The 56,944-nt window shown below is 74.7% G+C and carries 48 protein-coding genes (1 of these 48 only partly in view); 24 read left to right on the forward strand and 24 right to left on the reverse strand.

The genetic code is table 11. From position 1 onward, the window contains the following. From ACWCYY_RS04180 to ACWCYY_RS04190, 3 genes are all read right to left on the reverse strand, one after another. Positions 1-236 carry the start of a glycoside hydrolase family 9 protein gene (locus tag ACWCYY_RS04180; RefSeq protein WP_449795030.1) on the reverse strand. 2,209 nt of this gene lie to the left of the window's left edge, so the window shows 236 of its 2,445 coding nt (coding positions 1-236); its start codon is at positions 234-236; its stop codon lies beyond the left edge, outside the window. A 238-nt stretch (positions 237-474) separates the two neighbouring features. After that, complete coding sequence (locus ACWCYY_RS04185; protein WP_345281840.1) at positions 475-927, reverse strand: nucleotide triphosphate diphosphatase NUDT15; 453 nt, start codon at positions 925-927, stop codon at positions 475-477. Positions 928-954: 27 nt separating this feature from the next. After that, entirely contained in the window at positions 955-2,415 is a 1,461-nt protein-coding gene (locus ACWCYY_RS04190; protein WP_449795120.1) for an SDR family NAD(P)-dependent oxidoreductase, read from the reverse strand. Positions 2,416-2,619: 204 nt separating this feature from the next. Between ACWCYY_RS04190 and ACWCYY_RS04195 the strand changes: the two genes are divergently transcribed. Together ACWCYY_RS04195 and ACWCYY_RS04200 are read left to right on the forward strand one after the other, a co-directional pair. Further along, positions 2,620-3,381, forward strand: coding sequence for a class I SAM-dependent methyltransferase (locus ACWCYY_RS04195; protein WP_380150383.1), 762 nt, complete (start codon positions 2,620-2,622; stop codon positions 3,379-3,381). Between the two features lie 136 nt (positions 3,382-3,517). Further along, positions 3,518-4,738, forward strand: a complete 1,221-nt coding sequence (locus ACWCYY_RS04200) for a barstar family protein (RefSeq protein WP_449795031.1) — start codon at positions 3,518-3,520, stop codon at positions 4,736-4,738. A gap of 77 nt (positions 4,739-4,815) precedes the next feature. Here ACWCYY_RS04200 and lepB read toward each other — a convergent pair whose 3' ends face one another. Next, entirely contained in the window at positions 4,816-5,502 is a 687-nt protein-coding gene (gene lepB, locus ACWCYY_RS04205; RefSeq protein WP_449795032.1) for a signal peptidase I, read from the reverse strand. 85 nt (positions 5,503-5,587) lie between these two features. After that, positions 5,588-6,586 (reverse strand): ArsR/SmtB family transcription factor, encoded by a 999-nt coding sequence (locus ACWCYY_RS04210; protein ID WP_345281849.1) that lies wholly within the window; start codon positions 6,584-6,586, stop codon positions 5,588-5,590. A gap of 387 nt (positions 6,587-6,973) precedes the next feature. Between ACWCYY_RS04210 and ACWCYY_RS04215 the strand changes: the two genes are divergently transcribed. Beyond that, entirely contained in the window at positions 6,974-8,401 is a 1,428-nt protein-coding gene (locus tag ACWCYY_RS04215) for an APC family permease (protein ID WP_345281851.1), read from the forward strand. A gap of 45 nt (positions 8,402-8,446) precedes the next feature. Here ACWCYY_RS04215 and ACWCYY_RS04220 read toward each other — a convergent pair whose 3' ends face one another. From ACWCYY_RS04220 to ACWCYY_RS04250, 7 genes are all read right to left on the reverse strand, one after another. Continuing rightward, entirely contained in the window at positions 8,447-9,664 is a 1,218-nt protein-coding gene (locus ACWCYY_RS04220; protein WP_449795033.1) for an ROK family protein, read from the reverse strand. 305 nt (positions 9,665-9,969) lie between these two features. Further along, entirely contained in the window at positions 9,970-10,791 is an 822-nt protein-coding gene (locus ACWCYY_RS04225; protein ID WP_449795034.1) for a DUF1295 domain-containing protein, read from the reverse strand. Further along, the gene (locus ACWCYY_RS04230) at positions 10,788-12,107 is read right to left on the reverse strand and encodes a class I SAM-dependent methyltransferase (protein WP_449795121.1); all 1,320 of its coding nucleotides are present in this window, start codon (positions 12,105-12,107) and stop codon (positions 10,788-10,790) included. Before ACWCYY_RS04230 ends, ACWCYY_RS04225 begins: the two co-directional genes overlap by 4 nt. A gap of 5 nt (positions 12,108-12,112) precedes the next feature. Next, positions 12,113-12,892 carry a DUF1365 domain-containing protein gene (locus ACWCYY_RS04235; protein ID WP_449795122.1) on the reverse strand — a complete coding sequence of 260 codons (780 nt, stop codon included), beginning with the start codon at positions 12,890-12,892 and terminating at the stop codon, positions 12,113-12,115. 53 nt (positions 12,893-12,945) lie between these two features. Then, positions 12,946-14,268: an NAD(P)/FAD-dependent oxidoreductase gene (locus ACWCYY_RS04240; protein ID WP_345281858.1), complete on the reverse strand. Its 1,323-nt coding sequence runs from the start codon at positions 14,266-14,268 to the stop codon at positions 12,946-12,948. 255 nt (positions 14,269-14,523) lie between these two features. Further along, positions 14,524-15,270 (reverse strand): anti-sigma factor, encoded by a 747-nt coding sequence (locus ACWCYY_RS04245; RefSeq protein WP_345281860.1) that lies wholly within the window; start codon positions 15,268-15,270, stop codon positions 14,524-14,526. Then, complete coding sequence (locus ACWCYY_RS04250; protein ID WP_345281862.1) at positions 15,267-15,851, reverse strand: sigma-70 family RNA polymerase sigma factor; 585 nt, start codon at positions 15,849-15,851, stop codon at positions 15,267-15,269. Before ACWCYY_RS04250 ends, ACWCYY_RS04245 begins: the two co-directional genes overlap by 4 nt. A gap of 250 nt (positions 15,852-16,101) precedes the next feature. On the opposite strand from ACWCYY_RS04250, the gene ACWCYY_RS04255 reads away from it, so the two are divergent. The 3 genes from ACWCYY_RS04255 to ACWCYY_RS04265 all read left to right on the forward strand — a co-directional run bounded on the left by ACWCYY_RS04255 (position 16,102) and on the right by ACWCYY_RS04265 (position 20,049). Continuing rightward, on the forward strand, positions 16,102-17,190 hold the full coding sequence (locus tag ACWCYY_RS04255) for a spore photoproduct lyase family protein (RefSeq protein ID WP_449795035.1): 1,089 nt from the start codon (positions 16,102-16,104) through the stop codon (positions 17,188-17,190). 205 nt (positions 17,191-17,395) lie between these two features. Beyond that, positions 17,396-19,303, forward strand: a complete 1,908-nt coding sequence (locus ACWCYY_RS04260) for a molybdopterin-dependent oxidoreductase (RefSeq protein ID WP_449795036.1) — start codon at positions 17,396-17,398, stop codon at positions 19,301-19,303. Between the two features lie 101 nt (positions 19,304-19,404). Beyond that, positions 19,405-20,049, forward strand: coding sequence for a fasciclin domain-containing protein (locus ACWCYY_RS04265; RefSeq protein ID WP_449795037.1), 645 nt, complete (start codon positions 19,405-19,407; stop codon positions 20,047-20,049). Between the two features lie 26 nt (positions 20,050-20,075). On the opposite strand, the gene ACWCYY_RS04270 is transcribed toward ACWCYY_RS04265, so the two are convergent. Then, positions 20,076-20,567, reverse strand: coding sequence for a MarR family winged helix-turn-helix transcriptional regulator (locus ACWCYY_RS04270; RefSeq protein ID WP_345281868.1), 492 nt, complete (start codon positions 20,565-20,567; stop codon positions 20,076-20,078). A gap of 83 nt (positions 20,568-20,650) precedes the next feature. Between ACWCYY_RS04270 and ACWCYY_RS04275 the strand changes: the two genes are divergently transcribed. The 3 genes from ACWCYY_RS04275 to ACWCYY_RS04285 all read left to right on the forward strand — a co-directional run bounded on the left by ACWCYY_RS04275 (position 20,651) and on the right by ACWCYY_RS04285 (position 25,290). Next, positions 20,651-22,720 carry an MMPL family transporter gene (locus tag ACWCYY_RS04275; protein WP_449795038.1) on the forward strand — a complete coding sequence of 690 codons (2,070 nt, stop codon included), beginning with the start codon at positions 20,651-20,653 and terminating at the stop codon, positions 22,718-22,720. A gap of 244 nt (positions 22,721-22,964) precedes the next feature. Then, positions 22,965-23,636, forward strand: a complete 672-nt coding sequence (locus tag ACWCYY_RS04280) for a transglycosylase SLT domain-containing protein (RefSeq protein WP_449795039.1) — start codon at positions 22,965-22,967, stop codon at positions 23,634-23,636. Between the two features lie 214 nt (positions 23,637-23,850). Beyond that, positions 23,851-25,290: a GuaB1 family IMP dehydrogenase-related protein gene (locus ACWCYY_RS04285; RefSeq protein ID WP_345281874.1), complete on the forward strand. Its 1,440-nt coding sequence runs from the start codon at positions 23,851-23,853 to the stop codon at positions 25,288-25,290. 58 nt (positions 25,291-25,348) lie between these two features. On the opposite strand, the gene ACWCYY_RS04290 is transcribed toward ACWCYY_RS04285, so the two are convergent. The 3 genes from ACWCYY_RS04290 to ACWCYY_RS04300 all read right to left on the reverse strand — a co-directional run bounded on the left by ACWCYY_RS04290 (position 25,349) and on the right by ACWCYY_RS04300 (position 28,407). Continuing rightward, positions 25,349-26,935 (reverse strand): multicopper oxidase family protein, encoded by a 1,587-nt coding sequence (locus ACWCYY_RS04290; protein WP_449795040.1) that lies wholly within the window; start codon positions 26,933-26,935, stop codon positions 25,349-25,351. A gap of 134 nt (positions 26,936-27,069) precedes the next feature. Next, positions 27,070-27,753 (reverse strand): DUF5995 family protein, encoded by a 684-nt coding sequence (locus tag ACWCYY_RS04295; protein WP_449795041.1) that lies wholly within the window; start codon positions 27,751-27,753, stop codon positions 27,070-27,072. Positions 27,754-27,849: 96 nt separating this feature from the next. Then, complete coding sequence (locus tag ACWCYY_RS04300; RefSeq protein ID WP_449795042.1) at positions 27,850-28,407, reverse strand: hypothetical protein; 558 nt, start codon at positions 28,405-28,407, stop codon at positions 27,850-27,852. A gap of 75 nt (positions 28,408-28,482) precedes the next feature. Between ACWCYY_RS04300 and ACWCYY_RS04305 the strand changes: the two genes are divergently transcribed. The 6 genes from ACWCYY_RS04305 to ACWCYY_RS04330 all read left to right on the forward strand — a co-directional run bounded on the left by ACWCYY_RS04305 (position 28,483) and on the right by ACWCYY_RS04330 (position 33,232). Then, positions 28,483-29,160: a RibD family protein gene (locus ACWCYY_RS04305; RefSeq protein ID WP_449795043.1), complete on the forward strand. Its 678-nt coding sequence runs from the start codon at positions 28,483-28,485 to the stop codon at positions 29,158-29,160. An 86-nt stretch (positions 29,161-29,246) separates the two neighbouring features. Further along, positions 29,247-30,077 carry a sulfurtransferase gene (locus tag ACWCYY_RS04310; RefSeq protein WP_449795044.1) on the forward strand — a complete coding sequence of 277 codons (831 nt, stop codon included), beginning with the start codon at positions 29,247-29,249 and terminating at the stop codon, positions 30,075-30,077. A gap of 191 nt (positions 30,078-30,268) precedes the next feature. Continuing rightward, the gene (locus ACWCYY_RS04315) at positions 30,269-31,123 is read left to right on the forward strand and encodes an SDR family NAD(P)-dependent oxidoreductase (protein WP_449795045.1); all 855 of its coding nucleotides are present in this window, start codon (positions 30,269-30,271) and stop codon (positions 31,121-31,123) included. Beyond that, a complete protein-coding gene (locus ACWCYY_RS04320) occupies positions 31,123-32,184 on the forward strand; it encodes an S-adenosylmethionine:tRNA ribosyltransferase-isomerase (RefSeq protein ID WP_449795046.1) in 1,062 nt (353 codons plus the stop codon). The genes ACWCYY_RS04315 and ACWCYY_RS04320 overlap by 1 nt, the downstream gene beginning before the upstream one ends. Before the next feature lie 175 nt (positions 32,185-32,359). Next, a complete protein-coding gene (locus ACWCYY_RS04325; protein ID WP_449795047.1) occupies positions 32,360-32,623 on the forward strand; it encodes a hypothetical protein in 264 nt (87 codons plus the stop codon). A 222-nt stretch (positions 32,624-32,845) separates the two neighbouring features. Then, the gene (locus ACWCYY_RS04330) at positions 32,846-33,232 is read left to right on the forward strand and encodes a VOC family protein (RefSeq protein WP_345281899.1); all 387 of its coding nucleotides are present in this window, start codon (positions 32,846-32,848) and stop codon (positions 33,230-33,232) included. A gap of 62 nt (positions 33,233-33,294) precedes the next feature. On the opposite strand, the gene ACWCYY_RS04335 is transcribed toward ACWCYY_RS04330, so the two are convergent. The 4 genes from ACWCYY_RS04335 to ACWCYY_RS04350 all read right to left on the reverse strand — a co-directional run bounded on the left by ACWCYY_RS04335 (position 33,295) and on the right by ACWCYY_RS04350 (position 38,863). After that, the gene (locus ACWCYY_RS04335) at positions 33,295-36,240 is read right to left on the reverse strand and encodes a polysaccharide lyase family 8 super-sandwich domain-containing protein (RefSeq protein WP_449795048.1); all 2,946 of its coding nucleotides are present in this window, start codon (positions 36,238-36,240) and stop codon (positions 33,295-33,297) included. A 174-nt stretch (positions 36,241-36,414) separates the two neighbouring features. Continuing rightward, on the reverse strand, positions 36,415-37,443 hold the full coding sequence (locus tag ACWCYY_RS04340; RefSeq protein ID WP_449795049.1) for a LacI family DNA-binding transcriptional regulator: 1,029 nt from the start codon (positions 37,441-37,443) through the stop codon (positions 36,415-36,417). A 395-nt stretch (positions 37,444-37,838) separates the two neighbouring features. Next, positions 37,839-38,159 (reverse strand): DMT family transporter, encoded by a 321-nt coding sequence (locus tag ACWCYY_RS04345; protein WP_345281907.1) that lies wholly within the window; start codon positions 38,157-38,159, stop codon positions 37,839-37,841. 2 nt (positions 38,160-38,161) lie between these two features. Continuing rightward, entirely contained in the window at positions 38,162-38,863 is a 702-nt protein-coding gene (locus ACWCYY_RS04350) for an FMN-dependent NADH-azoreductase (protein ID WP_449795050.1), read from the reverse strand. A gap of 112 nt (positions 38,864-38,975) precedes the next feature. Between ACWCYY_RS04350 and ACWCYY_RS04355 the strand changes: the two genes are divergently transcribed. From ACWCYY_RS04355 to ACWCYY_RS04365, 3 genes are all read left to right on the forward strand, one after another. Further along, the gene (locus ACWCYY_RS04355) at positions 38,976-39,602 is read left to right on the forward strand and encodes a TetR/AcrR family transcriptional regulator (RefSeq protein ID WP_449795051.1); all 627 of its coding nucleotides are present in this window, start codon (positions 38,976-38,978) and stop codon (positions 39,600-39,602) included. A gap of 288 nt (positions 39,603-39,890) precedes the next feature. Beyond that, positions 39,891-40,781: a hypothetical protein gene (locus tag ACWCYY_RS04360; RefSeq protein WP_449795052.1), complete on the forward strand. Its 891-nt coding sequence runs from the start codon at positions 39,891-39,893 to the stop codon at positions 40,779-40,781. A 35-nt stretch (positions 40,782-40,816) separates the two neighbouring features. Beyond that, positions 40,817-42,676, forward strand: coding sequence for a hypothetical protein (locus ACWCYY_RS04365; protein ID WP_449795053.1), 1,860 nt, complete (start codon positions 40,817-40,819; stop codon positions 42,674-42,676). An 83-nt stretch (positions 42,677-42,759) separates the two neighbouring features. Here ACWCYY_RS04365 and ACWCYY_RS04370 read toward each other — a convergent pair whose 3' ends face one another. Further along, positions 42,760-44,046 carry a COG1470 family protein gene (locus tag ACWCYY_RS04370; protein WP_449795054.1) on the reverse strand — a complete coding sequence of 429 codons (1,287 nt, stop codon included), beginning with the start codon at positions 44,044-44,046 and terminating at the stop codon, positions 42,760-42,762. Positions 44,047-44,227: 181 nt separating this feature from the next. On the opposite strand from ACWCYY_RS04370, the gene ACWCYY_RS04375 reads away from it, so the two are divergent. The 4 genes from ACWCYY_RS04375 to ACWCYY_RS04390 all read left to right on the forward strand — a co-directional run bounded on the left by ACWCYY_RS04375 (position 44,228) and on the right by ACWCYY_RS04390 (position 51,502). Then, positions 44,228-44,875, forward strand: coding sequence for a response regulator transcription factor (locus tag ACWCYY_RS04375; RefSeq protein ID WP_449795055.1), 648 nt, complete (start codon positions 44,228-44,230; stop codon positions 44,873-44,875). A 308-nt stretch (positions 44,876-45,183) separates the two neighbouring features. After that, on the forward strand, positions 45,184-48,639 hold the full coding sequence (locus ACWCYY_RS04380; RefSeq protein ID WP_449795056.1) for a hypothetical protein: 3,456 nt from the start codon (positions 45,184-45,186) through the stop codon (positions 48,637-48,639). Then, entirely contained in the window at positions 48,636-49,379 is a 744-nt protein-coding gene (locus ACWCYY_RS04385) for a DUF4255 domain-containing protein (protein WP_449795057.1), read from the forward strand. Before ACWCYY_RS04380 ends, ACWCYY_RS04385 begins: the two co-directional genes overlap by 4 nt. Beyond that, entirely contained in the window at positions 49,376-51,502 is a 2,127-nt protein-coding gene (locus ACWCYY_RS04390; RefSeq protein WP_449795058.1) for an ATP-binding protein, read from the forward strand. Before ACWCYY_RS04385 ends, ACWCYY_RS04390 begins: the two co-directional genes overlap by 4 nt. Positions 51,503-51,667: 165 nt before the next feature. Here the strand turns inward: ACWCYY_RS04390 and ACWCYY_RS04395 are convergent, their stop codons facing one another. Then, the gene (locus ACWCYY_RS04395; RefSeq protein ID WP_449795059.1) at positions 51,668-53,137 is read right to left on the reverse strand and encodes an MFS transporter; all 1,470 of its coding nucleotides are present in this window, start codon (positions 53,135-53,137) and stop codon (positions 51,668-51,670) included. 100 nt (positions 53,138-53,237) lie between these two features. On the opposite strand from ACWCYY_RS04395, the gene ACWCYY_RS04400 reads away from it, so the two are divergent. Then, on the forward strand, positions 53,238-53,798 hold the full coding sequence (locus tag ACWCYY_RS04400) for a helix-turn-helix domain-containing protein (RefSeq protein ID WP_449795060.1): 561 nt from the start codon (positions 53,238-53,240) through the stop codon (positions 53,796-53,798). A 123-nt stretch (positions 53,799-53,921) separates the two neighbouring features. Continuing rightward, on the forward strand, positions 53,922-54,554 hold the full coding sequence (locus ACWCYY_RS04405; RefSeq protein ID WP_449795061.1) for an eCIS core domain-containing protein: 633 nt from the start codon (positions 53,922-53,924) through the stop codon (positions 54,552-54,554). Between the two features lie 101 nt (positions 54,555-54,655). On the opposite strand, the gene ACWCYY_RS04410 is transcribed toward ACWCYY_RS04405, so the two are convergent. After that, the gene (locus ACWCYY_RS04410) at positions 54,656-55,525 is read right to left on the reverse strand and encodes a siderophore-interacting protein (RefSeq protein ID WP_449795062.1); all 870 of its coding nucleotides are present in this window, start codon (positions 55,523-55,525) and stop codon (positions 54,656-54,658) included. Positions 55,526-55,657: 132 nt separating this feature from the next. After that, positions 55,658-56,704: an ABC transporter substrate-binding protein gene (locus ACWCYY_RS04415; RefSeq protein ID WP_449795063.1), complete on the reverse strand. Its 1,047-nt coding sequence runs from the start codon at positions 56,702-56,704 to the stop codon at positions 55,658-55,660. Between the last annotated feature and the right edge of the window lie 240 nt (positions 56,705-56,944).

A 56,944-nucleotide genomic window follows, 5' to 3' on the forward strand; every position in this document is an offset into this window, starting at 1 on the left:
GCCACGGTCCGGCCGGCCGAGTCGCGCAGCTGCCAGGGCAGCGGGGCGGTGGCGGCGCTGACCACGGTGGCGCGCTTGGGGCCGTCCGGCAGGTAGCCGAGCTGGTTGACGCGGACGGAGGCGGCGGGTTCGGCGGCGTGCGCCGCGAGCATCGCGGTGCCGGGGGCGAGCAGCGCGAGGCCGGTCACCAGGGCGGCGGCAGCGCGCAGGTGGAGGCGGGACGTGACGGGCGACATGGGGGTGGGGCCCTTCTGCCTGGGTGGGGGACGGAGCGTGGGAGCGCTCCCAAGGGATATGAAGCCAGTCCTCCGCTCGCCGGTCAAGAGCCTCTCACGGATGTGGTCGGATTCCCGCCCCCGCCGTCAAGTCGCCCTGCCTGGCGTCAAGTCGCGCGGATGGGGCGCGCATGGGGCGCGCGGCAACCGGGCGCCGGGTACGGCAAACCGGCATCGGACGGGGCCGTCTGACGGCAGGTCAGCCGACGGGCAGTACCGGGTAGACGAACCCGGCGTCCGGCGCCCGGTAGTCCGCCAGCCAGCGGCCGAGCACCATCGCGGAGGGCAGGAACATGGGCTCCGGCAGCTCACCGACCGGCACCCGCTCCCAGCCCGCGCAGGAGTGGGGCTCCAGCACCAGGGCGGGCGCGTCGCTCGGCGGCGCCAGGACGGCGGCGGTCAGCCGGGGGCGGCCCAGGTCGTGGTCGAGCAGCAGCGCCAGCACCCGCATCTCCTCGGCGGGCAGCACGATGCCGGTCTCCTCGGCGAGCTCCCGGGCGGCGGTCTGCTCGAAGGACTCGCCCGGGTCCACCTTGCCGCCGGGCAGGCTCCAGGTCGGCGGCTCGCCGGCGGTGGTGCGGCGGCCGATCAGGACGGTGCCGTCCGGGCCCGGCACGATCACGCCGGCACCCAGCATCGGGCGGTGACTCAAGCTGAACTCCCGGTCAGCGGAGGCGGTCTACCACGGGGACGGCTCGTAGTCCTTGAGGAAGCAGCCGTAGAGGTCCTCACCGGCCTCGCCGCGGACGATCGGGTCGTAGACCCGGGCGGCGCCGTCCACCAGGTCGAGCGGGGCGTGGAAGCCCTCCTCGGCCAGGCGCATCTTGTCCGGGTGCGGGCGCTCGTCGGTGATCCAGCCGGTGTCCACCGCGGTCATCAGGATGCCGTCGGTCTCCAGCATCTCCTTGGCGCTGGTCCGGGTGAGCATGTTGAGCGCGGCCTTGGCCATGTTGGTGTGCGGGTGGCCGGCGCCCTTGTAGCCGCGGCTGAACTGGCCCTCCATCGCGGAGACGTTGACCACGTACTTGCGCCGGGCCGTGGAGGCGGCCATCGCCGGGCGGAGCTTGCTGACCAGGATGAACGGCGCGGTGGAGTTGCAGAGTTGGACCTCCAGCAGCTCGATCGGGTCGACCTCGCTGACGGTCTGCACCCAGCTGTTGGTGTCGTGCAGGTCCGGCACCAGGCCGCCCGCGTCGATCGCGGTCCCGGCGGCGATCCGGTCCGGCGTGGCGGAGCCGGAGACCAGGGCCAGCGCGGTGACGTCCTCGGCGCTGATCAGCTCGCGGGTCTGGCCCGGCAGTGCCGGGCGGTCCACGCTGCCGCTGCCGAAGGTGCCGATCACGGTGGCGGCGGGGAGCTCGCCGGCGGGCAGCGGGGCGTTCTCCGCCAGCACCAGCTCGCGGTAGGCGGCGGGCGAGCGGCGCACGGTCTGCGCGGCGTTGTTGATCAGGATGTCCAGCGGACCCTCGGCGGCGACCTCCTCGGCCAGCGCGACGACCTGGCCGGGGTCGCGCAGGTCGATCCCGACGATCTTCAGGCGGTGGATCCACTCGTCGCTGTCCGGCATCGCCTTGAAGCGGCGGATCGCGTCGTTGGGGAAGCGGGTGGTGATGGTGGTGTGCGCGCCGTCCCGGAGCAGGCGCAGCGCGATGTACATCCCGATCTTGGCCCGGCCGCCGGTGAGCAGCGCCCGACGGCCCGTCAGGTCGGTGCGGGCGTCGCGGCGGGAGTGGCTGTCCTTGGCGCAGGACTGGCAGAGCTGGTGGTAGAACGCGTCGACCTCGACGTAGCGCTGCTTGCAGATGTAGCAGGAGCGCGGGCGCTCGAGTATCCCGGCGATCTCGGTGGTGGTGGTCGTGGTGAGGCCGAACGCCCCGGCCGTCTCGTCGTCGATCCGGGTCGGCGCGCCGGTCGCGGTGGCGGCGGTCACGGCGCGGTCGTTGGCGGTCTTGCGGGCCCGGGTCTCCTGGCGGCGGCGCTGCTTGAGCGTCCGGAAGATGCCGCCGACGGCCTGGCGGACGGTGATCGCGTCCGGGTGGTCCACGTGGATCTCGTCCAGCTCGGCCAGGATCTCGAGGCAGAGCGACAGGCGCTCGGGGTCGATGCCGGGGCCGAAGTCGGTCTCGTCCTCGTCCTGCATGGTGTCCGGGCCGATGCCCTGGGTGGTGTCGCCCGTCATTGCCCGCACTGCTTCCTTCGCTGCCCTACCTGGATACCCCGTGAACTTTACGGAGTGGCGGGCGGAGGGCCAAACCTCCGATCGGGTGTAAGTGTCTGATTGACCTTGCATCCATTACTGCTCCGCCCTAGGGTGAGATGTAACAGACAGCAGCGGGATGTAGTCATTACCGAGGGAGCGGACATGAACACCTGGAACGACTGGCAGCGCAGCTGGGACCGGCAGCAGGAGTGGTACCTCCCCGACCGCGAGGAGCGCTTCCGCGTGATGCTCGACCTCGTCGAGGCCGTGGCCGGGCCGGCTCCGCGCGTGCTCGACCTGGCCTGCGGCACCGGCAGCATCAGCGAGCGCCTGCTCGCCCGCCTCCCGCAGGCCACCTCCGTGGGCGTCGACCTCGACCCCGCCCTGCTCGCCATCGCCCGCGGCCACTTCGCCGACGAGCCCCGGCTGACCCTGGTCACCGCCGACCTGCGCGACCCCGACTGGGCCTCGCACCTGCCCGCCGGCCCGTACGACGCGGTCGTCACCGCCACCGCCCTGCACTGGCTCGCCACGGACGACCTGCTCCGGCTCTACGGGGACCTGGCGAAGGTGCTCCGCCCCGGCGGGATCTTCCTCAACGCCGACCACACCCCGGAGGAGGACATCCCGCTGCTGCGCGCGGCCGACGCCGCCTTCCAGGAGGGCCGCCAGGCCCGGGAGAAGGCGGAGGGCGTGCTCGACTGGAAGGAGTGGTGGGCCGCCGCCGGCGCCGATCCGCTGCTGGCCGAGCACGTCGTGGCCCGCTCCGAGCTCTACCGCGATCACAAGGACGGCGAGGTCCACCCGGCCGCCTGGCACACCGCGTCGCTCGTCGCCGCCGGCTTCCGCGAGGCCGGCATCCCCTGGCGCTCCGTCGACGACTCCCTGGTGGCGGCCGTCCTCTGACGGCCGGTCAACTCCCCGGTGGCCGTCCCGCTCCCCGGCCGACCCTCGGGCGGCGGAGCCGGGCCGCCCGGGTGGGAGACTCGGCGGGTGCGGGGGCCGGTCGGACCACGCCGGGGTACGACGGAACGGGGGCGCGGTGGAGGTCGTGGGCGCGGAGCACCGGCAGTGGGGCTGGGGGCGGGCGCTGCCGCTCAAGTACCTGCTGGTCAGCGAGGAGTGGGACGGCGAGCCCACCGTGTGGGCGCGCTGCGCCGAGGCCGAGGGCCTCTTCGTCGACCCCGCTCGGCGCCGGAAGCGGGTCACGGTCGTCGGCTGCGCGCCGACCGGCCGGCTGCTCAAGGCGGTCGAGCGCGCGCTCGGGCGGCCGGGCGAGGGCGTCGAGCTCGGGGCGCTCGGCGTCGTCTCGGACTTCCCGGTGCCGGGGGTCGACCCCGAGACCGATCCGTACGGGGCCCTTCAGGACGATCACTGGTACTTCGACCGCCCCGTCCTGACCGACTGCAGGCCCTCCTCCCTCGGCGGGGCGCTGTTCGACCTGGTCGTCGAGGCCGAGATCGACGGCCCCGCCTGGCGCCCCGAGCCGGTGGACATCGAGTGGGGCCTCTTCAACGGCGCCGGCGGGGGTCGCCTGGGCGAGTGCCACCGGGTGGAGGGGCTCTACGGGGATCCGGGCTCGCCGGCGTCGCCCCCGCTGGTGCTGCGCGGGTGCGAGCCTGTTGGACCGCTGCTGCGCCACCTGGTGCGGCGGCGGTCCGACGGCGACCGGGTCCGCCTGCTGGCCGTGGACCGGCGAGGCCGGGTCATGCGGGGGTTCGACCCGATGCCGTTGGGCGTGGTGGCCTCGCGCCCGTCCGCGCTCGGCGGGACGCTGGTCGACCTGTGGCTGGCCGAGGGCCCCGCCGTCCGGCCGGGGCCGGGGGCCCGGCCGGTCTGGGAGGCCTGGTTCGAGGGCCCGCCGACCGGGCTCGGCGGCTGGGCCGCGTACGGTGCGGAGGGCCGGGCCGAGTGGGCCGCGTTCGCCGCCGCCCGCTGGAACGCCGTCGACCCCCGCCCGCTCACCGACCCGGTGCGGCGGCTCGACGGCCGGCACGTCACCGACGCCCCGGGCCTGCTCTGCGCGATCGGTGAGGCGGTGGCCGGCCCCGGTGGCCACTTCCCCCAGTGCTGGCACGCGCTGCGGGGCTGCCCCTGTGGCGGGGACCGGGTGCCCGAGCCGTTCACCCTGGTCTGGCAGGACGCCGAGGTGGCCCGGAGCGCGCTCGCCGACCACACCGTCGACACGGCCGGCGAGACGCCCTACCTCGACGCGGTCCTCGACCAACTCGCCCGGGTCGGCGTCACCGTGGAACTCCGCTGACCGCTGCCGCGGTGACGGACAGCCCGTCAGTTCGGACTGCCGACCGCGAGGCGCGGTGGTGAGGCGGTGCGCCGCGTTCAGTGTGCGGGGGCCGGTTCCGGGTCGGTGGTCCGGGCGGTCAGGGCCCGGCGGCGTGCCAGCCGGGCGGCGATGCCGGAGACCGCGCTCAGCAGGAGGAGGCCGAGACCGGTGACGAGGGAGGAGCCCAGGAGGACGGCGAGCGGGTCGTCGAAGGTGAGGAGCGGGCCCTTCACCGCGGACAGGGGGATGGTGCCGCCCTCGGATTCGTCGAAGTGGTACCGGGAGTCGGCGGAGTCCTGGCGGTTGTCGCCCAGCACGAACAGGCGGCCCTCGGGCACCTTGACGCTGAAGGCGCCGCGCGACCCCGCCACCGGGTCGCCGTTCAGCACGTACGGCTCGTCCAGCGGCTTGCCGTTCAGCGTGAGCGTACGGTCCTCGGGCTTGTAGGCGATGTGGTCGCCGCCGACCGCGACCACCCGTTCCACGTGGAGGCTCGGATCGTCCCAGGCCGAGCCCTCGAAGAGCACGACCTGGCCGCGGTTCACCTCGGAGGCCAGCAGGTTGAAGGTCACCCGGCTGCCGGTCGGATGGGTCGGATCCATGTGGCCGGTCGGCATGACCTTGGTGGAGGCGAGGAGGGCCGTGCCGAGCACCCCGGCGCAGGTCAGGAGGCCGCCCGCCACCAGCAGCCCCACCGCCGCCACCGTGCGTCGGTACCCCGGTCGTTGCCGCTGCGTCTTCATGACCATGCCCTGCTCTCTCCGTGCTGATGTGCGATCAGACCCTATGGGTACGCAGGAGGAGGAGTGTTGGCGGGGGCCCGCTCGGTCAGGGCGCGGGCAGTGGTGGTGGGTTGTCGTGGAGGAGGTCGTGGCCGACGTCGGTGGGGGTGTGGCGGACTTGCTTGCCCTCGCGGCGGGTCGTGATCAGGCCGGCCGCGCGCAGGGCCGCGGCGTGGGCGGAGGCGGAGGGCGGGGTGACGCCCAGGCGTTGGGCGAGTTCGGTGGTGGAGCAGCCACCGGCGGCGATGGCGCGCAGGACGCGGGAGCGGGCGGGGCCGAGCACGGCGGCGAGTCCGTCGGTGTCGGGCGTACGGGCGGCGGGCTCCGCGGTCGGGGCGGCGATCGGGTGGAGCAGCAGGCTCTGGCGGTCGGGGCCGGGCAGCAGGCTGATGCTCTCTTCGACGAAGTAGTTGGGCCGCAGCTCCAGGCCCCGGCCGCCGAGTTCGAAGGAGCCCTCCAGCTGGCCGAGGGTGCACTCCAGGACGCCTTCGTCCCGCCAGACCGCCTTCGGGTGGAGCGAGTTGAGCATCTCGCCGATGCCGCCGCGGGCGGCGGTGCGGGCCCGGACGGCGATGTCGGCCTCCAGGGCACGGCGGATGTCGGGCCAGTCCGGGGCGAGGCAGTCCCGGAACAGGGCCCAGGCGCCGTCGCTGACCTCGCGCAGGCCCCGGCTGCCGTCCTCGCGCAACCGGGCCAGGGCGGACGGGAGTTCGGCGTCACCGCCGAACATCGCGACGCCCTCCTCGACGGCCTGCTCGGGGACGGAGAGCATCGCGTCGAGTTCGTCGGACAGCTGCCGGCGCACGGCGTCGAGGTCGGCCACCATGAAGTCGGGGACGCCGATCGGGCTCGCGTTGACCACCTGGAGGAACCGTGCGGCCCGGTGGGGCACGTGGCGGCGGACGTCGCGCCACCACCGGTCGCTGCGCGACCCGGCGTTCTGGTGGACGCCGGCCCGGGCGGCGCCGGCCAGCAGGTGGTCGAGCGGGGATATGACGAACCGGGTCCGCGCGAGGTCCGCGACCCCGAACCTCAGCTCGATCACGAAACCCTCCCCAGGCTCCCCGCAGCCCCCATGACCTGCCGCGTCGTCGACTATTAGGCCCCGAGGCTAATGCATGGCCATCCGGCCGTCCGCGTTGGCATGCTCTCTCCCGTCGGCACGGCCGGGGCCCGCTCCGACCCCCACCACGAGGGGAGTGGGGGTCGGAGCGGGCCCCGGCCGTGCGTTCGCCGTGTCGGACGGCCACTGTCGGGCCCGCCCGGACCGACGGGACGTCAACTTCCGCGGTCATGCGGCGACCCCGGTGCTTCCGGCTCCGGCCGGGGCGGCGGGAGCTGTTCCGGGCCCACGTCTTGACGCATCAAGTTAGGAAACTTAACTTATGGACCCTCTCGTGCTCCCGCTCCCTCTCACCCCCACGGAGTTCCCATGTCCGGGACGCTCAGCAGACGGATCGGCCTCTTCCAGGCCACCGCCATCAACATGAGCCAGATGTGCGGCATCGGACCGTTCGTCACCATCCCGCTGATGGTCGCGGCCTTCGGCGGCCCGCAGGCCGTGATCGGCTGGATCGCCGGCGCGGTGCTCGCCCTGGTGGACGGGCTGGTCTGGGCCGAGCTCGGGGCCTCGCTCCCCGGCTCCGGCGGTTCCTACGTCTACCTCCGCGAGGCCTTCCAGTACCGCACCGGCCGGCTGATGCCGTTCCTGTTCGTCTGGACGGCCATGCTCTTCATCCCGCTGATCATGTCCACCGGCGTGGTCGGCTTCGTCCAGTACCTCGGCTACCTCTGGCCGTCGATGGGCCAGGGCCAGGGCGACCTGGTCGGCCTCGCGGTGGTGGCCCTGGTGGTGCTGCTGCTCTGGCGCAAGGTCGAGAACATCGCCCGGCTCACCACCGTGATGTGGGGAATCATGATCGTCGCGGTCGGCGCGGTGATCGTCGCCGCCTACGCCGACTTCTCGCCCTCGATGGCCTTCACCTGGCCCGCCCACGCGATCGACCTGACCCACGGTCAGTTCTGGCTGGGCTTCGCCGCCGGCCTGACCATCGGCATCTACGACTACCTCGGCTACAACACCGCCGCCTACCTGGGCGCGGAGGTCAAGGAGCCGGGGCGGGTGTTGCCGCGGGCGATCGTCTTCTCGATCATCGGCATCATGGCGATCTACCTGCTGCTGCAGATCGGCGTGCTCGGCGTGATCGACTGGCACGAGATGCTCGACCCCGACTCGGTGGCCTCCAAGTCCGTCGCCTCCGCCGTGCTGGAGCGGGTCTGGGGCCACGCGGCCGCCGACGTGGTGACGGTGCTCATCCTGGTCACCGCCTTCGCCTCGGTGCTCGCCGGACTGCTCGGCGGCTCCCGGGTGCCCTTCGACGCCGCCCGGGACCGGGTCTTCTTCCGCTCCTTCGGCCGGCTGCACAGCCGCCACCACTTCCCGGTCCTCGGCCTGGTCGCCATGGGCGTGATGACCGCGGTCGGCTTCCTGATCGGCCGGCACACCAACCTGGCCACCCTGATCGGCCTGCTCACCACCGTCATGGTGATCGTCCAGGCCTTCGCCCAGATCCTGGCCGTCACGGTGTTGAGGCGCCGTCAGCCCGCGCTGCCGCGGCCGTACCGGATGTGGCTCTACCCCGCGCCGAGCATCCTGGCCGCCGTCGGCTGGCTGGTCATCTACGGCTACGCCGACCGCAACGCGCCGGGGCTCCACCCGATCGAGTGGTCGCTGGTGTGGGTGGTGGTGGGCGTGCTGGCCTTCCTGGTCTGGTCGAAGGCCGAGAAGGTCTGGCCGTTCGGCCCGGCCGAGGTCCGGGAGGAGTACCTGCCGGCCGCCGAGGCCCCTGCGGCCTCCTGACCGCGCCGACCCACCGTCACGGCCCCGGCCGTGACGGTGGGGTGGTCAGCCCAGGCCCGCCGTCCGGCGTTCGAAGACCTCGGGGCGGGCGGTGGCGAGGGCGGTGGAAAGGGCGCCCCGCAGGACCGCCTCCTCGCCCAGCAGGCTGGCGGCCAGCCGGGGGCGCAGCGGGGTGAGCCGGTGCATGGCGTGCTCGACCGGCCCCAGCAGCAGGTCGGCGCCCTGACCGAGGCCGCCGCCGAGCACCACCAGGTCGGGGTCGAGGACCGCCGCGACGACCGCCAGCGAGTAGGCGAGCTGCTCGGCCTCCCGGAGCACCGCGGCGGCGGCCAGCGGGTCGCCGCTCCTGGCGGCGTCGAAGACCTGTTTGGCCGTCAGGGAGCCGGTCATGCCCAGCTCCCGGGCGGTGCGCACCACCGACTCCGCCGCGGCCGCGGCCTCCAGGTTCCCGCCCCCGGGCAGCGGCAGCAGGCCGATCTCCCCGGCTGCGCCCCGGGCACCGCGCTGCAGCACGCCGTCGGCCACCACGCCCATGCCGAGCCCGGTGCCGATCAGCAGGTAGACGAAGAGGCGGCTGCCCGCTCCGGCGCCGTCCGCGTACTCCCCGAGCGCGGCGAGGTTGGCGTCGTTGTGCACGCTGATCCGCGTACCGAGCCCGGCCTCGATCCGTTCGAACAGGCCGCGCCGTCCCCAGCCGGGCAGGTTCGGGGCGTACTGGACGCGCTGCTCGGTCTCGTCCCAGACGCCCGGGCTGCCGATCACGGCGTGCACCACGTCGGTGGGCCCCAGCCCGGCCTCGGCGGTGGCGGTGCGGGCGGCGTCCACCACCGCGTCGGCGACGGCGTTGGCCGTACGGCCCCGGTTGGGCACATCCTGGCGGCTGACGATCCGTCCGCCGAGGTCGGCGAGGGCGATCCGCAGCCGGCCGCGGCCGATGTCGACGCCGAGCACGTGGCCCGCCTCCGGGTCCGGCTCGTAGAGCACCGCGGTCCGGCCGCGTTCGGGGGCCAGCAGCCCGGCCTCGCGGACCAGCCCGGCCTGCTCCAGGGTCGCCAGCGCGGCCGAGACGGTGGGCTTGGACAGCCCGGTGTCGCGGGCCAGTTGAGCCCGGGAGGACGGTCCGTCGGTGCGCAGCCGCTCCAGCAGCAGCCACTCGTTGTTGCTGCGCAGGCGCTGCCGGCTCCACGGCTGCGCACTGCCGGGCCGCGGCGCCGGGCCCGGTCCGGCCTCCGGGCCGTCGGGCGGCACGGGGCGGGAACTCATCCATTCCTCCGGGCGGTCGCGGTCGTCCTCCGCCCGCAACTCTATGCAACCCGTCCACCTGCCCACACAACCCGTCCACCCGCCGGCGCGGACCGGCACCGGCGCACCGGGGAGCCGCGAAGCATCGGACCGCGCGAGACCTGGCTCCGGTGTTCCGGCGGAGCCGGCGATCTCGACGCCGCCCCACCGACCAGCGGTCGTAGCCCGGACCGTCATCGCGGTGGTGATCGAGGAGCTCGCGGCGGCGGGTGTCCAGCGGGCGGGTCTGTGCACGGGGCTGACGCCGAAGCCGTCCTGAGTGCCGGTCAGGTCGGCGGGGGCCCGCCAGGATTCGGCCGGGGCCGGCGTGGCGGGCGTGGGATGAAGGAGCTGGTGCGGGCGGCGTAGGCGGTCCATTCGGGGCTGCGGGAGGTGGTGCCGCGTTCGGCCATCGGGCGGCCGCTGCCGAAGGCGAGGAGGTAGGTCATCAGGAGGGGGCTGAGCAGGGTGGCCCAGCCGGCCGGGTGGTCGGCGGCGAGGAGGAAGAGGCCCCACCAGACGCAGGCGTCGCCGAAGTAGTTGGGGTGGCGGGTCCAGGACCAGAGGCCGGTGGTGAGGACCCGGCCGCGGTTGGCGGGGTCGGCGCGGAATCGGGCGAGCTGGTGGTCGCCGACGGTCTCGAAGGTCAGGCCGAGGGTCCACAGGGCCAGGGCGAGGAGGGCGAGGAGACCGGGCGGGTCGGGGAGGCGTTGGGCGATCTGGACGGGGAGGGAGACGAACCAGAGGATCGCGGCCTGGAGCAGGTAGACCTTGCGCAGGGCGAGCCGGGTGCGGGCGGGGCCGGCCGGGGCGTGGGAGAGCATGGCGGCGTAGCGCGGGTCCTCGCCCTTGCCCCGGGCGTGCCACCAGATGTGGGCGGACAGGCGCAGGCCCCAGACGACGGTCAGCACGGTCGCCAACAGCCTGCGCCCGGTGTCCCCTTGACCGTCCGACAGCAGGAGGCCGGTGAGGGCGACGGCGGTGAAGCCGAGGCCCCAGGCGGCGTCGACGCCGCGGTGGCGGCCGGTCCGGACGCCGACCGCGAAGGCGGCCAGCATCACGGCCAGCGCCGCACCGAGGGTGGCGGCCAGGGAGAGGGGCAGGCTCATCGGGCGCCGTCGCGGGTCAGGACCAGGTGCCGGACGTCGAGGTAGCCGGTGCGGAACCCGGCCTCGGAGTAGGCGAGGTAGAGCTCCCACATCCGACGGAAGACGGCGTCGAAGCCGAGCTCCGCGACCTCCTCGGCCCGGGCCGTGAACCGCTCCCGCCACAGCCGCAGGGTCTCGGCGTAATGGGGGCCGAAGCCCTCGTCGGCGCCGACCCGGAGGGAGGTGTGGCGGGCGGCGGCCTCGGCGAGGCCCTCGCGGGAGGGGATCTGGCCGCCGGGGAAGACGTACTTGAGGATCCAGGTGTACGTGTCGCTGCTGGCGAGCATCCGCTGGTGCGGCATGGTGATGGCCTGGACGGCGGCGCGGCCGCCGGGGGCGAGCACCCGGTCGATGGTGGAGAAGTAGCTGGGCCAGTACCGGCGGCCCACCGCCTCGACCATCTCCACGCTGACGACGGCGTCGTAACTGCCCTGCGCGGAGCGGTAGTCGAGGAGGCGTACGGTCACCCGGTCGGCCACTCCGGCGGCGGCGATGCGGCGGCGGGCCAGGTCGAGCTGCTCGGTGGAGAGGGTGAGGGTCTCGACCCGGGCGCCCCGGACGGCGGCCCGGATGGCCAACTCTCCCCAGCCGGTGCCGATTTCGAGCACGGTGCGGCCCGGGCCGACCCCGGCCAGGTCCAACAGCCGGTCGATCTTGCGGTGTTGGGCTGCGGGGAGGGTGGGCCAGGAGGCGTCCGGGGTGCCGTTGGCGGTGGTGGGGAAGAGGGCTGAGGAGTAGCTGAGGGTCGGGTCGAGGAAGAGGGCGAAGAGCTCGTTGGAGAGGTCGTAGTGGCGCCGGATGTTCTCCCGGCTCCGCTGCTCGTCGGGGCGTTCGGCGGCGGGCGGCCGGGTGGCCCACAGCGGGCGGATCCAGGCGGTGCCGCGCGGCACCAGGGCGGCCGGATCGGTGGCGAGCGCCGTCAGCAGGGCGACCAGGTCCGGGGAGCTCCACTCGCCGGCCTGGTAGGACTCGCCGAAGCCGATCAGACCGGTGGAGCCGATCCGGCGGAGGAAGGAACCGGGCCGGTGCAGGCGCAGGACCGGTGCGCCGGGAGGTGCCGGGGCGAGGAGGCCGCCGTCCGGGAGTTCGACCCGCAGGCCGCGGAGGCGGGCCGCCCGCCGCAGCACCTGGCCCGCCACGGCGGCGCGCAGCGGTGCGCGCGGCACCCGGGCCACGTCCGGCCAGCGTCGCGGGTCCACCGCGGTGTCGCCGGCGGAGCCGGAGGTGGAGTCGCCGACGGGGCCGTCGGTGGGGTGGGAGAGGGGGAGGTCGGCCAGGGACGTCACGGTGTCGGTGCCTCTCTGCGGCGAAGACGGAAGGTGCGGCGGGTCTTGCGGGTACGGCGGTCGCCGCGGTCGCCGCGGTCACGGGGTTGGACGGGCAGGCCGCGCAGCAGCAGCCGGATGCCCTGGTAGCGGATGTGCAGGCTGACGGCGAGGGTGGCGAACGGGTGCCGGAGGGTGGCCAGCAGCAGCTCCCGGGCGCCCGCCGGGCGGCGCAGGCCGCGGACGGTGGCGGTGAACGCCCGCCCGCCGGGCCGGTCCAGGTGGATGGTCAGGTCGAGTCGCTCGCCCGGCACGGGCAGCCGCATCCGGTAGGCGCCGTCGACCGGGAAGAACGGCGAGACGTAGAACTCCTTGGGCACGGTGGCCGGGGTGGCCGGGAGGAGGTAACGGTGGTGCTGTCCATAGGTGTTGTGCACCTCGGCCACCGTGCAGACCAGCGTGCCCTCGGTGTCGTGGCACCAGTAGAGGGTGAGCGGGTTGAAGAGGTGGCCGAACGCCCGGGCCTGGGTGAGCATCAGCACCTGGCCGCCGTCGAGCAGGACGCCCTGGCCGGCCAGGTAGGCGTCCAGGTTCTGTCGCAGGGTCAGGCCCGGGACTCCGGGGTGGTCGGCGGCCCGGAAGGCGGCGAGCGGGCGCAGCGGCCTCGGGACCGGGGGCAGCCGGTCGAGGTCGACCAGCCAGAGGTGGGTCCGGTGGGCGAAGGCGTGCCGGAGCGGGGCGGTGCGGACGTGGGCGATCCGGCACTCGTAGAGCGAGGCGCCCCACGGCCCGGGCAGTTCCACGGCCCGGACCGGTGCCGGTGCCGGTGCCGCCGCCCGCGGCCGCCCGCTCACGACCGCACCCCGGCCGCGAGCAGCCGCCGGGCGGCGATCACCCCGGAGCGGCAGCCGTCCTCGTGGAAGCCCCAGCCGTGGTACGCCCCGGCGTAGGCGGTGCGGCCGCGGGTGAGGGCGGGCAGCCGGCCCTGGGCGGCGACGGTGGCGGCGGTGTAGACGGGGTGCTCGTAGACGGTGCGGGAGATCACCAGGGCCTCCGGGACGGGGCGGTGGCGGTCGTCGTTGAGGGTGACCAGGAAGTCCTCGGCGGTGTCCAGGCCGAGCAGCCGGTTGAGGTGGTAGCTGACCTGGACCTGGTCCGCGCCGTCGCGGCAGTTGGCCATCGAGTAGTTCCATGAGCCGCGGGCCCAGGTGGAGCGGGGCAGCCGGGAGACGTCGCGGTGCAGCACGGTGGGGTTGCGGGAGTAGCGGAAGGCGCCGAGCACCTCGGTCTCCTCCGGGGTCGGGTCGGCCAGCAGGCGCAGTGCCTGGTCGGCGTGGGTGGCGATCACCACCGCGTCGGCCCGGTGCTGCCGCCCGTCGCCGGTGGTCACGGTGACCCCGTCGGGGTGGCGGTGCACGGCCCGGACGGGAGCGGAGCGGTGCACGGTGGGCACGCGTTCGGCGATCTTCTCGACGTAGGTGCGGGAGCCGCCGACGACGGTCCGCCAGGTCGGCGAGCCGGTCACCGAGAGCAGGCCGTGGTTGTCGAGGAAGGTGAAGAGGTAGCGGGCGGGGTAGTCGCCCGCCAGGTCCGGAGCGCAGGACCAGACCGCGGAGACCAGCGGGGTCATGAAGTGGTGGACGAAGTAGGGCGAGAAGCCCGCCCGCTCCAGCCACCGGCGCAGCGGCGGATCGCCCGCCCGCTCGTCGGACAGCAGCCGCCGGGCCAGCCGGTGGAAGCGCGGCACCTCGGCCAGCATCCGCAGGTAGTGCCCGCGCAGGGCGAGCCCCGGGCGGGCCAGCAGCCCGGCCGGGCCGCGCGCCCCCGCGTACTCCAGGCCGCAGCCCGCGCAGCTGACGGACATGCTCATCTCGCTCTCCCGGGTGCGCACGCCGAGCTCGTCGAAGAGCCGGGTGAGCTCCGGGTAGGTGCGCCGGTTGTGCACCAGGAAGCCGGTGTCGAGCGGGATGCGGTGGCCGCCGGCGGTGGTGGCGGTCTGGGTGTGGGCGTGGCCGCCGAGCCGGGGCGCGGCCTCGAACAGCTCGACCAGGGCGCCGGCCCGGCCCAGTTCGTGCGCGGCGGTCAGCCCGGCCACCCCGGCGCCGACGACGGCCACCCGGTGGCCGGGCGGCTGTCGGCGGATGCCGTCGGAGGTGGGGAGGGTGTCGGTCACGGGTGCTCTCCGGTGGGTCCGGCCGCGCCGCCGGGGCGGCGCGGGGGCGTGCGTTCACCGGTGGTTCGGAGCCGTCCCCCGACCGGATTGCTCCGATCGGGGGACGCCGCGGACCGTTCGGGACGGGCCGGAGGGTGGCGCTGCGGACCGTTCCGGACGGGCCGGAGGGTGGCGCTGCGGACCGTCCCGAACGGGCCGGAGGGTGGCGCGGAGAGCGGCCCGGTAGAGGTCAACCGGTCACGGCCGCGCGGGACTTCAGGTGAACGCGAGCACCATCACCGGGGCGCCGCTCGGGTGCGCCGAGCCTCCGGCCGGCTCGACGGTGACGCCGACGCCGCTCGCGCCCTGGATCGCACCGCTCAGCAGCAGCGCGCCCGAGCCCGAGCCGGAGCCCGGCATCAGCCCGGCGGGCCGCATGGTGCCCGCGTCGTCGTACCAGAGCTCGTACGTCCGGTCCGGCGGCAGGGCCGGCATCCCGGAGGCGATGAACCCGGCCTGCCCCCGGCTGCGCGACCAGACCACGGTGCCGGTCGCCCCGCCGGTGGAGGAGCTGGTGACCTTGGCGTCGGGGGCGGTGAGCAGCGCGGCGAAGGAGGCCTGACGCTCCGCCAGCCGGGCGGTCTCGGTCCGGGCCCGCTCGGCCTGCTGGTGCTGCTGGACGGCCACGCCGCCGAGGAGCGCGGCCAGGGCGACGGAGGCGGCCAGCGCCAGACGGGGCAGGCGGCCCCGGCCGGCGGGGGCGCGGGTGTCGCGCTCGGTGGTCAGCGGCGGGAGCTGACGGACCGTGGGGAGCTGGGCCAGCACCCGCTCGCGCAGCTCGGGCGGCGGGGCGGCCGCCTCGGCGGCGCCCAGCCGGGCCAGGGTGGCGAGGAACTCGTCCACCTCGCGGGCGCAGGCGTGGCAGTCCGTCAGGTGGCGCTCGAAGGCGTCCCGTTCGGGCTCCTCCAGAGCGTGCGCGGCGTACGCTCCGGAGAGCGTGTGCAGCTCGGGTGCGCTGGTCATGCTCCCACCCCCAGGCAGTCGCGCAGGCGGATCAGGCCGTCCCGCATCCGGGTCTTCACGGTGCCGAGCGGCACCGCCAGCAGCTCGGCCACCTGCGGGTAGCTGTACCCGCGGTAGTAGGCCAGGGTGACCGACTCGCGCTGGAGCTCGGTGAGGCCCTGGAGGCAGCGGCGGACCTGCTCGCGCTCCAGCCGGCCCTCCACCTGCTCGGCCACCTCGTCGTAGCCGGGCACGTGGTCGCGGGCGGCGACCGCGTGCTCCCGCTCGGCCGCCGCCTGCGCGGAGCGCACCCGGTCGACGGCGCGGCGGTGCGCGATGGTCAGGACCCAGGGGAGCACCTCGCCGCGCTCCGGCTGGTACCGGGCGGCGAACCGCCACAGCTCCAGCATCACCTCCTGGGTGACCTCCTCGGACTGGGCGGGATCCCGCAGCACCCGGCGGACCAGCCCGAACACCGGTGCGGCGACGGCGTCGTAGAGCCGGCCGAAGGCGTCCTGGTCGCCGAACGCGACCTTGGCGACCAGCTCGCGCAGGTCGGGGCCGCGTCGCTGCGGACCGCTGAGGTGGACGACGGTGCTCATCCGGTCGCCTCCGGGGCGTGGTGCCTGGCGTGGCACCGGACGGGGTGGTGCATGCGGACTGACCTCCTGGGCGGCCGGCGGTTCGGGCCGCGGGCCGGACGCGGACGTGCTCGACACCCAGCCTTCGGTGCCGACGGGCGGTCGGATTGGCCCGGTGGGGGATTGGTGGGGGAAATCCGGCGGAGGAGGGAACCGGACCGTCCGCGGCTCCGAACGTGCCGTGTACGTCCCCGCCGTCCGGAGGTCACCCGTGTCAGCCGTCGTCCCGCGCCAGCCCCGGCCGTTCCAGCCGCTGGACATCCGCCGCATCCACGCCGAACCGGAGGCACTGGCCTCCGAACGCGGCCGCCAGGTGCTGGCCCGCTTCCCCGAGGCGGAGGTGATCCAGGTGCCCTCGCACTGGAACATCCCGCACCTGCACGGCAACGCCGGCAACGTCGAGCGGTGGGCCAGGGTCAAACGGGAGGACCTGGTGCTCGGGGTCCGGAAGGCGCTCTCCGCCCGCCCCAACGGCCGCTCCGCCGACTGGATCGCCCCCAGCTCCGCCAACGGCTGCGCCCTGGCCTGCGCCTACTGCTACGTGCCGCGCCGCAAGGGCTACGCCAACCCCGTGACGGTCTTCACCAACATCGACCGGATCGTCGGCTACCTCGGCCGGCACGTCGCCCGCCAGGGTTCCAAGGTCCAGCCCAACCAGTGCGATCCGGCCGCCTGGGTCTACGACATCGGCGAGAACAACGACTGCTCGGTCGACGCCCTGGTCTGCGACAACACCGCCGATCTGGTCCGGGCCTTCCGCGACTGGCCCACCGCCAAGGCGAGCTTCGCCACCAAGTGGGTCAACCGGCAGCTGTTGGAGCTCGATCCGCGCGGCCGGACCCGGATCCGGTTCTCCCTGATGCCACCGGCCGATTCGCGGCTGCTGGACATCAGCACCACCCCGGTGCCCGAACGGATCGCCGCCGCCGGGGACTTCCTGGCGGCCGGCTACGAGGTGCACTTCAACCTCTCACCGGTGGTGCTGCGCCCCGGATGGCAGGCCGACTGGGCCGAACTCCTGCACCGGATGGACGACTTGCTCCCGCTCGCGGTCAAGCGGCAGGCCGCCGCCGAGATCATCATGCTCACCCACAACGAGGCCCTGCACCGGGTCAACCTGGGCTGGCACCCGAAGGCCGAGCAACTGCTCTGGCGGCCCGGCCTCCAGGAGCCCAAGCTCTCCCAGAACGGCAGCTGGAACGTGCGCTACCGGGTGGAGACCAAGGCGATCGCGCTGGGCGAACTGCGCGGGCTGATCGAGCGTCACGCGCCCTGGCTGCGGATCCGGTACGCGTTCTGACCTGCGGTGACGCCGAGCCGTTCACCCGTGAGGGCGAAAGCCCGCAACGGTGACCCATCCGGGGCACGGGCGGCCCCGAATGCCGGATGTGAGCACAGGAGCAGCAGGACGACGACCCGGTGACCGCCGGCCCGGTGACCGCCGGCCCGGCGGTCATCCCGGGCGCCACGCCGGGCGCCGCTTCGGCCGGCCGACGGCGGGCGCGGTGCGCCGGGCCGTCCCGGCCGGGGCGGTCGGGCTCGCGTCCGCCTGCGCGGCGGTCGGCGCCGGCGAGTTGACGGCCGCGTTCACCGGACCCGCCGGAGCGCCGGTGCTCGCGGTCGGATCGGCGGCGATCGACCTGACGCCGACTCCGCTCAAGGAGTACGCCGTGCGGACCTTCGGCACCAACGACAAACCGGTGCTGATCGGCGGGATCCTGCTCACGGTGGCCGCTCTGGCGGTCCTGGCGGGCCTGCTCGCGGTGCGCCGCCCGGCGGCGGGGGCCGCGGTCTTCGCGGCCTTCGGCGCGGTCGGCGCCTGGGCGGCGCTGTCCCGTCCGGAGAGCGCCGGGGTCGACGCCCTGCCCGCGGCGGCGGCGGGCGCGGTGGGTGCTGCGGCCGTGTACTGGTTGGGCACACTGCTGCGCGCCCGCTCCGCCGTCGCTGCGGCCGGCACCCCGGCCGGAGGGCCGGGGGAGGTCCCGGGGGAGGTGCGGTCCGGGCGGCCGGCTGCGGATGCCGACGGCCCGGCCGGGGCGGACCGGGACCGGGACCGGGGCCGTGCGGCGGACGGCGGCGGTACGGGCGCCGGTCCGGCCGCCGGCCCGGGCGGGGCTCCGGCAGACGGCCGGACCGGCGGGGAGGGTGTCGATGCGGCTTCTGCCACGGTTGCCGCATCGGCTCCCGCTCCGTCGGCCTCGGGCCCGGCCGACCGCATGTCGGCGCTCGACGGCCGGTCCGGGACCGACGGTCCGTCCGGTGCTGACGGCCCGTCCGGGACCGACGGCACGCCCGGTGCTGACGGTCCGTCCGGGCCCGGGGTGGCTCCCCGGCCCGGCGGTCCGTCGCGGCGGACGGTGTTGCTGGCCACCGCCGGGACGGCGCTGGTGGGCCTGACGGCGGGGTACGGCGGTCGGGTGATCGGTGGGCGGCGCGGCGACGTGTCCGCGCTGAGGGACGCCGTACGGCTGCCCGCCCCCGCCGTCCGGGCCCGGCCGCTGCCCGCCGGGGTGCACCCCGACGTCCCCGGGCTCTCCTCCTTCCTCACCCCCGCCCAGGACTTCTACCGCGTCGACACCGCCCTCTCCGTCCCCCGGATCGACCCGCGCCGCTGGAGCCTGCGCCTGCACGGGCTGGTCGACCGACCCTTGGAGCTGAGCTACGAGGAGCTGCTCCGCCTGCCCCTGGAGGAGCTCGACCACACCCTCTCCTGCGTCTCCAACGAGGTCGGCGGCCCCTACGTCTCCACCACCCGTTGGCTCGGCGCCTCGCTGCCCGCCTTGCTGCGCCGCGTCGGAGTGCAGCCCGGCGCCGACCAGTTGCTCGGCCGTTCACGCGAGGGCATGACCATCGGTACCCCGCTCGCCCAGGTGCTCGACGGCCGCCCGGCGCTGCTCGCGGTGGCGATGGACGGTGCCCCGCTGCCGCTCGCGCACGGCTTCCCGTGCCGGACGGTGGTGCCCGGCTTCTACGGCTACACCTCCGCGACCAAGTGGCTGGTGGACCTGGAGGTCACCACCTTCGCCGCCCGCGACCCGTACTGGGTCAAGCGCGGATGGGACCGCACCGGTGAGGTTCGCACCGCCTCCCGGATCGAGGTCCCGGCCCCGTTCGCCAAGGTCCCGGCCGGTGACGTCACCGTGGCCGGCACCGCCTGGGCCACCCACCGGGGCGTCGCCGCCGTGGAGTTGAGGGTGGACGGCGGCCCGTGGGCCGTGGCCGAGCTCGCCGCCGACGGCGGGCCCGACCTCTGGCGGCAGTGGTCCCACACCTGGCGCGACGCCCGTCCGGGCACCCACCGGCTGGAGGTGCGGGCCACCGACGGCACCGGCACCACGCAGCCGGAGGCCCGCGCCACCCCCTATCCGTCCGGCGCCACCGGCTGGCACAGCACGGTGGTCCGGGTCACCTGAAGATCCCCACCGCAGCGGCCGCCCGCCCGCTGGGCGAGTCGGCCGGACGGCACCCCCATTCCATCCAACGACCCATCACGATGAACCAAGGAGCCAGGACCATGTCCATCCGCACCAACTCCCGCCTCACCTCCGTCGCCGCCCTGCTGGCCGCCGGTACCCTGATGTTCGGCCTGACCGCCTGCGGCAGCGACTCCGACTCGGCGGTCAAGTCCTCGACCACGCCGTCCAGTTCGGCATCATCGTCGTCCGGCAGCACCGCGATGGCGGCGGACGCCCCGTTCGGCACCGCCTGCGCGGCGGTCCCGAAGGACGGCGCGGGCAGCTTCACCGGCATGGCGAAGGACCCGGTGGCCACCGCCGCCTCCAACAACCCGCTGCTGTCCACCCTGGTGACGGCGGTCAAGCAGGCCGGGCTCGTGGACACCCTCAACTCGGCGAGCAACATCACCGTCTTCGCGCCCACCAACGACGCCTTCGCCAAGATCCCGAAGGAGACCCTGGACGCGGTGCTGGCCGACAAGGCCAAGCTCACCTCGATCCTGACCTACCACGTCACCCCGGACCGCCTGACCCCGACCAACCTGGCCGGGACGCACAAGACCCTCCAGGGCACCGACCTCACGGTCAGCGGCGGCGGCCAGGACTTCACCGTCAACTCCAACGCCAAGGTGCTCTGCGGCAACGTGCAGACCGCCAACGCCACCGTCTACATCATCGACACCGTGCTGATGCCCGCCTCCTGACGGAACGTCCGCTCCCCGGGCCGTGCTCAGCTCGGCCCGGGAGCGCGCCGTTCGGTCCGCAGGTCCTCCAGTTCCTCGGTGATCCGGGCCAGGAAACGGGAGACCACCGCCTGCTCCTCGGGCCCGAACTCGGACCGGACCCGCTCGGTGCGCTCCGCCACTGGCCGGAACCAGCTGCCCGCCAGCTTGGCCGCGCCCGGCCGGTGGCGGACCCTCACCTGGCGGCCGTCGGCCTCGTCGCGGCTCCGTTCGACGTGCCCGGCGCGCTCCAGCCGGTCCAGGCAGGCGCTCACCGCGCCGGAGGTGAGCGCCAGTTCGGTCCGCAGCCGCCCGGGCGTCATGCCGGCGTCCCCCTCGGTGCCTGCGGCCCGGACGACCGCCAGCAGGGCCTGCACGTCGGTGGTGTGCAGGCCCTGCGCGGCGGCGAAGTCGTGGCTCAGCAGGTTCATCTCGGCGGCCAGCGCCTGGAGTTGCAGGGCGAAGGCCCGGCTGTCGGGGGAGGGGGCGTGCTCGGACAAGACGGCCTTCCGTGATCGGGGGCTCCCACCCTAGCCGCCGGGCCGCCGGTGATATCTCTCAATGATTGAGATATCCTCCCGCCGTGCGCTACCGACGACTCGTGATCCCCGTCCTGCTCCTGGTCTGCTGGCTCGGCCTCGGCGGAGCCTTCGGCTCCTACGCCGGCCGCCTCTCCGAGGTCTCCACCAACGACGGCGCGGCGTTCCTGCCGCGCTCCGCCGAGTCCACCGAAGTGGCCCGGCTGGCCGCACGCTTCCAGACCGGCACCACGCTCCCCGTGGTGCTGGTCTGGGAGACCCGCACCCCCGAGGGGCGGGTCGAGGGCCCCGTCCGGGACGCCGCCGCCTCCGCGCTCGCCGCCGCGGCCGCCGTCCCCGGGGCCACCGGGCAGGCCTCGCCCCTGCTGGACTCGGCCGACGGCCGGGCCGTGCAGGGCGTGGTGCAGCTCCGCGCCGACCTCGGCAAGGAGACCAAGGAGAGCATCGCCCGGATCCGTGAACTCGCCGACGCCGTCCCGGGTGCGACCGCGGGCGTGGCCGGGCCCGCCGCGGTGCTGGCCGATCTCTCCGGCGCGTTCGCCGGGATCGACGGGCTGCTGCTCGCGGTGGCCCTCGGCGTGGTGCTGGTCATCCTGCTCGCGGTCTACCGCAGCCTGGTGCTGCCGCTGCTGGTGATCGTCTCGGCGGTGTTCGCCCTGGCGGTGGCCTGCGCCCTGGTCTACCTGCTGGCCGACCACGGCGTGGTCCGGGTGGACGGCCAGGTGCAGGGTCTGCTGTCGATCCTGGTGATCGGCGCCGCCACCGACTACGCGCTGCTGATCGCCGCCCGCTACCGCGAGGAACTCCCGCTCCACGCCGACCGGTTCGCCGCGATGCGGACCGCGTGGCGACGCTCGCTGGAACCGGTGCTGGCCTCCGGCGCGACCGTCGCGCTCGGACTGCTGGTGCTGCTGCTCTCGGACCTGACGAACAACCAGGCGCTCGGTCCCGTCGGCGCGATCGGCATCGTCTGCGCCGTGTTCGCCGCGCTCACCTTCCTGCCCGCCGCCTTGGTGCTGCTCGGCCGCGCGGCCTACTGGCCCGCCCGGCCGACCCGCACCGGCGACGGGGCCCACCCCGTCTGGCACCGGGTGGCCGCGTTGGTCGGCCGCCGTCCCCGGCCCGTCTGGGCGGCCTCGCTGGTGGCGCTCGCGGCCTGCGCCGCCTTCGCCCCGCTGCTCGACGCCGGCGGCGTCCCGCAGACCGAGCTCTTCGTCAAGGAGCAGCCCTCGGTGGCCGCCCAGCGCCTGCTCTCCGCCCACTTCCCCGGCGGCACCGGCAATCCGGCCGTGATCACGGTGCGCGCCGACCGGGCGGACCAGGTCGCGGCCGCGGCCCGCACCGTGCCGGGCGTCGCCGCCGTCCGCCCGTACACCGGCGGGGCGCCGGGTGGTCCGGGCGGTCCGGTCCGGGAGGTCGACGGCCTGGTCCGGCTGGACGCCACCCTCGCGGACCCGGCCGACAGCGACGCCGCCGTCCGCACGGTGCGGCAGCTGCGGGACGCCGTGCACGCCGTGCCGGAGGCCTCGGCCCGGGTCGGCGGCTACACCGCCCAGCAGTACGACACCCGCACCACCGCCGCCCACGACCGCCGGGTGATCGTCCCGGCCGTGCTGCTCTGCATCCTGGTCGTCCTGGTCCTGCTGCTGCGCTCGCTGCTCGCCCCGGTGCTGCTGGCCGCCACCGTCCTCCTCTCCTACCTGGCCACGCTGGGGGTCAGCGCGCTGGTCTTCCCGCACGTCTTCGGCTTCCAGGCCACCGACCCCTCCGTCCCCCTCTACGGCTACGTCTTCCTGGTCGCCCTCGGGGTGGACTACAACATCTTCCTGATGACCCGGGTGCGGGAGGAGTCGCTGCGTCACGGCACCCGGGAGGGCGTGCTGCGCGGCCTGACCGCGACCGGCGGGGTGATCACCTCGGCCGGGGTGGTGCTGGCCGCCACCTTCGCCGCGCTGGGCGTGATCCCGCTCGTCTTCCTGGCCCAGATCGCGTTCATCGTCGCCTTCGGAGTGCTGCTCGACACCCTGCTCGTCCGCTCGCTGCTGGTGCCGGCGCTGGTCCGCGACCTGGGGGACGCGGTGTGGTGGCCGCTTCACCGCAGGGTGACGAAGTAGGGCCGGGAGAGGCGAAGGTCACGGAGGAAGGGGCCCCTCGGCGCGGGTGACGTCCTTCACAGGCCGGCCGTCAGGTCGCCTGAGGGGGCGTCACCCTGCCCTTCGGGGGCGGGAGTTGGGGCCCGTTGTGGAGTGGGTCACGCGGGACGGCGGGGCTTGCCCGGGCGGGTGGGGCTCGCGCAGTCTCGAAGAGCGCCCCGAGGTGCGGCGCCCGAAATCCACCCCTTCCCGGAGGTACTCCGCCATGTCCGCGAACACCCAGAACCGCCACCGCCGGACCCGAATACGCTACGACCGGCTGCCCAACAAGGTGCTCGGCCTCGGGATCGCCGGCGCGGTGGCCCTGAGCATCGGCGCCCCGGTGGCCCAGGCGGTGGCCTCGCCCGCCGGTGCCACGCAGCTGGTCGCCGCCCCCGCCCCCGCCGCCGGCCCGGCCGAGCAGGCCGCCCCGGCGCAGGACCAGAACCAGCAGGGCCAGGACCAGGCCCAGCAGGCACCGGCCCAGGAGCAGGCCCCGGCCGAGGCGCAGCAGCAGGCCGCGCCCGCCGCCCCCGCCGCGCCGACGTACGCGAACAACCTGGACGGCTGGATCAAGGAGGCCCGCGACGTGCTGGCCGCCGCCGGCAAGCCGGTCCCCTCGTACCGCGCGATGTACGCCACCGCCATGGCCGAGTCCACCGGCAACCCGAAGGCCACCAACGGCTGGGACTCCAACGCCGCCGCCGGCACCCCCTCGATCGGCCTGACCCAGATGATCAAGCCGACCTTCAAGGCCTACGCGCTGCCCGGCCGCACCGACATCTACAACCCGGTCGACAACCTGATCGCCAGCTCGCGCTACTGCGACGCGGTCTACGGCGGCATGGACAAGATGGCCGGCGCCCGCGGCTACGGGAGCCACTGGCGCGGCTACTGATCCGCCCCGAGCTGCCCGTCTGTAGGTTCCTCCAAGGGTGTGACTACGCTTCCCGGGCGAGCTTGTGGAGATCTTCAACGATTCCGCGTGAACTGGCTTTCGACCTGGGTATCGGTCAGCATTGACGGTTGGGTGCGGGGCGCCCGAGGGCGCCCTGCGGTCTGACCGCTACAGCACCCGAGGTGTACCTCCCCCCAGCCAGAGAGCCCCTTTCATGCGCTTCCTGAACGACCAGTCGCCCGCCTACGACCTCACGTACGACGACGTCTTCATGGTCCCCAGTCGCTCCGCAGTGGGCTCCCGGCAGGCCGTGGACCTCTCCTCGAACGACGGCAGCGGCACCACCATCCCGCTCGTGGTCGCCAACATGACCGCCATCGCCGGCCGCCGGATGGCCGAGACCGTCGCCCGCCGCGGCGGCCTGGTCGCCATCCCGCAGGACATCCCCACCGAGGTCATCTCCGAGGTCATCGGCTGGGTGAAGCAGCGTCACCTCGTCCACGACACCGCGCTCACCCTGAGCCCCGGCGACACCGTCGCCGACGCCCTCTCCCTGCTCCCCAAGCGCGCGCACAACGCGCTCGTGGTGGTCGAGCAGGGCAAGCCGGTCGGCGTGGTCACCGAGTCCGACTGCCAGGGCGTGGACCGGTTCACCAGCCTCTCCGAGGTGATGAGCCGTGACCTGCTCCTGCTGGAGGAGGGCATCGACCCGCGCGCCGCGTTCGAGAAGCTCAACGAGGCCCACCGCAAGCTGGCCCCCGTGGTCGCCGCCGACGGCACCCTGGTCGGCATCCTGACCCGCAAGAACGCGCTCCGCGCCACCCTCTACACCCCCGCCGCCGACGCCGCCGGCAAGCTGCGGATCGCCGCCACCGTCGGCATCAACGGCGACGTGGCCGGCAAGGCCAAGGCGCTCATCGAGGCCGGGGCCGACGTGCTGGTGGTCGACACCGCGCACGGCCACCAGGAGTCGATGATCAGCGCGCTGCGCGCGGTCCGCGGCCTCGACCCGCAGATCCCGATCGTGGCGGGCAACGTGGTCTCCGCCGCCGGCGTCCGCGACCTCGTCGAGGCCGGTGCGGACATCCTCAAGGTCGGTGTCGGCCCCGGCGCCATGTGCACCACCCGGATGATGACCGGCGTGGGCCGCCCGCAGTTCTCCGCCGTGCTGGAGTGCGCCGCCGAGGCGCGCAGGCTCGGCAAGCACGTCTGGGCCGACGGTGGCGTCCGCCACCCGCGCGACGTGGCGATGGCCCTGGCCGCCGGTGCCTCCAACGTGATGATCGGCTCCTGGTTCGCCGGGACCTACGAGTCCCCGGGCGACCTGCACACCGCGGCCGACGGCCGCCAGTACAAGGAGAGCTTCGGCATGGCCTCGGCCCGTGCCGTGCGCAACCGCACCTCCGAGGAGTCGGCCTACGACCGCGCCCGCAAGGCGCTCTTCGAGGAGGGCATCTCCACCTCCCGGATGTTCATCGACCCGGCCCGCCCCGGCGTCGAGGACCTGATCGACTCGATCGTGGCCGGCGTCCGCAGCTCCTGCACCTACGCCGGCGCCCGCAGCCTCGAGGACTTCCACGAGAAGGCGATCATCGGCGTCCAGAGCGCCGCCGGCTACGCCGAGGGCAAGCCGCTGCACTCCAGCTGGGCCTGATCCGCTCGATCCCGACGGCCGGTCACCCACCCCTCCCACGGGGGTGGGTGACCGGCCGTCAGTGGTGGTGCCCGCTTCCACCCACGCCGCCTTCCGGGCGGGCCGGGACGGTGCCGGCGGTTTGGCCGGGGTCGGTGACGACGAACTGGCCCATCATGCCGTCGTCTTCGTGGTAGAGGAGGTGGCAGTGGTACATGTACGGGACGTCGGGGTCGGCGGGGCCGTCGAAGCGCAGGGCGAGCTTGACGGTGGTCCCCGAGGGGAGCAGGACGGTGTCCTTGGGGCCGCGCAGGTGCGGCGGCGGCCGACGGCCGTTCACCTCGACGACCCGGAACTGGACGTCGTGGACGTGGAAGTTGTGCGGCATGCCGTTGTCGTTGCGGACCGTCCAGGTCTCGGTGGTGCCCCGGATGACGGTCTCGTCGATGCGGTCCATGGCCATCTTGCGACGGTTGATGCCGGAGCTCCGCAGCTCGAAGGTCCGCTCGCGGACGGAGTCGGCGCCGGTGGGGGCGGTGGACGCGGTGGACGCGGTGGACGCGGCCAGGGTGGACGGGAGCGCGGGGGAGGGCCGGAGGGTGTCGGCGGCGCGCAGCTGCAGCAGGTCGAAGGAGTCGTCGCCGCCGCTGAACCGCTGGTTCCAGAAGTCCTGGCCGAGGTCGACGGGGTAGCTGCGCAGCACCGTCCGCTCGCCGGGCCGGACCCGGACCACGATCTCGGCACGCTCACCGGGGGAGAGGTGGAGACGGGTGGTGTCGTACGGGGCCTCCAGCAGGCCGCCGTCGGTGCCGACCAGGGAGAAGGCGCGGTCGTCGGAGAGACCGAAGTGGTGGATGCGGGCGGTGGAGGCGTTCAACAGGCGGAGCCGTACGAGTTCGTCCTGGACGGTGCGGTAGGGGGCGAGGGTGCCGTTCACCAGGATCTGGTCGCCGAGGAAGCCGACGCTGCGCATCAGGTCGTGACCGTGGTCGAAGGCGTCGCCGTCGAAGCGGACGTCCTGGACGATCACGGGGAGGTCGTCCACCCCGTAGCGGTGCGGCAGCTGACGGCCCGCCTGCTCCTGGTCGTCGACCAGGAAGAGCCCGGCCAAGCCGCGCTGGACGTGCTTCTCGGTCGCCCCGTGCGGGTGCGGGTGGTACCAGAGGGTGGCGGCCGGCTGGTCGACGGTCCACTGCGGGGCCCAGTCGCCGCCGGAGGGGACCATCTGGTGCGGGCCGCCGTCCATCCGGGCGGGAAGGTGCATCCCGTGCCAGTGCACGGTGGAGGCCTCGGGGAGGGTGTTGGTGATCCGGACCTCGACCTTCTCGCCCCGGGCGGCGCGGAGGGTCGGCCCGAGGTAGGAACCGTTGAACCCCCAGGTGGGGGTGGGGTGTCCGGGCCGGAACTCGGTGCTGCCCGACTGCATCCGCAGCTGGAAGACCCGGGTGCCGTCGGGTGCGGTGACGGACTCCGCGAGCGGCGGGACCGCCAGCTCGTTGCGGAAGTCGACCGCGCCGACGGTCGAGATCTCGGCATCGGTGTAGAGCCAGCCGAAGCCGGCACCGATCAGGAGGAAGAAGGCTCCCGCCGTGGCGGTGAGGACCTTCAGGACCGTCAGCAGGCTTCTGCGGCGCGGGAGCCGGAGCTTCGGCAGGAGTCGGGGCATGCCCGGAACGCTAGGTGCGGGCGGTCCCCGGGAGCATCGGGGTGCGACCCCCACCCGACCCCACCCGGACCCCCACTCATCCCTCAGCAGCTCCCCGGGGCGGCCCTCGGGGGTCCGGGCCGGACGGCGCCCTGCTACCGGCCGTTCAGCGGGGTGAGCAGGGCACGGCTGACCATGCCGACCGAGCCGGACAGGGTGTCGGTGAAGGCGCCGCGGACGAAGGGGATGCCGCGCAGCTCCCAGAGGGACAGGGCGCTGGCCCAGGCGGCGTCGCGGGCCCGGTCGACGCTCCAGACGCCCAGGACGTGGAGCAGCGGGTCGGCGAGGTCCAACTCGGCCGGGCCGCCGAGGAGTTCGTCCCGGACCTGGTCCTCGACCTGGGCCAGCAGGGTGTTGACCCGCAGGTAGTCCCGCTCGACCCGCTCCGGCTCGCGGCCGAGCGCCCGGCAGGTGTCCACCAAGGAGAGCGGCAGGTCGTTCTCGATGTGCGCGTTCATCCCGGCGAGGGCGAACTGCAGCGGATGGATCCCCCGGTGCCCCCGCAGCTCGAACAGCGGCCGCCAGCACGCCGCCGGCCGGCCGCCGGTGGCCGCCGCGTCCACCGCCGCCAGGTACCGCGCGGCGAACCGCGCGTCCAACTCCGCCATGAACCCCGGATCGTCGAAGAACCCGGCGGTCAGCCGCTCCCCGATCAGCTCCGTGACCCTCAGGTACATCGCGTTGAACCGCGCGACCCCGTCGTCCTCGGGCAGCGCCGTCCGCAACTGCCGCATCCGTTCGATGACCTGGTCGACCGTCATGGTCGGTTGGCTCGCCATGCCCACCAGCATGCCCGCTCCCGGCCCCGCCGGAGAAGGACCCGCGCCTGTGCGCGCCGGGGCACCCGGATCCGGGTCGGCGCGCCGTGGTGGGGGTCAGCCGTGCATGACGCCGAGGTCGCGGGCCAGGGACTCCAGGCCGTAGCGGGTGACGTGGTCGGCGTTGGCGAGGTCGATGGTGCGGACGCCCTCGGCGGCGAGGCGTTCGTTGACCTCGTCGAGGTGCTGCTGGACGAGGTGCTTCTCGGCGTCGGTGGTGCGGCCCTTGTGGGGGCGGCCGGCGTGTTCGAGGCTCGCGTAGTTGACCCGCTCCTTGGCGGAGGAGGCCGGGGCCTGCTCCGGGACGGAACGGGTGGGGACGCGCTTGGCGCCGCGGAGGACCTCGGCCATCGGCGTGGCGACGGCCAGTCGGTCGAAGACGCCGGCCTCCATCACGACGGTCTCGGGCTGGTCGCTGCCCGGCCGGTACAGCTCGACCGTCACCAGGTCGATGGCCAGCTCCGCCACCGAGGACAGCTCCTCCGCCAGCGCCTCGATCTCGACCGGGCCGTCCGCCAGGTCGGGGTGGTGGCGCACCACGATCCGCACCAAGGCGCCGTCGTCCTCGACGTGCTTGCCGGTCAGGTCCGAGAACCTGATGATCTTCTGGCCCATGGTGTGCCCCTGCCTGCCCCTCGTATGACGGATGATCAGCCGAGAGCCTACGCCCATGGAAGAACGGAGCCCGTGATGGCCGAGCGCCCCCACGTCCTGCTGAGCGTCGCGACGTCGATCGACGGATGCATCGACGACACCTCGCCGCAGCGGCTGATGCTGTCGAACGCGGCGGACTTCGACCGGGTGGACCAGGTGCGGGCGGAGTCGGACGCGATCCTGATCGGGGGCAACACCATCCGCACCGACAACCCCCGCCTGCTCGTCAACAGCGAGGAGCGCCGGGCCGCCCGGGTGGAGGCCGGGAAGCCCGCGTACCCGTTGAAGGTGACGGTCACGGCGAGCGGGGAGCTGGACCGGGAGCTGAAGTTCTGGCACACCGGGGGCGGGAAGGTGGTCTACACGACGGATGCCGGGGCGGCGCGGCTGCGGGGGGAGCTGGAGGGGTTGGCCGAGGTGGTCGGGCTCGGCGGGACGGTGGACTTCGGGCGGATGCTCGACGACCTCGGGGCCCGTGGGGTGCGGCGGTTGATGGTGGAGGGCGGGGGCCGGATCCACACGCAGTTCCTCGCGGAGGGGCTCGCCGACGAGGTGCAGTGGGCGGTGGCGCCGCTGCTGGTGGGGGAGGCGGAGGCACCGCGGTTCGTGTACCCGGCGCGCTTCCCCGGCGGGAGCACCCGGCGGATGCGGCTGCTCGGGGTGAGCACGGTCGGCGACGTGGTGCTGCTGCGGTACGCGCCGAAGGAGGGGTGAGGCGCGCGGGCGACGGGGAGTGGGCCAGAATCGGGGCGGTGGGCCGTGCGGCCCCCGCTCACGAACGGAACGTTAGGACGACGCCGATGACTTCGCTCCCGCTGCCCGGACCGCTGGTCGACGTGCACTGGCTCGCCGAGCACCTGGACCACCCGGACCTGGTGGTGCTGGACGTGCCGGTCGGCGAGCGGGTGGACGGGGTCCGGCCGATCCGCGGGGCCGGGGAGTTCGACCTGGAGGGGGCGCTCTCCGACCACACCGGCACGCTGCCGCACACCATGCCGTCGGTGGAGCAGTTCACGTCGGCGGTGCGGGAGTTGGGGGTCAACGACCGCTCGACGGTGGTGGTCTACGACGGTGTCGGCATCTACTCCAGTGCCCGGGCCTGGTGGATGTTCCGGGCGATGGGCTTCGACCGGGTCGCGGTGCTGGACGGCGGTCTGCCGGCCTGGGAGGCGGCGGAGCTGCCCCGGGGCGGCCGGACCGAGCCCGTCGTGCCGGGGGACTTCACCGCCGCACCGCGCCCGGGGCTGGTCGTGGACCGCACGGTGGTCGGCGCTGCCCTGGCCGACCCGGCGCGCGCGGTGCTGGACGCCCGGACCGCCGGGCGGTTCGCCGGGACGGCGCCGGAGCCCAGGGAGGGCCTGCGCGGCGGTCACATGCCGGGGGCGTTCAACCTGCCGTTCGGGAGTCTCCAGGACGGGGGCCGGATGCTGGCGGCGGCGGAACTGCGGGCGCGCTTCGAGGAGTTGGTGGGCGAGCGCGAGGACCTGGTGTTCAGCTGCGGCTCGGGGGTGACGGCGTGCGTGCTGGCGCTGGGCGCCGACCTGGCCGGGTACGACCGGCTGGCGGTGTACGACGGCTCGTGGAGCGAGTGGGGGCTGCTGCCCGAACTCCCGGTGGTGACGGGGGAGTGAGGTCGAGGCGGTGGGCGGTAGGCGGTGGGTGGCCGCAGGCGGCGGTGAGCCGTCGTGTCGGCCGGTGACGGGTCGGGCGGCCGGAGCCCTGGGGCCGGGGTCCTGCGCCTGGGGGAGTAGGCCCAAGGGACCGGGAGGGCTGAGTCCGGTGGCCGATCCACGGACGGCGTGCCCGGAGCCACAGTTGGGTCATGGACAACACTGCTCACGCCGCCGCCCCCACCACCGCCACCGCTCCCGCCTCCCCCCGCGTCGCCGTCGTCACCGGTGCGTCCAGGGGCTTCGGTCTGGAGCTCGCCCGGGCGCTCGCCGCGGACGGCTGGCAGCTGGTCATCACCGCCCGAGGTGAGAACGAACTCCTCGCGGTGGAACGGGAGCTGGCCGGACGGACCAAGGTGGTGGCCCTGGCCGGCTCGGTGGTGGACGACGACCACCGGGAGCGCCTCGCCGAGGCCGCCGCCGCGCTCGGTGGTGCCGAGCTGCTGGTCAACAACGCCTCGACGTTGACCGGCTACCCCCTGGAAGGGGCGCCGCTGCCGAAGCTCGCGGAGTTCCCGCTCCCCGGCCTGCTGGAGACCTTCGAGGTCAACGTGCTCGGGCCGATCGCCCTCACCCAGCTGCTCCTGCCCCAACTCCGGTCCCACCGCGGCTCGGTGCTCAACCTCTCCTCCGACGCGGCCGTCGAGGCCTACGCCGGCTGGGGCGGCTACGGCGCCAGCAAGGCCGCGCTCGACCACGCCTCCGCCGTCCTCGCGGAGGAGGAGCCCGAGCTGCGGGTCTGGGCGGTCGACCCGGGTGACATGCGCACCGTGATGCACCAGGAGGCCTTCCCCGGCGAGGACATCTCCGACCGGCCGCTGCCCGTGACCGTGGTCCCCGCCTTCCTCGCCCTGCTGGCCGGGCGCCCCGACTCCGGCCGCTACCGGGCCGGCGACCTCCACCCCGCCGACCCGCACGCCGGCGCCGACCCGCATTCCGGTGCCGGAGCCGTTCAGGGCGAGGACGCACCGCTGACCGGATCCGCACCGACGACGGGAGAACACTGATGGCCACCGCCGTGGAGCCCGGACTCGACTTCACCGTCCCCGCCGAACTCTCCGCCCACGCACCGGCGGAGGCACGCGGGCTGCGCCGCGACGGCGTCCGGATGCTGGTCGGCCGCCGGGGTGCCCTGAGCACCGAGCACCGGGTGTTCGCCGACCTGCCCGAGGTGCTGGAGCCGGGTGACCTGCTGGTGGTCAACAACTCCGCCACGCTGCCCGCCGCCCTCCCCGGCCGGCTTCCCGACGGGACGCCCGTCACGCTGCACCTCTCCTCGGCCCGGCCGGACGCCCTGGGCGCCCACCTGGTCGAACTGCGGCGGCCGAGCGGCGCCGCCGCGGAGTACTTCCCGCCGCAACTCTCGCCCGCGCTGGCGGGGTTGACCGTCTCCCTGCCGGACGGCGGCAGCGCCGAGCTGACCGGCCCGTACACGCCGAGGCTCTGGTACGCCCGGCTCGCCCTGCCCGCGCCGCTGACCGGCTACCTGGCCGCCAACGGACGGGCCATCCGGTACGGCTACGTGGACCGGGACTGGCCGCTGAGCGCCTATCAGACGGTCTTCGCCAGTGAGCCGGGGAGCAGCGAAATGCCCAGCGCGGCCCGGCCGTTCACCGCGGAGACGGTGGCCCGGCTCGCAGCACGGGGCGTGCTGGTGGCGCCGGTCACCCTGCACACCGGGGTGGCCTCGCCGGAGGCGCACGAGCGGCCCTACCCCGAGTGGTACCGGGTCCCGGCCGCGACCGCCCGGCTGGCCGGGCACGTCCGGGAGCACGGCGGCCGGGTGATCGCGGTCGGCACCACCGCCGTGCGGGCGCTGGAGTCCGCCACGGCGGCGGACGGCACCGTGCGGGCGGCGGAGGGCTGGACCGAGCTGGTGGTCACCCCCGATCGGGGCGTCCGCACGGTGGACGGCCTGCTCACCGGCTGGCACGAGCCGCGCGCCTCGCACCTCGACCTGCTGGCGGCGGTGGCCGGCCGCCCGCTGCTGGAACGGTGCTACGCCGAGGCGCTCGAAGGCCGGTACCTGTGGCACGAGTTCGGGGACGTGAACCTGCTGCTGCCGTGAGCGGCGCCCCAGGCGTGCGGGTATGCGGGCGTGCGGGTGTGTGGGTGTGTGGGTGTGCGGGCCGGGGGCGGCGGTGGTGAGCGCGCCGTTCCGGCCCGCCGGTCGGCGGCGGTCGGTAGGGTGGCGGTACGACGCCGGGTCAACGGGCCCGGTCACCCTACGAGGACCCGGGCCAGTGACCCACCCGTACACCCACCCGTACGCCCTGCGCATCGCCAAGACCGTCGCCGCCGTGGTCGGCGGCCTCTCCGGCCCTGCCCGTCAGGAACTCCACCAGGCCCTGCTGCGGGCCCAGGCCCAGCCCTACTGCTGGCCCCTGGCGGACCGGTACGACCTCGACGACACCGTGCGGGTCGTCACCACGCCGCACGCCGTCGTGCACTACGCGGTCGTCCCCGCCTCGCCGCACCTGTGGGTCTTCGCGATCACCGTCCTGTAGGCGGGCGGTGGTCGGCGGTGGTCCTTGCCACCACCGGCGGTGGTGGTTAAGGTCGTTCGTGTGACTACCGGGTCGGCCTTGGGCCATTCACGAGTGGGTTACCCGGCCTCGGCGTGAGCCCGAGGCGGGTGAGAGCCCCGCCCCTGCTCCGTTCTCCTTGCTTCCGGCGCCTTCGATCGGCGCACCTTCCAACGGATCCCGAGAGCGGAGACCACACCACTGATGACGCACGTCCAGCTCAACCACACGGCCGTCTACGCGAGCGACCGGCAGCGGTCGGCCGAATTCCTCGCCGCAGTCATGGGGTTGGAGGTCGGCAACCCGTTCGGGCCCTTCCTCCCCGTGGACCTCGGCAACGGCGTGAGGCTCGACTACTACGAGAAGCGCGACGAACCCGTGCAGGGCCAGCACTACGCCTTCCTCGTCCCCGACGAGGAGTTCGACGGCATGATCGACCGCCTGCGGGCGGCGGGGGTCACCTACTACGCCAACCCGGACCACACCGACCCAGGCCGCGAGAACGGCTGGTTCGGCGGCCGCGGCGTCTACTTCGCCGACCCCGACGGGCACAACATGGAGCTGATGACCCGGCCGTACGTCCGCCCGTAGCAGCTCACGAGAGGGCGGGTCGCCGGTCCGGCGGCCCGCCGCTCCCGCTTCCTGACGGCGGGTCAGGAGCTGATCACCTCCAGGACAGGGTGGAAGGCGGCGTGGCCGCGGGCGTCGAGGTTGACCGCGAGGCCGACGGCGGCGAGGGGCTGCCAGAGGGCCAGGGTGAGGGCGGGCCGGCCCGCGGTGACGGCGGCGGTCACGTCCAGCGGGATCCAGTCGGGGGTGGTGGATGTCCGCCCGGTGCCCAGGGCCTGGGCGAGGGCGGGGGCGTTGGCCCAGGTGACGGCGGTCTCGGTCCAGGGCGTGGTGGCGGTGGCGAAGGCCTGGAGGGTGGTGAGGGTGCCGCCGGAGTCGGCGACCGCTCCGTGGACCCAGAGGACGGCGCGCCGGACGGTGCCGGGGACGGCGGTGGTGTCGAAGCCGAACAGGGCGCGGCGGCCGTAGCCGCTGTCGGTGGTGTCGGTGTTCTTGACCGTCAGGGTGGTCGCGGCGCCGTAGTTGGTGGTGGCGTAGGAGCCGTCGCGGACGTAGCTGTCCTGGGTGGGGGCGAGCACGGTCGCGGTGGCCGTCTCCGGGCTGCCCGCGGTGCTGGAGAGGGTGATCGTGCGTCCGGCGCCCTGGGTGCCGCCGAGTTCCACCAGGAGGGTCACGGTGCCCTCCGTGGAGAGCACGTTGACGCCCGGGACGGGGGTGGTCGGACGCCCGGTGCCGGTGAGGGTGACCGTCACGGTGGCGGACTGGCGGGACGGGTCGGCGACGGTGACCGTTCGGGTGCCGCCGGCGTCCCGGACCAGGACCGAGCACGGGGCGGAGGCGGTGATCGGGCCCGCCGTCCCGGCGGCGAAGAAGTTGGCGGCGGTGACGCCCGAGGCGGAGTCGGCGACCGCCTGCACGGTGCGGGAGTTGGCGAGGGTCGTGACGGTGGGGGAGGCGGCTCGGGCCGCGGTCGCGGCGGGGGTCGCGCCGGGCATCAGCTGGTATTCGTAGGAGGCGTCGGTGGGGTCGGTGCCGTGGTCGAACCAGAGGGTCAGGTAGCGGCGGGTCAGCTGCTCGGTGGATCCGTTGGTGTTGATGTCGTGCCAACTGCCGGTGCGGGCCTCGCGCTTGGCCTGGAGGGAGGTGCCGGCGGGGAGCACGTAGCCGCCGAAGCCGGAGACGGTGACGGCCCGGGCGCCCGCGAACTGCTGGGACCAGCCGAGGGTGGCGGGCTGGGCGGTGCCGTCGACGGTGAGGGTGTGGGTGCCGGTGGGACCGAGGTTGCGGTTGTCCAGGACGGTCTCCACCCGGGTGCCGTCGGTGCAGCCGATGCCCGCTCCCAGGCAGACGACCGAATCGTCCAGCAGGAACCAGGACTTGCGGCCGGTGAGGGTGGAGGAGAGGCCGCGCAGGTCCTGGCCGACGGCGGCGTAGGTGCCGTCGGTGGCGCCGCCGGCCCAGGTGGAGGCCGGGCGGGGAGCGCCCCAGGTGCCGCCGGCGGCGTCGGCCAGCGGCTTCGTGGAGACGGTGGTGCCGGGCAGGCGGTAGGGGTCGACGGTGGGCCAGAAGGCGTCCGAGTACTGGCCGTTGCCGAAGGTGGCGCCCCACCAGGAGAGCATGCCGTTGTTGCTGTGCCAGCCGCGCAGGTGCTCGCCGTTGCCGGTCTCGTAGAAGGTGGTCCGGGCCGAGCAGAGGCTGAGCGAGGCGGCCCAGCCGGGGCGGCGGACGACGGCGCGGTCCATCGCGAAGACGCGGGCGCCGAGCGGCTCGGGGGCGGTGGGGGTGGCGGCCTCGGTGGTGCTCAGGAGGGCCTGGGCACGGGCGAGTTCGGGAACGTCGAGGTAGCCGTTGGAGAGGTAGGGGAGGTAGTACTCCCGGGTGAGCCAGCCCTTCACGGCGGAACGCCAGGCGGCCGACTGGGCGGCCGGGGCGGCGCCGGAGTCGGCGAGCCGCAGGATGTGGCCGATCAGGGTGTGGCCCCGGGTGTGGTCGTCCTGCTGGAGCTGGAACTGGTCACCGCTCTGGCGGCCCCGGCTGACGGCCCGTCCGCTGACGGAGTCCATCACCAGGCCGTTGTAGAGGAAGGGCGCGTAGGCGTTGGCCACGGAGTCGAAGACGGTCTGACGGGAGGGGTCGGAGACCTGCCAGGCGGAGCCGGCCAGCAGGGCGAACAGCTTGCTGAGGCCGCCGAGCAGGACCTCGCCGTAGGAGCCGGTGTACGGGACCCAGGTGTGCTGGACGAACGAGCCGTCGGCGTACAGGCCGTCGCCGGTCAGCACGTACGGGAAGACGGGGGAGAGGGCGGTGGTGGCGGTGGCCAGCTTGGCGGAGGAGCGGCCGAGGAGGCCCCGCAGGGAGAGGACGCGGCAGAGGTCGACCCGGTTGGCGCCGGTGCTGGTGCCGGTGTAGCTCGCCACCCGGGAGTCGGGGACCTGGCGGTCCACGGCCGAGAGCAGGGCGGTGAGCTGGGTGGGTGTCAGGCGTTCGTGGACCAGGACGCAGACGTCGAGCAGCGCCTGCGGGGTGCCGATCTGCCAGTCCCACCAGTTGCCGTAGGCGGTGGCGGTGGGGGTGTAGCCGCCGGGGGTGGTGTTGAGGTGGTCCAGGCCGGTGGTGATCGCGGTGGCCAGCGCCTGGTCGCCGGTGAGGCCGGTGCCGGGCTGGGCCCAGGCCAGGGCCATGGTGCGCAGACGGGTGTGGGAGGCGGTGACGTTGGCCGAGTTGCTGCCGAGCGGGAGGTCCGGCCAGAGGGAGGTGGAGGTGGGGGCGATGGCCTGGAGCTGGGCGCGGGCCCGGTCGCCGAGGGCGGTGAGGGTGGTGGCGTAGGGGGCGGCGGCCGGGTCGAAGCCGGTGCCGGTCAGCAGGTCGCGCCAGCGCAGGCGGAGGGAGTCGTAGGCGTCGGTGGCCGCGAGGGCCTGGTGGGCGGGGACCAGGCTGGATGCGGCACCGAGGGCACCGAGGGCGGCGAGTTGGAGCAGGCGGCGGCGGGAGAGCAGAGCGGCGCGGGGGGTCAGGGGTTCGGTGGGCACGGGTGACGTCCTCCGGGGCGGTGGGGGCCGGGGCGGGACGACGGTAAGCGCTTTCCCGAAGGGGCGTCAATGGTCTGGGCAGGACGGGCCGAAGCCCTGGTGGGCGGGATGGTAAGCGCTTTCCCGTGCGGGCCCGGACGCTCCGTGTCCCTACCTCGGCTCGGAGCCGTTCCCTCAGCGGCGGGGAGCGCCCGTGGTGGCGCGCAGCACCACCTGGACCGGCGCGTCGAAACTGCCGACCGTGTCCGCCGGAGAGCGGAGCGCCAGCCGCACCGCCTCGGCGCCCATCAGCGTCAGCGGTATCCGGACGGTGCTCAGCGGCAGGCTGAGGTCCTCCGCCAGCGGTATGTCGTCGAACCCCGCCAGCGAGATCTCCTCGGGCACCCGCACCCCGCGCTCCCGGAGGGCGGCCAGGGCACCCACGGCGCAGACGTCCGCCAGCGCCAGCACCGCCGTCGGGACCTCGCCCCGCGCATCACCCCTCAGGAGGGAGGCCATCGCGCGACGGCCGCCCTCGCGGGTGAACTCGGACTCCAGTACGGCGGACCCGGGCAGGGCCACCCCGGCCTCGGCCAGCGCTTCCCGGACCCCGGCCAGCCGCTCGCCCGGCACCCGGAGCCGGCTCGGCCCGGTGATCACCGCGAAGTCCCGGTGCCCGAGGGCGAGCAGAGCCCGCGTCAGCTCGGCGGCGCCGGTCCGGTTGGCCGGGCGGACGGTGTGGTACTCCGGCCCGTGGTCCGTGACGGCGGCCACCGACCCGCCACCGGCCCGGTACTCCGCGAGCGCCGAATCCAGCCGGGCCGCGGCCTTCGGGTCGGTGTAGCCCGACCCGGCCAGCACGATGGCCTGCACCCGCTGGGCGTGCAGCATCCGCACCCCGCGGAGCTCGGCGGCCGGGTCGCCGTCGGTGTTGACCACCAGCGGCATCAGGCCCGCCGCCACCACGGCGTCGCAGGCGCCGCGGGCCAGGGCGGCGAAGTACGGGTCGGAGACGTCGTGCAGCAGGATGCCCACGGTGGCGGTGGTCGCGCGGGCCAGGGCCTGGGCCGGGGCGTTCGGCAGGTACCCGAGCGCGGCCGCGGTGTCCCGCACCCGCCCGGCCAGGCCGGAACCGACCTTGCGGGTGGACCCGTTGAGCACCCTGGAGGCGGTGGCCAGGGAGACCCCGGCCTCCCGTGCCACATCGCCCAGCGTCACGCCCATGTCCGCGGCTCCCGTTCGGCAGGTTCAGGGCCGTCAGGGTACCGGTTGGGCGGCGGTGGCCGGAGCGGGGTGCCGGTCGGAGGAGACCGCTGTCCGGCCGGGACGGGGGAGGCCCACGCGAGCCGCCCACCCCCGTGGTCGCTCGCGTGGGCCGTCCGGGACGCGGGAGGTGGAGGCGGACCCGCTTGAGGACCGGGGTGCCGCGGCCTCCCGTGTCCCGGCCGCACCACCCATCCAAGCGCTCCGCCAGTGTGGGGAGCACTGGACTCCCGCACGAGACGGCGGGCCCCGCGTCGGGTGATCCGCCAGTCGGCGGGCCCCGGGCACGTCGTGGTCCGACCCGTGCTGGGCCGGCCCGTGGTGGGCGGGCCGGTGGTGGGCCGACCCGAGATGGGTCAACCCGAGGTGCCCAGGCGGACGGTGACCAGTCCGGCGGTGACCAGGGCCAGGCCGACGACCTGAGTGACGGAGAGCCGTTCGCCGCCCAGCAGTGCCCCGGTCAGCACCGCGCCGACGGTGCCGATCCCGGTGAAGACCGCGTAGGCGGGGCCGGCCGGGAGGTCGCGGACGGCGCGCCCGAGGAGGTAGACGGCGGCGAGCATGAGGGCGAGGCAGAGCAGGGTCTGCGGGAGCCGGGTGAACCCCTCGGTGGGTTTGATGCTGCGGGACCAGGCGATCTCGACGGCCCCGGCCAGCAGCAGCCAGATCCACGGCACGGTCAACCCTCCTTCGCCAGCGTGCGGTCGGCCGAGGTCGTGGCGGGCACGGTGGCGAGCTCCGTGCCGAGTTCCACGGCCCGGGCGAGGGCTGCGGCGGCGGAGTCGAGGTGCTGCGGCAGGCGGCCGGCGAGGCCGGGGTCGCTGAGGGAGTTGACCAGTTCGGCGCTGATCACCTCGGCGTCCTCGACGCCGTAGTGGCCGTGGAAGAAGTCGAGCAGGTACCGGCCCTGGTGGTCGAAGGGCTCGCGGGGAGTGCCGGGCCCGTACGCGCCGCCGCGCGCCGAGAGGACCACGAAGCGGCGCGGGGCGAGCACCATCTTCGGGAAGGTCACCTGGTCGATCCAGGCCTTGAGGGCCGCCGGGACGCCGAAGTTGTACATCGGCGCGCCGATCAACACCACGTCTGCGGCGAGCAGTTCGGCGAGCAGGGGTTCGGTGACCGCCCAGGCGCGGCGTTCGGCCTCGGTCCGGACGGCCTGCGCGTAGCGATCAGTGGCAGCCTCGGTGATGCCCTCGCGCAGGAGGGTGTCGCAGAGGCTGGTCCAGCCCTCCGAGATCGGCGGGGGCGGGTCGATGGCGAGGTCGCGGTGCGTGACCTCGCCGCCGCCGTTCAGCCGCCAGGCCCGGACGAAGGCGGCGCCGAGGCGGCGGGTGAAGGAGTCGGTGCGGGCGCTGCTGTCGAGGTGCAGGAGTCGAGGCACGGCGGAGGAACCCCCCAAGGTTCGGTGGAAGTGGACACGCTGTCCGCTTCTGGGTCGGCTTCACCGTACGAGCAAGTGGACGCTCTGTCCACTTGCTCGTTAGGCTGCTGCCGTGACCGAACTGCCGCCGCTCCCGCTCGCCGTCGACCCCCCGCTGCGGGAGCGGGCCGACGCGGCCCGCAACCGGGCCCGGGTGCTCGCCGCCGCCGAGCGGCTCTTCGCGGACGGTGACCCGTCGGCCGTCACCATGGACGACATCGCCAAGGCCGCCGGCATCGGCCGCGGCACGCTCTACCGGCGCTACCCCGACCGGGCGGCGATCGCCCGTGCGCTCCTCGACGAGCATGAACGGGAGCTCCAGGAAAGGCTGTTGAGCGGCCCCGCGCCGCTCGGCCCCGGAGTCTTCGGCGAACCCGCGCCCAAGCCGGCCGACCGGCTCGCGGCCTTCTACGCCGCGATGACGGAGCTGCTGGAGACCCATGTCCACCTGGCCCTCGGTGCGGAGAGCGGCCTGGCCCGCTACGGCACCGGCGCCTACGGCTTCTGGCGGCTGCACGTCGCCCACCTCGCCCGCCAGGCCGGCCTCGGCGACCCCGAGGCCGCCGCCGACCACCTGCTCGCCCCCCTGGCCCCTGAACTCTTCCGCCACCAACGCGACCGCGGTGTCTCGCCTGAGCGCATCACGGCGGCGCTGGTGGAGCTGGCGGGGCGTGCCCTGGGTGGGGTTGACGGAGTGTGAGGGGGCGCGAGGCGACCGGTCGGTTGGAGCTGCGGGCGGCCTGACGTTGCGGAGCCGGGTGTGACCGGGGCGGGCGCCCGCGGCTGAGTCGGATTTCCGTCGGACCCGTGCGGGAGGCGCCGGGAGGGTCCGACCGTGCTGACGAGGGGTCGGTGCCCTGCTGGGCTCGTATGTGGGGATTCTGTGTCGGAAGTCCTTTGGGCGGGCCTAGAGTTGGTGGTCCGGTGATCCCGTGCGGCGGATCGGCGGGGCGGGTGGTCTGGGGGTCAGGATGAGGTGCGGCATCGGATGAAGTCCGGGGCGGACAGGGGCGACGAGGTCACGGCGAGCGGGGAGAAGTCGCTGGCCGTCGGGGGGAACCTCGGGAACGCGGTGATCGGGGACAACCCGACGTTGATCGTGCAGCACCTCCGCCCGAGGGTGCGGCGGAGCACCGTGCTGACGGGGCTGGCCGTGCTCGCGGTGGGTGGGGCGGTGACGGGGTGGCTGGTGTTCGGGGACGGGAAGCCCGCCACGGTCTCGGTCGGCTCGGTGTGGCCGGCCCGGAACGCGGGATGTGACCTGACGAGCCGGGTGGCGATGCCACGAGGTGGCCCGGAGGTGGGGGCGGTGGACCTGGGGTTCGAGAACGATCCGCGGAACGCGGCCGCCGCGATGGGTGCGGCCTCCTGGCTGGCCGGGGCGCTGACGGTGTCCGTCAGCGCGGTGGACGCGCCGGTGACGCTGACCCGGCTGCAACCCGTGATCAAGAAGGTCGACACGCCCCCGTACGCCTGGACCCTGTCGCGTCCGGAAGGCTGCGGCGGCCCGAGCCTGCCGGTCTGGCCGGAGCTGGACCTGGACCGGGCCCGGTTGACGGCGCCGGTGGAGGGCGGGCGCTGGGTCGAGGTCGGGACGGCGCCGGACGGCATCACCGGAACGCTGGTGGAGAAGGGCCAATCGAAGCTCATCATCCTCAAGGTGACGTCCTGCAAGGCGAGTTACGAGTGGAGCCTCGACGTCGGCTACCTGGTCGACGGGGTCGAGCGGACCACCAGCCTGGGCCCGTTCCGCTCCGCCGGGACGCTGGACGGGGTGCCCGGGTACCAGATCAAGGTGCGAACCGACGGGCCGGGCAGGCTGGTCGTCCCCGCGGAGGAGCTGACGGATCCCAACGGGGCCTGCGGGGCGGCCTCGTGAGGGCGGTGCGGTGGCGAGCCCGGTGGGTCGTCCTGGTGGCCGGGGTCCTGGCGTTGACGGTGGGCGGCCTGCTCCTGGGACGGCTGCTCGTCGACGAGGGGCGGACCGGTGCGCCGCAGCCGGGCGTCTGGACGCTCCGGCCGACGGCCGCACTGGTGCCGGGCACGGCGGCGGACCGGTTCTCCGCCGACTACCTCGCGGCGGGGCCCGAGGTCGTCGTGGCGGTCGGGACGGCCGGCGGTGCCTGGTACTCGGCGGACGGAGTCACCTGGCAGGAGGGCGACTTGGGCAGCCAGGTCCGCGGCCCGGGCTGGGGGGTCGAGGTCAGCGGGCTGGTCCGGTACGGGGGCGGGTTCCTGGCGGTGGGGGTGTCGGTGGTCGGCTCGGCCACGCCGGTGTTCGGCGAGCAGGTCGCCTGGCGCTCGGCGGACGGTCGCCGCTGGACCAGGATCGAGGGCCCGCCCGCCCCCGACGGGGCACGTGTCGGACGCCCCCGGGTGCACACGGACGGCACCCGCGCGGTGGTGGCGGTCTCGGACCGGAACGTCGCGGTGCTCGGCCCGCAGGACACCGGCTGGCAGACCGACGAACTCCCGGTCGGCGACTGCCGGTTGTACGAACGGTCGGACCGGGGCACGATGCCGGCCGTGCTCAGTGCGCTCTGCCCCGGCGGCGGGGGAGAGGGCGCCGCGAAGGCCTGGGCGGCGCTGCGGCTCGACGGCCGGCCGGGGAGCGCGGCGCTGCTGCGCGTTCCGACCGGCGAGGCCGGGACCTTGGTGGCCGTCGGGGACGGCAGTGCCGTCGCCCTGGTGGACCACCCGCTGCCCCGACCCGGTGCGAGCGCATCGGCGATGGCGAGCGGAGCGGTGACGGCGACCGGATCGGTGACGGCGAGCGGAGCGGCGGCGACGGGCGGCTCGACCGAAGGCGCGTTGGACGGTGGGGGCGAGACCGATGGCGTGTTGGACGGTGGCGGCGAGACCGAGGGCGCGTTGGACGGTGGCGGCGAGGCCGGTGGTGAAGGTGCCTCGGGCGACCGGATGCAGGTGTGGGTGTCGCGGAGCGTCGACGGCGGTGTCCACTGGACGACCGCCGTCCCGTTGCCGCTGCCGGAAGGCGCCGCGTCGGGCAGCGGCTGGCCGGCGTACCTGGAGTGGACCGGCCACGGCTACGTCGCCACCGGGTGGGCCGAGGAGGCTCTGGGGTACGTGCCGCTGATCTGGACCTCCACCGACGGCGAGCGGTGGAGCGTGCAGCGGATCGCGCGGTACGCGGAGCGGACGAGCCTGGGCATGCCGGTGGCCTTCCGCGGCCTGTACCTGGTCCCCGCCCTCTACGAACCCGGGCAACGGACGGCCGGACTGCTCGTCTCCGGCGGTCCGCCCCTGAGCCCGGGGGTGACGGCCGGTCAGGTGGCTGAGAGTACGACGGTCGGTACGCCGGTGCCGAGCGGTTCGGTGCCCAGCGGTCAGGCGACCGGTGGGTCGGTGCCCAGCGGTCAGGTGCCCGGTGATCAGGCGACCGCGAGCCAGGGCCCGACCCTCACCGAGCGGATGGCCGGGGTCTGGGGCGGGACGGTCGCGGAGGGGTACCCGGGTGCGGGCGGGACGGTCCGGCTGGTCCTGCGGGCGGTCGAGACCGCGCGCGGGCCGCGTGTGCTGGTCGGCACGCTCAGCATGGACAACTGCACCGCCGAGGTCGTGCAGCAGCAGCGGCCGTCGGACGGGATGGTGCCGCTGACGGTCGGCGAGGCCAAGCAGGAGGTGGCCGGCACGGTCTTCGGCGGGGCGTCCTGCCCGCACAAGGTCGAGCTGCGCTTCACTCCGGACGGGCAGCTCGGCTGGTCGGACGACGCCACGCGGCACGGCGTGCTCGCCCCGGTGGCGGCCGACTGAGCGTCAACTCCGCCGGCGGGGACCGGCAGGAGGGGCCGCCGCCGCGTCCGACGGTGGCGGCCCCGGTCCCGGGGCGGGTGCGCTCAGCCGAGGGTGCCGCTGATCAGGGCGGCGGCGGAGCAGGTGGAAGGGGCGGGGCCGGTCGGCGGGTGTCCGGGGGCCTGGCAGTTCACCCGGACGGTGACCCGCTGCCGGGCGTTGACCAGGATGGCCGAGGCCCAGTGGAAGTCCTGTTCGCGGAAGTTCTCCAGGGCAGGGGCGAGCAGGGGCTTGTCGTCCACCGAGATGGTGACGGTGCCGCTGTCGCCCTGCGGGTTCTCCAGGACCAGGTCGGTGAGTCGGAGGGTCTTCCCCTCGGGCACGGTGTAGCTCTGCGCGGCCTCCTTGCCGGTGGCGGGGGAGGCGGTCAGCCGGGTGGAGAAGAGCGCGGCCTCCGGGCCGGGCGCCGGGGCACCCGGGACGGGGCTGGCACTGGGGCTCGATGAGGGGGACGGAGGCGGGGTGACGCCGGCCGCCTTCTGCGCCTCGGCAGCCGCCTTCGCCGCGTCGCCGGCCTTCTTCTCGGCGGCGGAGGCCTGCGCCTGCGCGGACTCGAGCGGCTCCTTGACCGCCTCCTTGGCCAGGCTCTTGACGCTGGGCCGCAGCAGCCCGAACCACAGTCCGGCGAGCACCGCCGCCAGGACCAGCAGCAGGGCCAGGGCGCGGAGCAACCCCCGGGAGAGCACCGGCTGTTGGACGTAGGTGCCGTCGAGGGCGAGCGGCTCGGCGCCGTCCGGGACGACGGTCAGCCGGAAGGCGTGCGGGACGGCCGTGCCGCGCCAGATCCGTCGCTCGGGACGGACCTTGAGGTCGACGAAGGAGGCCCGCCCGGGATCGGTGGACACCGGGGCGGCGGGGAGCTCGAAGGTGAGCAGTTCGCCGCGGTCGGCGCCGGCGAGGGTGGCGGAGACCGGTCGGTTGCCCCGGTTGTCCAGGGCCAGGCGGTGGCGGCCGGTGCCCCGGCCCTGGGAGATCTGCGGGCTCAGCTCGGCGTCGAACCGCCCGATCGGGAGGATCTCCACGACCCCTTCGGGCACCGCCGCGTCCTGGGGGCGCTCCTGCGGCTGCACCCGCACCGCGAACGGCACCGGGCCCGCGAGGGGCGCGTCCTCCACGGGCGGTCGGACCAGGACGGAGACCTGGCCCGTTGTGCCCGGGTAGAGGGAGAGCAGGTCCGGTTCGACCGTGCACCACTCCGCCGCCGCGCCGAGCACCTCGAAGTGGTAGGCCTCCACGATCTCGCCGCTGTTGCGGACTTCCAGGCCGATCCGGACTTCTTCGCCGGGCAGCACCGAACTGGCCGGCGGCTCCAGGCGGGCGGAGGTGGTCATGCCGCGAGGGTACGGAGCGCCCCGGGGGCGGGCAGGTGCCCCGCGGTCACACATTCGGGCACGGATGCTGCCCGTTGAGTCCTTGTGAAGTGCCTGCTGACTGACCGGGAGTTCACTGGTGCCGGGCCGACGGTCGGTGCGTGCGGAGCACCGGGCGCGGCCGAGTCAGGGGGTGTCGTCGGTGCGGTACCAGGGGAACGGCGGCGGTGAGCGGATCAAGGTCCGGCTCTGCGCCCAGGATCCGATCACCGAGGCCGGGCTGTCCGGGCAGCTGCGGCCCTGCCCGGAGCTGCGGCTGCTGCGGGAGGACGAGGCGGACGAGGCGGCCGTGCTCTTGGTTGCCTTCGACCGGGTCGGGGAGGAGGAGGTGCAGACGCTCCGTCAACTGCGGCGCACCGCACCGGGGCAGCTGGTGCTGGTCGGCACCGAACTGGACGACGTCGGGCTGGTGGCGGCGGTGGAGTGCGGGGTGGTCGGGGTGGTGCGGCGGGCCGAGGCCACGGCGGCGCGGCTGGTGCAGACCATCGTGGCGGCGGCGCGGGGCGAGGGGACGGTGCCCGCGGACCTGCTCGGCCGGCTGCTGGAGCAGGTCGGCCGGCTCCAGCGGCAGGTGCTGGACCCGCGCGGGCTGGCCTTCACCGGGCTGTCGGCGCGGGAGGTGGAGGTGCTGCGGCTGGTCGCGGCCGGGCACGACACGGCGGAGATCGCGGAGGCGCTCGCGTTCTCCGAACGGACCGTCAAGAACGTGCTCCACGAGGTGACCACCCGGCTCCAACTGCGCAACCGCTCGCACGCGGTGGCCTACGCGATGCGGGAGGGCTTCATCTGAGCCGGGGCAGGCGGCCAGCCAGGTGGGCGAGAGGGAGGCTCGATCGGGGGCGGGAGCGGCTTGGCCGGTGGTGGTGTGCCGAGGCGTGCTGCGGTGCGGGTTGGGTCGGGGCGCGGTGCCGGATCGCCCGAAGGGGCAGTGGGGGGTGCCCCGGTGGGTGCCCGTGGTGGGGTGTGGCGGGGGTGGGGATCCGGGAGGGTGGTGCGGAGGGTCGGAGGTGACGGAGGCCGGGGGAGACCGTGACGCGAGGTGTGGTCCGGCGGGGATCGGGTCGGCGTGGTGCGGGGCGGCCGGCGGCCGTGCGGCGGGTGCTGAGGGCCTGTCTGGCCGGGGTGCTGGTGGCGGCCGTGCTGGCCGCGGTGCCCCGGGCCGGGACCGGCCGGGGACTGCCCGTGCAGCTGCTGGCGGCCGAGCCGGCTCCCGGGCGGATCGTGTACGCCGCGGACCAGAGCCACCGGGCGCTGGTGCTGGCGGCCGGGTCGGAGGCGCCGACCACGGCGCTGCTGCCGCCCGGGTCGGCCGGGGAGGACTGCCAGCCCTCGGTGCGCGGGGACGCCCTGGTCTGGGTGAGTGACCGGAGCGGGCAGGGCGAGCGCTTGATGTGGCGTCAGGGGGAGGCGCCGGCGAAGGTCCTGCTGGAGCGGCCCGGTTGGCGGTTGAAACACCCGGCGCTGTCGCCGGACGGGCAGTGGCTGGCCTTCACGTCCTGGCAGTCCGAGGACAGGTTCGAGGGGCTCTGCCGTCAGGACGAGTACCAGGACTCCTACCCGGTGCCGGAAGCCGACGACACCCGGGACGAGGACCACCGCCCCGGCCTGTGGGTGGTCCGGACGGACGGCAGTGGGCTGCGGCGGCTGGCCGTGGACGCCGGCTGGGGCAGCTGGTCGCCGGACGGGCGGCAGCTGGCGTACGAGCACGCCGATGCGGTGTACCGGGTCCCGTTCGCACCCGGCGGCCCGGCGGTGCGGGTGGCGACCGGGACGGACAAGGCCCGGCGCCCGGCCTGGGAGCCGGTGGACGGAGAGGGGCACGGGCGGATTGCCTTCCTGGCCGGGGCTCCTGACGGTGTCCCGTCGATCGGCACCGTCCCGCCGGGCGGGGGCACGCCGACCTGGGTGGTGAAGTACGCCGGGAGGGACCTCGCCTGGTCACCGGACGGGAGGCGGATCGCCTTCCTCTGGGGCGGCTACGCGTCCGAGGTCGAGGTCGACGACGAATGCGGGGGCTGTACGGCGCGGCAGGTGGCGTACAGCACCCATCCGTTCGAGTCGGCGGCTTGGTACACGCGAGCGGGAGGGCGGCAGCCGATCGTGCTGCTGACGGAGGTGAACGGGAGCTACCGGCATCTGGAAAGCGTTTTCCCGAGCGTGCCGCTGGAGCGACTGGACCTCGTCCCGCAGGACCTGCGCCGACGGATCGAGTACCGGGACCCGGCCTGGTCGCCGGACGGGCGGCGGCTGGCCTTCGTCCAGGTGCTGACGCGCAGTGAGGCCCCGGACGACTACCGGCTGATGGTCGGCGATCCGGCCGACCTGGCGCACGCGGCGGAGGTGGCGGGCGACGGCGTCGGCGGGGTGCTGATCGGAAAGCGCCGTCCCGCCTGGTCGCCGGACGGGACCCGGCTGGCCTACGCCGAGGGCGGTGGCGGAGAGTGCGGGGACGGCGGGGACTGCCCCGAGGACGAGATGTACCAGGGCGGCGAGGTCAAGGTGGTGGACCTGAGCGCCGGGGCCGACCGGGCACGGGTGCTGTTCACCGTGCCGGAGCGGGCCGCGCCCCGGAGCAGGTGCCACTCCCAGGACCTGGACCCGAGTTGGTCGGCCGACGGGACGCGGATAGCGCTTTCCCGGGCGAGCCAGTGCTTCCCCGAGGTCGGTGTCGCCGGGCGTTCGGCCGGCCCGGGTTCGGCTGCCCTGGGATCGGGTGGGGCAGGCGTCGGGGGGCAGGGGCCGAACGGTGCGCGGCCGAGTGGCGCGAGTGCGAGTGGGACAGAGGCGAGCGGGACAGGGGCGAGCGGGGCGGTCGACCGGGGCCTCGCCGCCCGGCGGTCGGCGGCGCCGGGCCCGGCCGCCGCCGAGTGGTCCCGGGAGCGGCTCGCCTCCGAGGAGCGGGGAGGCGCGCGCCACATCTGGACCGTCAGCGCCGTCGACGGTTCCGACCAGCGGGATCTGACCGCCCGTCAGTGCGGGATCGAGGACTGCCCGGTCCGTGACGAGCGCCCGGCCTACGCGCCGGAAGGCGACCGCCTCGCGTTCAGCCGGGTCACCCTGGAGCGGCCGCCGACGCCCACCCCCGCGCCCCCGTCCCCGTCGTCGCCCTCGGCGCCGCCCACCCCTGGTCCGCTGCGCGCCCTCGACTCGTACGACACGGAGAACCGGACCCTGCTGACCATGGCCGGCTCCGCCGCCGACTGCCGTCAGGTCGTGCCCCGGAGCGACGCCTGTCCGACCTACGTCCGACCCGTGCCGCCCGGCGACGGTCCGTTCCGCGAGCCCGCCGCACCCGCCTGGTCGCCGGACGGCCGCCAACTGGTCTTCGAGACCGAGCAGGTGGAGCCCGACGGCGACGGCGAGTACCGGGTCACCACGCTCGGCCTCGCCGACGCCGTCAGTGGAGAGGGGCGCCTGCTGCCCGGCCCGGTGTACGGCGAGCAGACCACCCCCACCTGGCAGCCGACCGCCGACCTGGAGGTGACGCTGGCCGCCGACCGTCCCCAGGTGGCGGAGGGTGACAGTGCCGAACTCACCCTCACCGTGAGCAACCTCGGCCCCGCTCCCGCCCGCCCGACCACCGCCGACCTCGCCCTTCCGGCCGGCCTGGTGCCCACCGGTGTGCCGACCCCCTCGCAGGGCACCTGCACCGGCTCCCCGCCCGCGCCGCCGCCCGGCTGCACCCTCGGCACCCTCCGCGCGGGCGAGCGGGCCACCGTCCGGGTGACGGTCACCGCCCGCGCGCTGGGCCCCCAGACCGGCACGGGCAGCGCCGGGACCGGCACCGGCACCGGATCCGGAACCACGGCGGGGGCAGGGACCGTCGACCCCCGCCCCGAGAACAACCGCGCCGAGGTCACCGTCGCCGTCACCGCGCGCCGGCCCTCCGCGCGGCCGGACCCGGCGGTCACCGTCGCGCTGGATCCGGCGACCGCCCACGTCGGCGGCACGGTCACGGCCCGCGTCACCGTCCGCAACCTGGGCGGAACCCCCGCCACAGGCGTGACCTTGGCCACCCAACTCCCGCCCGGCGCCAAGGTGGTGAGCGGCTGCACCGCGGCCTGTCCGGTCGCGCTGCCGACGGCGGGAGCGGAGGAGGTGGTCACGGTGGTGTTCCGGCCCGCCGCTGCCGCATCCACCGTGTCGTACGGTGCCACCGTCACCGCAGCGCTCACCGTCGCCGGGGACGACGAGCAGCCGGGCAACGACACCGCATCCGCCACGCTGACCGTACTGCGCCCCGCCGTGCTGCTCAGTCCGCCGATCGGACCGCCGGGGACGGTCACCCTCGCGTACGGCAGCCAGTTCCCGCCGGGGGCCGAGCTGCGGCTGAGCTGGAGCGCGGGCGTCACGGCCGCAGCCGCGCCGGTGCGGGTGGGGGCGGACGGGGCCTTCGCCGCACCCGTGTTGGTGATGCGCCAGGACGTCCTGGGGGCACGGGAGTTGGTGGTGCGGCAGGCGGCACCGGGTGATCCGGTCTTCGGCGAGGTGCGGACCGGCTTCCGGGTGGTGCCCGGCGTCCTCCAGCCCCGCGACTTCCAGTGGCGGCGGTGAGCGCGGCGGTGATCCACGAGGTGGACGAGGCGCTGCGGGCTCTGGTCCGGGCCGAGGTGCTGGCCGGGGCGGAGGTGGACCTGGTCTTCGACGCCCCGACCCGGGACTGGGCGGCCCGGCGGAACACCCCCACGGTCAACCTCTACCTCTACGACATCCGGGAGGACCTCAAGCGGGGCTCCCGGGGGCGGCAGAACGTCTACGACGCCGACGGGGCGGTGGTGGCGCGCACGCTGCCACCGCGCTATTTCAAGCTCTCCTACCTGATCAGTGCCTGGACCCAGCGCCCGGAGGACGAACACCGGCTGCTGGCCGCCCTGTTGCACTGCTTCCTGCGCCACACCGCACTGCCCCCGCCCGGTCTCGGGCCCGAACTCGCCGCCACCGGACTGCCGGTGCCGATCGGGATCGCCCTGCCGCCACCGGAGGACCGCGCCTTCGCGGACGTCTGGTCGGCGCTGGGCGGCGAGTTGAAGCCCTCGCTGGACCTGGTGGTCAGTGCGCCCGTGGTCACCGCGCCGCTCTACCCTGCCGGCCCGCCGGTCGGGGAGGACGGACTCCACTTGCAGAGCGGGGAGTTCGGAGGCCCGCCGGCCCGGGAGGTCGCGGAGGAGGAGGGTGCCGCCGACGGCGGCCGGCCGGTCGACGGCCCGTTGACCGACGGACCCCCGTTGGGCGGCGTGGCGGCGGACGGCCCGTCGGCGGACGGGCGGGGACGGCGGCGGGGGAGGCGGCTGTGAGCGACGCCCACCTGGCCGAGCGGGTGGCGCTGGTGGAGCAGCGGATCCGGCGGGCGGTGGCGGCCCGACGGGCGGTCGATCCGACGCCTGACGATCCGTTCCGGGGGCTGTACCTGGCCGACGAGGCGGTGCAGCGGCTGCTCGACCGGCCGGTCTCCGCGGTCCCGGGGCCGGACACGGTGGACGAGGGGCGGCTGGCGGAGGCGGAGCGGCTGGCGGAGGTCACCGGTTCGCGGCTCCGGTCGCTCCGGCTCGGCTTCGAACTGGAGCCGCTGGACGTGGAGTTGCTGCTGGTGGCGCTGGTGCCCGACCTGGACGCGCGCTTCGAGCAGCTGTACGGGTACCTCAACGACGACGTGACGCGCAGGCGTCCGACCATCGGTCTGGCGCTCGCGCTCTGCGGCGTTCCGGCGGTCTCGGCGGCGGCCCGCGGACGGTTCGTTGCCCCGGCACCGCTGCCGGGGCGCGGGCTGTTGCTGGTGGAGGAGGCCGACCGGCCGTTCCTCGGGCGGTCGTTGCGAGTGCCGGACCGGGTCGCGGCGCACCTGTTGGGCGACGACGCTCCGGACCACCGGCTGGCCGAACTACTGCTGCCGGTAAGGCCGTTGCGGCCCGGTGGCGGGCGTGAGCTTGGGCATGGGCTTGGGCATGGGTGTGGCCGGGACCGGCTCGCGGCGGCGGTGGAGGCGGTCGGACTGGTGTACCTGCGGGAGCCGGCGGGGGGATCGGCGCGCGGGGTGGCGGTGGAGGCGCTCCGGGCGGCCGGGCGGGCGGCCCTGGTGCTCGACCTGAACCGGCTCGCCCGGGATCCGGCACCGACCGAGGTGCTGGTGGCGGTGGGGCGGGAGGCGGGGTTCGGCGGGCCCCGGGAGGACGTGGGAGCGGTGGCCGGAGCGCCGGTCGGAGCGTCGGAAGGGATGGCGGCAGCGGTGGCGGCAGGGGTGGTGGCCGGGCCGGTGGAGGCGCTGGCCGAACGGCCGGAGCTGGTCCGCGCGCTGACGGAGCTTCCGGTGCCGGTGCTGCTGACCGGACGGGGCAGCTGGGAGCCGGAGTGGTCGGCGAGGGTGCCGCTACTGGTGGAGACCGGGCGGCTGGGGGCGGCGGACCGGGCCGGGCTCTGGCGGGCGGCGCTGCCGGAGGCGGCGGTGGACCTGCGGGTGGCGGCGCCGTTCGAGCTCTCGCCGGAGCAGGTCGGCCGGGCCGCCCGGACGGCGGAGCAGCAGGCGCTGCTGGCCGGCGGGCCGCTGACCGAGGTCCACCTCCTGCACGGGGTGCGGGCGCAGAACAGCTCCGGCCTGGAACGGCTGGCCCGCCGGATCGAGCCGGGCGTGGGGTGGGCGGACCTGGTGCTGCCGCCGGCCGCTCTCGGCCAGCTGCGCGAGCTCGCCGCCCGGGCCCGCCACCGGGACCGGGTCCTGGGGGACTGGGCGATGCGGCCGGGCGGCGGGCGGGGGCGCGGGGTGATGGCGCTGTTCGCGGGGGACTCGGGGACCGGGAAGACGCTTTCCGCCGAGGTGATCGCCGGTGAACTCGGCCTCGACCTCTACACCGTGGACCTGGCCACCGTGGTGGACAAGTACGTCGGTGAGACCGAGAAGAACCTGGAGCGGATCTTCACCGAGGCCGCCGGGGTGAACGCGGTGCTGCTCTTCGACGAGGCCGACGCGATCTTCGGCAAGCGCTCCGAGGTCAGGGACGCGCACGACCGCTACGCCAACGTGGAGAGCGCTTACCTGCTCCAGCGGATGGAGAGCTTCGACGGCCTGGCCGTGCTCGCCACCAACCTGCGGGCCAACCTCGACGAGGCCTTCACCCGCCGCCTCGACCTGGTGGTGGACTTCCCGATGCCCGACACGGAGCAGCGCACCGCCCTCTGGGAGCGGTGCCTCGGCTCGGCGCTGCCGCGCGGCGACGACCTCGACCTCCCCTTCTGCGGACGCTCCTTCGAGCTGGCCGGCGGCGACATCCGCTCGGCCGCCGTCACCGCCGCGTACCTGGCGGCGGAGGCGGACCGACCGGTGGGGATGTCCGAGGTGGTGGCCGCCGTCGCCCGTGAGTACCGCAAGCTCGGGCGCCTCTGCCTGCCGAACGAGTTCGGCTCCTACCACCACCTGGCCCGCTGAGCCGTGGCACCGTCCCGTGGGACGTGGGACGTGGGACGTGGGACGTGTGACGTGGGACGTGGGACGTGGATGGCGGGTAGCGGGTAGCGGGTAGCGGGGGCGGGTCGCAGGTGACGAGTCGACGGTGGTGTGGACAGGCGGCAGGGCCGCCTCCTTGACCCGTCGTCAGGACCGCTCGGCCGCCGTCCTCCCACCCTCGGTGCGGCCTGCCCGGGCGACCGGGAGCAGCAGCAGTCCGCACGCGGCCACCAGCAGCCATCCCGGCCGGACGGCCGGGGCCAGGTCGGCGGGGGCGGCGCCCGAGACCAGGATGCCCGCCAGCGCGATGCCCAGTCCCGAACCGAACTGCCGCGCCGTGGAGGTGATCGCGCCCGCCACCCCGGCGCGGGCTGCGGGCAGGCCGCCCACGGCGGTGTTGGTGATCGGGGCGTTGGCGAAGCCGAAGCCGACGCCGACCAGCAGGTAGCCGAGCAGCAGGAGCGGCAGGCCCGCGCCCGCGCCGGGCGAGGAGAGCTGGAACAGCGAGAACAGGCAGACCCCGCCCGCCGTCAGAAAGCCACCGGCCAGCAGCAGTGGCCGACGCGGGCCGACCCGGGCGGTGAGGCGGCCGGACCACGGGGCGCAGACGATCGCGCCGAGGGCCATCGGCAAGGTGGCGGTTCCCGCGGCGAGTGCGCTCCAGCCCCGGGCCTGCTGGAGGTAGAGGGTGGAGAGCAGCAGGGTCAGACCGAGCGCGACGAACACCGCCACCGCGCCCAGCACCGCGCCGGTGAAGGCCGGCCGACGGAACAGCCCGAGGTCCATCAGCGGCTCCGCACGCCGACTCTCCACCCGGACGAAGGCGACCGTCACGGCGAGGACCACCGCGTACGCGGTCAGTGCGGCGGGCGAGGTCCAGCCGATCCGCGGGCCCTCGATCAGCACCCCGACCGAGACCCCGACCAGCACGGCCAGCAGCACCTGCCCGGGCAGGTCGAGCCGCCGGGCCTGCGGGGCGCGCGACTCCGGTACGTGACGCACCGTCAGGGCCAGCGCCACCAGCACCACCGGGACGTTGACCCAGAACAGCGAGCGCCACCCGAGGCCGTCCACCAGCGCACCGCCGGTCACCGGACCGGCGGCCATGCTGAGCCCGAAGACCGCCGCCCAGACCCCGATCGCCCGGGCCCGCTCCTTCGGGTCGGGCATCGCGTTGACCACGATGGCCAGCGCGACCGGGCTGAGCATGGAGGCGCCGATCCCCTGGAGGCTGCGGGCCGCCACCAGCCAGCCGAGCGACGGCGCGAGCGCGCAGAGCAGCGAGGCGGCCCCGAACGCCGCCAGGCCCAGGCGGAAGATCCGCCGTCGCCCGAAGCGGTCGGCCAGCGCCCCCGAGGTGATCAGCAGTGCGGTGAGCACCACGGTGTAGGCGTCGACGGTCCAGGCGAGGGCGTGGACGGAGACGCCCAGGCCGGCGCCGACGGCGGGCAGGCCGATGTTGACGATGGTGGTGTCCAGGCCGACCAGGAACAGGCTGAGGCAGCAGACCGCCAGCACCGTCCACCGTCGGCGGGCGTCGAGCCCGGGCGGTGGAGCGGGCGTTGCGGACGTGGCGGTGGTGGCGGTGGCAGGGGTGACAGGGGTGGGCGCGGTCACGGTGGCCTCTCACGGTGCGTCAGGACGGTGCTGCCGCCCAGCCTGGGGCTGCGGGCCCCGTCGTGCCCAGGTGCTTTGCCGTTCCTGCAAGGATGGCCCCGTGGACGCGGAACTCGAAGAGGTACTGGACGCCATCGGCCCCCGGCTGCGCACCCTGCGCCGCGACCGGGGCCTCACCCTGGAGGCGCTCGCCGAGAGCACCGGCATCTCGGTCAGCACGCTCTCCCGCCTGGAGTCCGGCAAGCGGCGCCCCTCCCTCGAACTCCTCATCCCGCTGGCCCGGGCCCACCGGGTGGCCCTCGACCAGCTGGTCGCCGCCCCGGCCAGCGGGGACCCACGGGTCCACCTCCAACCGGTCCACCGCCACGACGGCAGCGTGGTCGTCCCGCTCACCCAGTACCCGGGCCGGGTCCGGGTCTTCAAGCAGGTGCTGGCCCCGCGCGAGCCCAAGCTCGTCACCCACGGCGGGTACGAGTGGCTCTACGTCCTGGCCGGCACCGTCCGCCTGATCCTCGGCGAGGGCGAACTGACGCTCCGTCCGGGCGAGGTCGCCGAGTTCGACACCAGCGAGCCGCACTGGTTCGGCCCCGCCGACGAGCACCCCGTCGAGGTCCTCCACCTCTTCGGCCCCCAGGGCGACCAGGTCGTGGTGCGCACCTGACCGGGGGGCTGCCCCAGGGGATGGGCGGGCTGCCCGAAAGGCGGCGGAGCGGGCCCTGGGCGGCCCGCAAGGGCGCGGGGCAGGCTGGGCGGGGTGTCGGTCAGCGGCTGCTGAGGGGGCGTCATGCGGGAGTACGAGCACGAGGGGGAGGGCGGCGGTTCGGGGCTACGGCCCCGGGCGGGCCGGGATGGTGCCGGGCCGGGCGGGGTGGAGCTGCGGGCGGCGGTGGGCGGGCGGCCCGAAGTGCTGGGCGCGGCTGGGCTGTTGGGGCTGCAGCGGGTGGCCGGGAACGCGGCGGTGGGGGCGGTGCTGGAGGAGGGGGCCGAGGAGGCGCGTTCGCCGGTGCACGAGGTGGTGGCCGGGGGCGGGGAAGCGCTGGAGCCGGCGGTGCGGCAGGACATGGAGGCGCGGCTGGGCCACGACTTCGGGGACGTCCGGGTGCACACCGACCAGGCCGCGCACGACTCCGCCCGGTCGGTCGACGCGCACGCCTACACGGTCGGCTCGCACGTGGTGTTCCAGCGGGACGCGTACGACCCGGGCTCGCACCGGGGGCGGACCACGCTCGCGCACGAGCTGACGCACGTGGTGCAGCAGCGGGCCGGGGCGGTGGACGGGACGGAGACGGCGGGCGGTGTCCGGGTGAGTGACCCCGGGGACCGCTTCGAGCGGGAGGCGGCGGACACCGCCGACCGCGTGACGGCGGAGCCGTCGGTGCAGCGGGCGGAGGAGGACGAGCTGCCCACCGAGGAGTAGTCAGCCCGGGACCGACGACGCATGCGGTCCGTACGCGCCGACCCGTGTGCGGCGGTCCCTGTGGGCAGGGTGGTGCGGGTCGGCGTGTGCTGGGCGGCGTGTCAGGAGCCGGTGACGGCTGCCTGGCCGGCGGCCTCCGCCGCTGCCTGGGCCTCGGCGATGGCCTCGGCGCGCAGTTGCTCCTCGGAGGAGCCGAGGCGCCAGTAACCGGTGAACTCCACCAGCTTGCGGTCGAAGCCGCGCTCGCCGACCAGGTGGCGGCGGATCGAACGGACGGCGGCGGCCTCGCCGGCCACCCAGGCGTACGGGGTGCCGGCCGGGAGGTCGGCGGTGCGCAGGGCGTCCAGGGCCAGGCCGGGGCGGGCGCTGTCGCGGACCAGCCAGCGGACCTCGGCCTCGGCGGCGGTGGTGAGCTCCAGGCGGTCGTCCTCGGTGGGGACTTCGAGGAAGGCGCTGACCCGGGTCCCGGCGGGCAGCCACTCCAGGATGGCGGCGGCCGCCGGCAGGGCGGTCTCGTCGGCGGTCAGCAGGATCCACTCCGCCCCGGCCGGCGGACGGAAGCCGACGCTGGTGTTGTCCTCGACGGCCGGGCCGAGCAGCAGCACCCGGTCGCCGGCGGCGGCCCGGCCGGCCCAGGCCGAGGCCGGGCCGGTGTCGCCGTGCAGGACGAAGTCCACGTCCACCTCAGGGAGTTCGGGACGGGCGGCGCGCACGGTGTAGGAGCGCATCACCGCCCGCTCCTGCTCGGGCAGTGCCCGCCAGGCCCAGAACCAGCCCTCGCCCTCCTCGACCGGGACCACCGGCTCCGGCTGGCCGGGGTGCGGCAGGAAGAGCGAGAAGCTCTGGTCCCGCCCGCCGGAGGCGAAGCCGGCCAGTGCCGGGCCGCCGAAGGTGATCCGGAGCAGCGAGCTGCTCAGCCGCGCGGTGCGGACCACCTCGGCGGGGAAGAAGGCGAAGGGCTGGTCGGACATCGCGGGTACCTCCGGCAAGGGGCTCAGCAGGGACTCAGTAGGGGCGGATCAGTGGGTCGGCAGTGGGCCGGCGGGGCGTCGACGGGGCGTCGACGGCGCGTCGGCCCGGTGCGAGCGGGCCCTGAGCAGGCGTCAGGAGAGCTTCTTGGCGCTCTCGATGGCCTTGGCGAGGTCCTCCAGCAGCGGGGCGGCGCCCGCGTAGGAGAAGCGCGGGACGGCGTCCCACGGGGTGACCTGGTTGGCCTTGACCGCCGGCAGCTGGGCCCAACCGGGCTTGGACGCGAGGTCCTTGGGCTGGAGCGCGGTGGAGCGCTTGTCGAGCAGCAGCAGGTCGGCGGGGTACTTGCCGGCGTTCTCCCAGCTGAGCGACTCGAAGTAGCCGCCCTGGTCCAGCTTGTCCGGGACGACGATGTCCACGCCCAGCTCCTTGAAGTACATGAGGTCCGTGCTCATGCCCGGAGCGGAGGCGTAGAAGATGTCGGCGGCACCCGAACAGGCCAGCACCTTCAGGCCGTTGGCGGCCTTGGCGGCCTGGCGCAGCTTCTCGGCGGCGGCCTCGAAGCGGGCCTTGGCGTCGGTGACCTCCTTGGCCTTCAGGTCGGCGCCGAGCGAGGCGGCCAGCTCCGCGTAGCGGCGGATCGGCTCGGGCAGCGGCACCCGGCCGGTGGTGACGGCGACCTGCGGGGCGAGCGGCAGGATCTTGTCCTTGCTCTCCTCGGGGACGTACCAGAGCTGGTCGGCGTCGTACATGTGGGTGACCAGCAGGTCGGGGCGCAGGGCCGCGTACTTCTCGATGCTGAACTCGCCCCAGGCGTTGCCGATGATCTCGATCTTGCCGAGGTCGAGGTTGCCGGCCTGGGGGTCGGGCTTGCCGTCGGCGCCCTTGGTCTCGCCGAAGACGCCGACGATCCGGTCGCGGAGGCCGAAGTCGTGCAGGGCGGCGGCGGTGCCGGTGAAGGCGACGATCCGCTGGGGGACGGCCTTGGCGGTGACCTCCTTCTTGCGGTCGTCGGTGAACGACCACGGACCGGAGGCGGCGCCCGAACCGGAGCCCGCAGAGGCGGAGGAGTCCTTGGAGCCGGAGCTGCCGCAGGCGGCGAGCACCGCGCCGAGGCCGACGGCGCCGGAGGCGGCGAGCAGGCCGCGACGGGTGAGGTGGGCGGGACCGGCGTTCGTCATGGCGGTGACTTCTCTCGTGCGGGAACGTGCGGGAGCGTGCGGGGACACGGCGGACATGAGGTCAGGGGGCTGCGGAGGGCACGCCCGCATTCGGGGGCATGCGGGCGTGCCGCAGCGGGCGGGCCGTCGCCGTGGGGCACCGGAGTACCCGGAGCGGCGGCCGCCGATCGTTAGGTTAGCCTAACCATTGTTACTGTCCATCAGGGCGGGGTACCCCCCTGAACTGCACCGGAGTCCGCT

The organism is Kitasatospora sp. NPDC001664, from assembly GCF_053596675.1.

Coding starts and splice junctions, on each gene's coding strand:
- ACWCYY_RS04225 (WP_449795034.1), bottom strand. CDS start 10,791: ATGAGCCTGCCCCTCTCCCTGGCCGCCACCCTCGGTGCGGCGCTGGCC.
- lepB (WP_449795032.1), bottom strand. CDS start 5,502: ATGAAGACGCAGCGGCAACGACCGGGGTACCGACGCACGGTGGCGGCG.
- ACWCYY_RS04280 (WP_449795039.1), top strand. CDS start 22,965: ATGTCCGCGAACACCCAGAACCGCCACCGCCGGACCCGAATACGCTAC.
- ACWCYY_RS04220 (WP_449795033.1), bottom strand. CDS start 9,664: ATGAGTTCCCGCCCCGTGCCGCCCGACGGCCCGGAGGCCGGACCGGGC.
- ACWCYY_RS04320 (WP_449795046.1), top strand. CDS start 31,123: ATGGCCACCGCCGTGGAGCCCGGACTCGACTTCACCGTCCCCGCCGAA.
- ACWCYY_RS04290 (WP_449795040.1), bottom strand. CDS start 26,935: ATGCCCCGACTCCTGCCGAAGCTCCGGCTCCCGCGCCGCAGAAGCCTG.
- ACWCYY_RS04250 (WP_345281862.1), bottom strand. CDS start 15,851: ATGAGCACCGTCGTCCACCTCAGCGGTCCGCAGCGACGCGGCCCCGAC.
- ACWCYY_RS04405 (WP_449795061.1), top strand. CDS start 53,922: ATGCGGGAGTACGAGCACGAGGGGGAGGGCGGCGGTTCGGGGCTACGG.
- ACWCYY_RS04340 (WP_449795049.1), bottom strand. CDS start 37,443: ATGGGCGTGACGCTGGGCGATGTGGCACGGGAGGCCGGGGTCTCCCTG.
- ACWCYY_RS04285 (WP_345281874.1), top strand. CDS start 23,851: ATGCGCTTCCTGAACGACCAGTCGCCCGCCTACGACCTCACGTACGAC.
- ACWCYY_RS04415 (WP_449795063.1), bottom strand. CDS start 56,704: ATGACGAACGCCGGTCCCGCCCACCTCACCCGTCGCGGCCTGCTCGCC.
- ACWCYY_RS04370 (WP_449795054.1), bottom strand. CDS start 44,046: ATGACCACCTCCGCCCGCCTGGAGCCGCCGGCCAGTTCGGTGCTGCCC.
- ACWCYY_RS04190 (WP_449795120.1), bottom strand. CDS start 2,415: ATGCAGGACGAGGACGAGACCGACTTCGGCCCCGGCATCGACCCCGAG.
- ACWCYY_RS04330 (WP_345281899.1), top strand. CDS start 32,846: ATGACGCACGTCCAGCTCAACCACACGGCCGTCTACGCGAGCGACCGG.
- ACWCYY_RS04410 (WP_449795062.1), bottom strand. CDS start 55,525: ATGTCCGACCAGCCCTTCGCCTTCTTCCCCGCCGAGGTGGTCCGCACC.
- ACWCYY_RS04360 (WP_449795052.1), top strand. CDS start 39,891: ATGAAGTCCGGGGCGGACAGGGGCGACGAGGTCACGGCGAGCGGGGAG.
- ACWCYY_RS04295 (WP_449795041.1), bottom strand. CDS start 27,753: ATGGCGAGCCAACCGACCATGACGGTCGACCAGGTCATCGAACGGATG.
- ACWCYY_RS04315 (WP_449795045.1), top strand. CDS start 30,269: ATGGACAACACTGCTCACGCCGCCGCCCCCACCACCGCCACCGCTCCC.
- ACWCYY_RS04215 (WP_345281851.1), top strand. CDS start 6,974: ATGTCCGGGACGCTCAGCAGACGGATCGGCCTCTTCCAGGCCACCGCC.
- ACWCYY_RS04245 (WP_345281860.1), bottom strand. CDS start 15,270: ATGACCAGCGCACCCGAGCTGCACACGCTCTCCGGAGCGTACGCCGCG.
- ACWCYY_RS04310 (WP_449795044.1), top strand. CDS start 29,247: ATGACTTCGCTCCCGCTGCCCGGACCGCTGGTCGACGTGCACTGGCTC.
- ACWCYY_RS04265 (WP_449795037.1), top strand. CDS start 19,405: ATGTCCATCCGCACCAACTCCCGCCTCACCTCCGTCGCCGCCCTGCTG.
- ACWCYY_RS04300 (WP_449795042.1), bottom strand. CDS start 28,407: ATGGGCCAGAAGATCATCAGGTTCTCGGACCTGACCGGCAAGCACGTC.
- ACWCYY_RS04305 (WP_449795043.1), top strand. CDS start 28,483: ATGGCCGAGCGCCCCCACGTCCTGCTGAGCGTCGCGACGTCGATCGAC.